General features: G+C 65.4%; 52 protein-coding genes and 1 tRNA gene. 37 read left to right on the top strand and 16 right to left on the bottom strand.

Annotation, left to right across the window (positions count from 1 at the left end; genetic code table 11):
* Positions 1–45 precede the first annotated feature (45 nt).
* From QW881_RS30695 to QW881_RS30685, 3 genes are read left to right on the top strand one after another with little or no spacing between them, the layout of a single operon-like run.
* Positions 46–816 carry a M15 family metallopeptidase gene (locus QW881_RS30695; RefSeq protein ID WP_315758618.1) on the top strand — a complete coding sequence of 257 codons (771 nt, stop codon included), beginning with the start codon at positions 46–48 and terminating at the stop codon, positions 814–816.
* Positions 817–839: 23 nt separating this feature from the next.
* Positions 840–2,483, top strand: coding sequence for an acyl-CoA dehydrogenase family protein (locus tag QW881_RS30690; RefSeq protein WP_315758617.1), 1,644 nt, complete (start codon positions 840–842; stop codon positions 2,481–2,483).
* Positions 2,480–3,286, top strand: coding sequence for a CPBP family intramembrane glutamic endopeptidase (locus tag QW881_RS30685; RefSeq protein WP_315758616.1), 807 nt, complete (start codon positions 2,480–2,482; stop codon positions 3,284–3,286). The genes QW881_RS30690 and QW881_RS30685 overlap by 4 nt, the downstream gene beginning before the upstream one ends.
* 9 nt (positions 3,287–3,295) lie before the next feature.
* Here the strand turns inward: QW881_RS30685 and QW881_RS30680 are convergent, their stop codons facing one another.
* From QW881_RS30680 to QW881_RS30670, 3 genes are all read right to left on the bottom strand, one after another.
* Positions 3,296–4,219 (bottom strand): AEC family transporter, encoded by a 924-nt coding sequence (locus QW881_RS30680; protein ID WP_315758615.1) that lies wholly within the window; start codon positions 4,217–4,219, stop codon positions 3,296–3,298.
* 4 nt (positions 4,220–4,223) lie between these two features.
* Complete coding sequence (ruvX, locus tag QW881_RS30675) at positions 4,224–4,709, bottom strand: Holliday junction resolvase RuvX (RefSeq protein WP_315740283.1); 486 nt, start codon at positions 4,707–4,709, stop codon at positions 4,224–4,226.
* Between the two features lie 147 nt (positions 4,710–4,856).
* A complete protein-coding gene (locus QW881_RS30670; protein WP_315758614.1) occupies positions 4,857–5,699 on the bottom strand; it encodes an oxidoreductase in 843 nt (280 codons plus the stop codon).
* 49 nt (positions 5,700–5,748) lie between these two features.
* Between QW881_RS30670 and QW881_RS30665 the strand changes: the two genes are divergently transcribed.
* Positions 5,749–6,348 carry a TetR/AcrR family transcriptional regulator gene (locus QW881_RS30665; protein ID WP_315758613.1) on the top strand — a complete coding sequence of 200 codons (600 nt, stop codon included), beginning with the start codon at positions 5,749–5,751 and terminating at the stop codon, positions 6,346–6,348.
* A 174-nt stretch (positions 6,349–6,522) separates the two neighbouring features.
* On the opposite strand, the gene QW881_RS30660 is transcribed toward QW881_RS30665, so the two are convergent.
* A complete protein-coding gene (locus QW881_RS30660; protein ID WP_315758612.1) occupies positions 6,523–7,470 on the bottom strand; it encodes a cyclase family protein in 948 nt (315 codons plus the stop codon).
* 228 nt (positions 7,471–7,698) lie between these two features.
* Positions 7,699–8,589 (bottom strand): LysR family transcriptional regulator, encoded by an 891-nt coding sequence (locus QW881_RS30655; protein ID WP_315758611.1) that lies wholly within the window; start codon positions 8,587–8,589, stop codon positions 7,699–7,701.
* Between the two features lie 104 nt (positions 8,590–8,693).
* On the opposite strand from QW881_RS30655, the gene QW881_RS30650 reads away from it, so the two are divergent.
* The 9 genes from QW881_RS30650 to QW881_RS30610 all read left to right on the top strand — a co-directional run bounded on the left by QW881_RS30650 (position 8,694) and on the right by QW881_RS30610 (position 16,891).
* On the top strand, positions 8,694–9,680 hold the full coding sequence (locus tag QW881_RS30650) for a nitronate monooxygenase (RefSeq protein ID WP_315740278.1): 987 nt from the start codon (positions 8,694–8,696) through the stop codon (positions 9,678–9,680).
* Positions 9,681–9,689: 9 nt separating this feature from the next.
* On the top strand, positions 9,690–10,766 hold the full coding sequence (locus tag QW881_RS30645; protein WP_315758610.1) for a nitronate monooxygenase family protein: 1,077 nt from the start codon (positions 9,690–9,692) through the stop codon (positions 10,764–10,766).
* 108 nt (positions 10,767–10,874) lie between these two features.
* Positions 10,875–11,162, top strand: a complete 288-nt coding sequence (gatC, locus tag QW881_RS30640) for an Asp-tRNA(Asn)/Glu-tRNA(Gln) amidotransferase subunit GatC (RefSeq protein ID WP_315740276.1) — start codon at positions 10,875–10,877, stop codon at positions 11,160–11,162.
* A 35-nt stretch (positions 11,163–11,197) separates the two neighbouring features.
* The gene (locus QW881_RS30635) at positions 11,198–11,434 is read left to right on the top strand and encodes a hypothetical protein (protein ID WP_315758609.1); all 237 of its coding nucleotides are present in this window, start codon (positions 11,198–11,200) and stop codon (positions 11,432–11,434) included.
* Positions 11,431–12,906 (top strand): Asp-tRNA(Asn)/Glu-tRNA(Gln) amidotransferase subunit GatA, encoded by a 1,476-nt coding sequence (gene gatA, locus QW881_RS30630; RefSeq protein WP_315758608.1) that lies wholly within the window; start codon positions 11,431–11,433, stop codon positions 12,904–12,906. Before QW881_RS30635 ends, gatA begins: the two co-directional genes overlap by 4 nt.
* Positions 12,897–13,193, top strand: coding sequence for a hypothetical protein (locus QW881_RS30625; protein WP_315740273.1), 297 nt, complete (start codon positions 12,897–12,899; stop codon positions 13,191–13,193). The genes gatA and QW881_RS30625 overlap by 10 nt, the downstream gene beginning before the upstream one ends.
* Positions 13,194–13,198: 5 nt before the next feature.
* The gene (gene gatB / locus QW881_RS30620; protein ID WP_315758607.1) at positions 13,199–14,677 is read left to right on the top strand and encodes an Asp-tRNA(Asn)/Glu-tRNA(Gln) amidotransferase subunit GatB; all 1,479 of its coding nucleotides are present in this window, start codon (positions 13,199–13,201) and stop codon (positions 14,675–14,677) included.
* 1,398 nt (positions 14,678–16,075) lie between these two features.
* The gene (locus QW881_RS30615; RefSeq protein WP_315740271.1) at positions 16,076–16,342 is read left to right on the top strand and encodes a hypothetical protein; all 267 of its coding nucleotides are present in this window, start codon (positions 16,076–16,078) and stop codon (positions 16,340–16,342) included.
* 195 nt (positions 16,343–16,537) lie between these two features.
* Entirely contained in the window at positions 16,538–16,891 is a 354-nt protein-coding gene (locus QW881_RS30610; RefSeq protein WP_315758606.1) for a hypothetical protein, read from the top strand.
* A gap of 133 nt (positions 16,892–17,024) precedes the next feature.
* Here the strand turns inward: QW881_RS30610 and QW881_RS30605 are convergent.
* Positions 17,025–17,118, bottom strand: a tRNA-Ser gene (locus tag QW881_RS30605).
* Between the two features lie 746 nt (positions 17,119–17,864).
* Between QW881_RS30605 and QW881_RS30600 the strand changes: the two genes are divergently transcribed.
* Positions 17,865–19,394: a porin gene (locus tag QW881_RS30600; protein ID WP_315758605.1), complete on the top strand. Its 1,530-nt coding sequence runs from the start codon at positions 17,865–17,867 to the stop codon at positions 19,392–19,394.
* Positions 19,395–19,962: 568 nt separating this feature from the next.
* Positions 19,963–21,057, top strand: a complete 1,095-nt coding sequence (locus QW881_RS30595; protein ID WP_315758604.1) for a hypothetical protein — start codon at positions 19,963–19,965, stop codon at positions 21,055–21,057.
* 67 nt (positions 21,058–21,124) lie between these two features.
* On the opposite strand, the gene QW881_RS30590 is transcribed toward QW881_RS30595, so the two are convergent.
* A complete protein-coding gene (locus tag QW881_RS30590) occupies positions 21,125–21,646 on the bottom strand; it encodes a MarR family winged helix-turn-helix transcriptional regulator (RefSeq protein ID WP_315740267.1) in 522 nt (173 codons plus the stop codon).
* Positions 21,647–22,046: 400 nt separating this feature from the next.
* On the opposite strand from QW881_RS30590, the gene QW881_RS30585 reads away from it, so the two are divergent.
* Together QW881_RS30585 and QW881_RS30580 are read left to right on the top strand one after the other, a co-directional pair.
* Entirely contained in the window at positions 22,047–23,576 is a 1,530-nt protein-coding gene (locus tag QW881_RS30585; protein ID WP_315740266.1) for a porin, read from the top strand.
* A gap of 666 nt (positions 23,577–24,242) precedes the next feature.
* Positions 24,243–25,772: a porin gene (locus QW881_RS30580; protein ID WP_315740265.1), complete on the top strand. Its 1,530-nt coding sequence runs from the start codon at positions 24,243–24,245 to the stop codon at positions 25,770–25,772.
* A gap of 129 nt (positions 25,773–25,901) precedes the next feature.
* Here QW881_RS30580 and QW881_RS30575 read toward each other — a convergent pair whose 3' ends face one another.
* A complete protein-coding gene (locus tag QW881_RS30575) occupies positions 25,902–28,253 on the bottom strand; it encodes a transglycosylase SLT domain-containing protein (RefSeq protein WP_315758603.1) in 2,352 nt (783 codons plus the stop codon).
* A gap of 309 nt (positions 28,254–28,562) precedes the next feature.
* Here QW881_RS30575 and dapA point away from each other — a divergent pair, with 309 nt between their 5' ends.
* From dapA to QW881_RS30555, 4 genes are read left to right on the top strand one after another with little or no spacing between them, the layout of a single operon-like run.
* A complete protein-coding gene (gene dapA / locus QW881_RS30570; protein ID WP_315758602.1) occupies positions 28,563–29,453 on the top strand; it encodes a 4-hydroxy-tetrahydrodipicolinate synthase in 891 nt (296 codons plus the stop codon).
* 27 nt (positions 29,454–29,480) lie between these two features.
* Complete coding sequence (mscL, locus tag QW881_RS30565; RefSeq protein WP_315740262.1) at positions 29,481–29,897, top strand: large conductance mechanosensitive channel protein MscL; 417 nt, start codon at positions 29,481–29,483, stop codon at positions 29,895–29,897.
* Positions 29,897–30,370 (top strand): SsrA-binding protein SmpB, encoded by a 474-nt coding sequence (smpB, locus tag QW881_RS30560; RefSeq protein ID WP_315711387.1) that lies wholly within the window; start codon positions 29,897–29,899, stop codon positions 30,368–30,370. Before mscL ends, smpB begins: the two co-directional genes overlap by 1 nt.
* Before the next feature lie 56 nt (positions 30,371–30,426).
* Positions 30,427–31,011, top strand: a complete 585-nt coding sequence (locus QW881_RS30555) for a peroxiredoxin (RefSeq protein WP_315758601.1) — start codon at positions 30,427–30,429, stop codon at positions 31,009–31,011.
* Positions 31,012–31,028: 17 nt separating this feature from the next.
* Here the strand turns inward: QW881_RS30555 and QW881_RS30550 are convergent, their stop codons facing one another.
* Together QW881_RS30550 and QW881_RS30545 are read right to left on the bottom strand one after the other, a co-directional pair.
* Positions 31,029–31,715 carry a uracil-DNA glycosylase gene (locus QW881_RS30550; RefSeq protein ID WP_315758600.1) on the bottom strand — a complete coding sequence of 229 codons (687 nt, stop codon included), beginning with the start codon at positions 31,713–31,715 and terminating at the stop codon, positions 31,029–31,031.
* Positions 31,696–32,346: an NYN domain-containing protein gene (locus QW881_RS30545; protein WP_315740259.1), complete on the bottom strand. Its 651-nt coding sequence runs from the start codon at positions 32,344–32,346 to the stop codon at positions 31,696–31,698. The genes QW881_RS30550 and QW881_RS30545 overlap by 20 nt, the downstream gene beginning before the upstream one ends.
* Before the next feature lie 371 nt (positions 32,347–32,717).
* On the opposite strand from QW881_RS30545, the gene rpoZ reads away from it, so the two are divergent.
* From rpoZ to QW881_RS30480, 13 genes are all read left to right on the top strand, one after another.
* A complete protein-coding gene (gene rpoZ, locus QW881_RS30540; RefSeq protein WP_006612728.1) occupies positions 32,718–33,110 on the top strand; it encodes a DNA-directed RNA polymerase subunit omega in 393 nt (130 codons plus the stop codon).
* A 169-nt stretch (positions 33,111–33,279) separates the two neighbouring features.
* A complete protein-coding gene (locus QW881_RS30535) occupies positions 33,280–35,580 on the top strand; it encodes a bifunctional (p)ppGpp synthetase/guanosine-3',5'-bis(diphosphate) 3'-pyrophosphohydrolase (RefSeq protein ID WP_315758599.1) in 2,301 nt (766 codons plus the stop codon).
* 81 nt (positions 35,581–35,661) lie between these two features.
* A complete protein-coding gene (locus QW881_RS30530; protein ID WP_315758598.1) occupies positions 35,662–36,444 on the top strand; it encodes a pyridoxine 5'-phosphate synthase in 783 nt (260 codons plus the stop codon).
* A complete protein-coding gene (acpS, locus tag QW881_RS30525; protein ID WP_315758597.1) occupies positions 36,441–36,860 on the top strand; it encodes a holo-ACP synthase in 420 nt (139 codons plus the stop codon). The genes QW881_RS30530 and acpS overlap by 4 nt, the downstream gene beginning before the upstream one ends.
* 285 nt (positions 36,861–37,145) lie before the next feature.
* Positions 37,146–37,907 carry a signal peptidase I gene (lepB, locus tag QW881_RS30520; RefSeq protein WP_315758595.1) on the top strand — a complete coding sequence of 254 codons (762 nt, stop codon included), beginning with the start codon at positions 37,146–37,148 and terminating at the stop codon, positions 37,905–37,907.
* Positions 37,904–38,971 carry a ribonuclease III gene (gene rnc / locus QW881_RS30515; protein WP_315758594.1) on the top strand — a complete coding sequence of 356 codons (1,068 nt, stop codon included), beginning with the start codon at positions 37,904–37,906 and terminating at the stop codon, positions 38,969–38,971. Before lepB ends, rnc begins: the two co-directional genes overlap by 4 nt.
* The gene (gene era, locus QW881_RS30510) at positions 38,961–39,887 is read left to right on the top strand and encodes a GTPase Era (RefSeq protein WP_315758593.1); all 927 of its coding nucleotides are present in this window, start codon (positions 38,961–38,963) and stop codon (positions 39,885–39,887) included. The genes rnc and era overlap by 11 nt, the downstream gene beginning before the upstream one ends.
* Before the next feature lie 2 nt (positions 39,888–39,889).
* Complete coding sequence (locus tag QW881_RS30505) at positions 39,890–40,270, top strand: hypothetical protein (RefSeq protein ID WP_315740252.1); 381 nt, start codon at positions 39,890–39,892, stop codon at positions 40,268–40,270.
* 245 nt (positions 40,271–40,515) lie between these two features.
* Positions 40,516–41,256, top strand: coding sequence for a DNA repair protein RecO (recO, locus tag QW881_RS30500; protein WP_315758592.1), 741 nt, complete (start codon positions 40,516–40,518; stop codon positions 41,254–41,256).
* Between the two features lie 360 nt (positions 41,257–41,616).
* Complete coding sequence (locus QW881_RS30495) at positions 41,617–43,299, top strand: phospholipase D-like domain-containing protein (RefSeq protein ID WP_315758591.1); 1,683 nt, start codon at positions 41,617–41,619, stop codon at positions 43,297–43,299.
* Between the two features lie 30 nt (positions 43,300–43,329).
* Positions 43,330–44,376, top strand: coding sequence for a DUF2278 family protein (locus QW881_RS30490; protein WP_315758590.1), 1,047 nt, complete (start codon positions 43,330–43,332; stop codon positions 44,374–44,376).
* A gap of 151 nt (positions 44,377–44,527) precedes the next feature.
* Positions 44,528–45,514 carry a glutathione S-transferase family protein gene (locus tag QW881_RS30485; protein ID WP_315758588.1) on the top strand — a complete coding sequence of 329 codons (987 nt, stop codon included), beginning with the start codon at positions 44,528–44,530 and terminating at the stop codon, positions 45,512–45,514.
* A gap of 9 nt (positions 45,515–45,523) precedes the next feature.
* Positions 45,524–45,934 (top strand): ACT domain-containing protein, encoded by a 411-nt coding sequence (locus QW881_RS30480; RefSeq protein ID WP_315758587.1) that lies wholly within the window; start codon positions 45,524–45,526, stop codon positions 45,932–45,934.
* 22 nt (positions 45,935–45,956) lie between these two features.
* On the opposite strand, the gene QW881_RS30475 is transcribed toward QW881_RS30480, so the two are convergent.
* Positions 45,957–47,015: a LysR family transcriptional regulator gene (locus QW881_RS30475; protein ID WP_315758635.1), complete on the bottom strand. Its 1,059-nt coding sequence runs from the start codon at positions 47,013–47,015 to the stop codon at positions 45,957–45,959.
* 155 nt (positions 47,016–47,170) lie between these two features.
* Here QW881_RS30475 and QW881_RS30470 point away from each other — a divergent pair, with 155 nt between their 5' ends.
* From QW881_RS30470 to QW881_RS30460, 3 genes are all read left to right on the top strand, one after another.
* Entirely contained in the window at positions 47,171–48,832 is a 1,662-nt protein-coding gene (locus tag QW881_RS30470; RefSeq protein ID WP_315758586.1) for an acetolactate synthase large subunit, read from the top strand.
* A 1-nt stretch (position 48,833) separates the two neighbouring features.
* The gene (locus QW881_RS30465; protein WP_315758585.1) at positions 48,834–50,435 is read left to right on the top strand and encodes an FAD-dependent oxidoreductase; all 1,602 of its coding nucleotides are present in this window, start codon (positions 48,834–48,836) and stop codon (positions 50,433–50,435) included.
* A 111-nt stretch (positions 50,436–50,546) separates the two neighbouring features.
* Positions 50,547–51,170 (top strand): glutathione S-transferase family protein, encoded by a 624-nt coding sequence (locus tag QW881_RS30460; protein ID WP_315758584.1) that lies wholly within the window; start codon positions 50,547–50,549, stop codon positions 51,168–51,170.
* Positions 51,171–51,173: 3 nt separating this feature from the next.
* Here the strand turns inward: QW881_RS30460 and QW881_RS30455 are convergent, their stop codons facing one another.
* The 5 genes from QW881_RS30455 to QW881_RS32670 form a co-directional block, all read right to left on the bottom strand.
* Positions 51,174–51,962 (bottom strand): IclR family transcriptional regulator, encoded by a 789-nt coding sequence (locus tag QW881_RS30455; RefSeq protein WP_316159129.1) that lies wholly within the window; start codon positions 51,960–51,962, stop codon positions 51,174–51,176.
* Between the two features lie 32 nt (positions 51,963–51,994).
* Positions 51,995–52,756: a glucose 1-dehydrogenase gene (locus tag QW881_RS30450; protein WP_315740242.1), complete on the bottom strand. Its 762-nt coding sequence runs from the start codon at positions 52,754–52,756 to the stop codon at positions 51,995–51,997.
* Positions 52,753–54,486 carry an FAD-dependent oxidoreductase gene (locus tag QW881_RS30445; protein WP_315758582.1) on the bottom strand — a complete coding sequence of 578 codons (1,734 nt, stop codon included), beginning with the start codon at positions 54,484–54,486 and terminating at the stop codon, positions 52,753–52,755. The genes QW881_RS30450 and QW881_RS30445 overlap by 4 nt, the downstream gene beginning before the upstream one ends.
* Before the next feature lie 10 nt (positions 54,487–54,496).
* Positions 54,497–55,708, bottom strand: a complete 1,212-nt coding sequence (locus tag QW881_RS30440) for an ABC transporter substrate-binding protein (protein WP_315758581.1) — start codon at positions 55,706–55,708, stop codon at positions 54,497–54,499.
* Positions 55,709–55,962: 254 nt separating this feature from the next.
* Positions 55,963–56,418, bottom strand: coding sequence for a hypothetical protein (locus tag QW881_RS32670; protein WP_409999036.1), 456 nt, complete (start codon positions 56,416–56,418; stop codon positions 55,963–55,965).
* Between the last annotated feature and the right edge of the window lie 88 nt (positions 56,419–56,506).

Genomic DNA, 56,506 nt, shown 5'->3' with positions numbered 1-56,506 from the left:
TTATCCCCCGTTCCGTCTTTCGAGCCTCTCAGGGGGCTCCAAACCATGGGCTGGCGGGCCATCGCCGGACGAGGTCCGCTCCGATATGCCCTGATCCTGCTGGCGGCGATCGTGCCGGAGTGTGCGGCCGCGTTGCCGTTCGATTTCGTCTATCTCCGCGACATCGACGCGACGATCCTTCAGGACATCCGTTATGCCGGCAGCAACAATTTCGTCGGCCGCCCTTTGCCGGGCTACGGGGCGGCCGAATGCGTCGTGACGCGTGACGTGGCGCGGCGGCTGCAGGCCATCCAAGCCGAGCTGCGGCCGCGCGGTCTGTCGCTGAAGATGCTCGACTGCTACCGGCCGGTGCGTGCGGTCGCAGAGATGCTGGCCTGGTCGCAGGACGGCGTCGAGACCACGGCCGGTCGCCGCTACACTCCGCGCATTGCCAAGCAGGACCTGTTCCGTCTCGGCTACATCGCCGTGCGTTCGAGCCATTCGACCGGTGCCGCGCTCGATCTCACGCTGGTCGAGCTCGCGGCGGACAATTCTGCGGTGTTCGACCCGGCCAAGGACTATGCGGACTGCACCGCGCCCGCAGCGCTACGCGCGCCCGAGAGCAGCGTCGACATGGGAACCGGCTACGACTGTCTAGATCCCAAGGCGCATACCGCCGCGCAAGGATTGACGCCCGAGCAGCGGCGCTGGCGCAATGAGCTGCTCTCAGCCATGGCGCGGCAAGGTTTTGTGAACTATGCCAAGGAGTGGTGGCACTTTTCGCTGCCGGGCGCTGGCGCGACCACTTATGTTTTTCCCATTCGGCCGCGCCGATGATCGATCTGTAGCAGGGCACGGCCATGACGCAGTCTTCCTTCGCGACCCATGAGGTCTTCAACCAGTCGCCGCCATTCGAGGACGTCAACCTGTTCACGGCAGACCAGCCGCTGGTCGACGCGGTGAAGACCAATGGCGGTGCTGGCGCCGAGCAGGAGCTGTCTGCGTTCGGTGCGCTGTGGGGCTCGGCCGAGATGGCCGAGCAGGGCCGGCTCGCCAACGAGAACACGCCGAAGCTGCGCAGCTTCGACGCCAAGGGCTTTCGGCGAGACGTCGTCGAATTTCATCCGGCCTACCATGCGATGATGTCGCGCTCGGCCGCAGCCGGCCTGCACAATTCGACATGGACGGCAGAAGGCCGGCCCGTCGGCGGCTGCTCGGAGGTGGTGCGCGCCGCGAGGTTCTACATCGCCTCGCAGGTCGAGAGCGGCCATTTGTGTCCGATCACGATGACGCGCGCCTCGGTGGCGGCGCTGGCCGCCCAGCCTGATCTGCTGGCTAGAGCGATGCCGGTCATCGCGACTGATGACTACGATCCGGCGTTTGCGCCGTGGTGTCAAAAGCGCGGCATGACGCTCGGCATGGGCATGACCGAGAAGCAGGGCGGGACCGACGTGCGCGCCAACATGACGCGCGCTGAGCGTACCACCGATGGCTATCGCATCACGGGGCACAAATGGTTCATGTCGGCGCCGATGTGCGACGCCTTCCTGGTGCTGGCGCAGGCCGATGCCGGCCTGACCTGCTTCTTCATGCCGCGCTTCAAGCCGGATGGCTCGGTGAACGCGATCCAGTTTCAACGCTTGAAGGACAAGCTCGGCAACCGCTCCAATGCCTCTTCAGAGGTGGAGTTCGTCGGCGCCTATGCGGAGCGGGTCGGCGACGAGGGCAGGGGCATCAGCACCATCATCCAGATGGTGCAACTGACGCGGCAGGATTGCGCGATCTCGTCAGCCGGCCTGATGCGCTCGGGGCTGGCGCACGCGCTGCATCACGCGCGCCACCGCAGCGTGTTCCAGAAGCATCTCGCCGACCAGCCGCTGATGCAGGCGGTGCTCGCCGACATGGCCGTCCATGTCGAGGCGACGGTGGCGCTGGTGATGCGGCTGTGCCGTGCGTTCGATCGCGCGCCTCTGTCGCCGCGGGAGGCCGCCTACATGCGGCTGCTGACGCCCGCGATCAAATACTGGGTGTGCAAGAGCGCGCCGCCGTTCCTGTATGAGGCGATGGAATGCCTCGGCGGCAACGGCTATGTCGAGGACGGCATTCTCGCGCGCCATTTCCGGGAGTCGCCGGTCAATGCGATCTGGGAGGGCTCGGGCAACGTGATGTGCCTCGACGTGCTGCGGGCGCTGGCGCGCGAGGCGGATGCGGCCGCGCACGTGCTGATGCAACTGAAGGCAGAGACCAGCGGGCTTCCCGGCGCGGCGGAGGCGCTCGCTTTCATCGAGACCGGCTTCCGACGGCCGGATTCCGAGCGCGTTGCCCGGCTTGCGGTGGAGAAACTGGCGCTGCTCGCCGCCTGCGCCGCGCTCAACGTGGTCATGCCTCGCCATGCCGAACTGTTCGCCGCGACGCGTCTTTCCGCTGTTCACCCGAGCATGTATGGCGCGGTCGATCTCGATCCGACTGATATCCGTGCCTTGCTGGAGCGCGCCCTGCCTTGACCGATTCTCCTGAAGCCGCCGTCGCGGACTCGCTCGATCCGGCCAATCCACCACAACAGGTCGCGCCTGCGAAACACCAGCCGCGCACGCTCGGCTTCTGGTGGACCGCGCTGTGGGGCTTCGTGATCTTCATCGCGCTGTTCGCCGGCCAGGCTGCGGTGGTCGGCTATTTTCTGCTGATGCGGGACGGGCCGACCGACACCGCTGCGCTGGTCCACATCGCCAGCCGCGGGCTGACCTTGTCGCTGTCGGTGATCATGGGCCTGCCGGCCGTGCTGCTGGCGGTCTATTTCGCCGTCCGTCACACCCGCACGCCCTTCGCCGAATATCTCGGCCTGCGCTGGACGTCGTGGAAGTATGTCGGCATCGGCATCGTGGGCATGGTGGTGATCGTCGTCGCCTGGGACCTGATGTCACGAGCGACGGGGCGCGAGGTCTCGCCGGGCTTCATGTTGGACGTCCTGAAGACGGCCAAGGGCGACGGCACGGTCTGGCTGATGGTGCTCGCCTTCTGCGTTGCGGCGCCGCTGTCCGAGGAATTGTTCGCGCGCGGCTTCCTCTATCGCGGCTGGTCGGATTCGTTTCTGCGGGTGCCGGGCGCGATCGTCCTGTCGTCGCTGGTCTGGACCGCGATGCATCTACAGTATGACTGGTACTTCTTCCTCGAGGTGCTCGCGCTCGGCCTGTGGTTCGGCTATCTGCGCTCGGTCAGCCATTCGACCTGGCTGACCGTCGTGCTGCATGGCCTCAACAACCTCGCCGCCACCGTGCAGACCATGTGGCTCGCCAGCGGCCACTCCTGAGCGCGGTGTTCAGCCGGCCCAGGCGATCGCGAGCGGCATGGTCAGCGCCGCCAGCACGGTCTGCAGTGAGATGATCTGCGCCAGTAGCGGCGCATCGCCGCCCATCTGCTTGGCCAGCACATAGGCGCTCGGTGAGGTCGGCACCGCCGCGCAGATCGCGACCACGACGAGGCTCGGGCCGGTGACGCCGAACCATCCGGCGAGCCCGATCGCGAGGAGGGGCATCAAGACCAGCTTGAGCACGACGCCGAGCGCGGCGGCCGGGCCGGCGCGGCGCAAACCTTCGAAGTGCAGGCCGGCACCGGTCACCAGGAGGCCGATCGGCAGCGACGCCTGGCCGAGCGCGTCGGCGGCATCATGCCAGAGTTTAGGCAGTGGCACCCGCGCGACGTTGAGCGCGAGGCCGAGTACGCAGGCCCAGATCAGCGGATTGCGCACGATGGTGGCGAGGATCTCGCGGAGCGAGCGGCGGTTCGGCGAGGCATAATGGGCGAGCACCGCGACGCTGAACACGTTGACCATCGGGATGATCGCGATCATCGCGACCGACGCCACCGCAAGGCCGGTGGGGCCGAACAGGCTGCCCGATACGCTGAGCGCGACGTAGGTCTGCCAGCGCGTCGCGCCCTGGAAGATCGAGGTGAAGGCCGGTCCGTCGACGCCGGCGCGCGCGAGCAGCGGCCGCAGGGCGAGGCAGAGCGCGGACATCGCCAGCATCGCCAGGAACAGCGCGCCGCCGATGCCGGCCACCGGCACCTTGCTGAGATCCGCCTTGACGAGGCTCTGCAGCAGCAGGGCGGGGAACAGCACGTAGTAGGTCAACCGCTCCAGCCCGTGCCACTGGGTATCGAGCCGCATCAGGCTGCGCCGCAGGCCAAAGCCGACCACGATCAGCAGGAACACCGGCGCCAGCGCCGCGATGACGGGGCCCATGCGACTACTGACCCGAGCGGCGCAGCGTCGTCAGCCGGTCGAGCGCGCCCTGCAGGATGAAGATCGCCGCATGCGTATCGATCACCTCGGCGCGTTTGGCGCGGCTGACATCCATGCCGATCAACTCGCGCTCGACCGCCGCCGTCGACAGCCGCTCGTCCCACAGGCCGATCGGCAGGTCGGTAAGGCCGGCGAGATTGCGCGCGAACGCCCGGGTCGATTGCGCCCGCGGCCCCTCGCTGCCATCCATGTTGATGGGAAGGCCGAGCACGAAGCCGACCACCTTGCGCTCGGCGCAAATGGCAAGCAGCCTGATGGCATCGGCCTTGAAGGCCTTGCGCTGGATCGTCTCGACGCCGGTGGCGAGCCGGCGATCGGGATCGGACACGGCGACGCCGATGGTCTTGGTGCCGAGATCGAGGCCGACGAGCGCGCCGCGCTCGGGCCAGCGGCCGGCGGCTTCGACAAGGGGGAGAATGGGGGCGGGCATGGCAATGCGCTTAACACGCAGGCGCGCGGCGAGCCAGCAGGTGAGGGCGTGCGTCGCTTCGCCGCCCCGATGAAGCTCGCGCACGCGAGTCGACCGGCCCAGATGTCGAGCGTTGCAGTCTTTCCCGGATGCGCCGGCTTCGGATCATCAAGCGAAGCTGGTGGAGCGCGAGAGCTTGTTCCAGGCACTCACTTCGGCTCTCATGCCCTCGATCTTCTGCTCGACCAGGGCCAGCGCGTCCTCACCGAGGAACAGCCGTACAGGCGGTTTTTCGGCTTCCACGAGGGCAAGCAATGCCTGTGCGGCCTTCGCTGGATCGCCGGGTTGGTTTCCGCTCTTGGCCAATCGGGCGGCGCGAATCGGATCCATAACGGCGTCGTAGTCAAAAATGCTGCGTGGCGTGCGATCCATGGACCGTCCCGCCCAATCGGTCCGAAACTGACCGGGCGCAAGCGCAATGACGCGGATGCCGAAGGCGGCCACTTCCTTGCCGAGCGACTCCGAGATGCCCTCCAGCGCGAACTTGCTGCCGCAATAGAAGCTGATCCCGGGCATGGTAATGAAGCCGCCCATGGAGGTCACATTGACGATATGGCCGCGTCGCCTCGCGCGCATCCCCGGCAACACGGCCTTCATCATCGCGACAGGGCCGAACACGTTGGCGGCGAACTGCCGCTGCAGATCGTCGAGCGAGGACTCCTCCAGCGTGCCCTCGTGACCATAGCCGGCATTGTTCACCAGTACGTCGATCGCGCCAATCTGCTTCTCGGCTTCTGCCACAGCAGCCGGGATTGCATCGAAATCGGTAACATCGATTACGAGGGGATGAGCCTTGCCCGCTGCAAGCGCGGCAAAAGCCTCGGCATCCCCGACCCTTCGCACGGTCCCGATCACCCGATGGCCCGCGGCCAGCGCGCCCTTTGCGAACGCTCGGCCCAAGCCCGAGCTGACGCCAGTGATGAGGAAAATCTTCGAATCGGCAGCCGCCATCGTACAACTCCGCATGACAAGGTTATCTATATCATGATATAGATATTGCATGGCACCTCGCAAGACCGAACATTCATCCAGTGGCATGAGAGGCGAGCCGCTTCGTCGGCACGTCCTCGATGCCGCAGAGCGGCTTCTCCGTCAGGGCAGGGCCGATTTCTCGATGCGGGACCTTGCCGCTGAGGCGGGGGTCAGCTTCGCGACGCCGTTCAATCAGTTCGGCAACAAGGCCGCGATCATGCAGGCTCTCTCCATACGTCGGATCGACACCATGGAGGTGCGGTACGCCGCCGCGCCACCATCGAGAGATGCGAATACCCGCGTGCTATTGGCTATTGATACGGCGGTGGCAGTGATGTTGGAGAATCCAGACGTGAACCGGACCGTAATGGGATGGCTGGGTGCCGCCCAGGCTTCACCCGGTCAGACGCTGTCCCGATCCACTGCCTTCTGGGCACTGGCCTTGGGGAAGGGAGAGGGACTGAGGGCCGGCCGGCGAGAACAAGCGCTGCGCTGCCTTCCAGAGCAACTCGCCTTCAGTTTCCGCGGCGTGTTGTCCTTCTGGACTGCGGGCGAATTGTCGGATGCGGCGCTCGCCCCGCGTGCGCGAGACATGGCGAGCGCCTTGTTGCTCGGCTACCTCCATTAACGTCCGATAGGGGCGGCTTGATCGACTGCCCCCCCGATCCCTGGTCTCTGTCGGCCTGCTTCAGGCGCGCCTGTGGCGGGCTCCTTGTCCAAGGGTTGCTTTCGCAGGACGATTCCCGACTCCTCGTGAGGACGCGGCGCTCCCGGGATGCTCTCACGAGGAGGTCGGCGGAGCTTAACGGATCGCGATCGGGTTGATCATGCCCTGGACGCCGCCGCGCCAGCGTGGCTGGCCGAGCACGAACAGGAACTCGTAGCCCTTGTCCTTGGCCAGTTCCGCCGTGTCCATGTTCTCCAGGATGTAGGTCCCGTTCATGGCGAGCAGGATCTGGTGCACCTCGAACAGGTTCGACGACTCGAACGGGATCGCCTCCACCGCCCAGTTGTCGGCGCCGACTGCGACCACCCCCTTCGAGGTCAGGTATTTGGCGCCTTCGACGCCGAGACCGGGCTCGCCGGCGCCGTAACGCTTATCGTCCTTGCCGATCAAACCAAGCCAGCCGGTGTGGAAGATCACGATGTCGCCCTGGCGGATCTCGACGCCCTGCTTCTTGGCAGCTTCCTCGATCTCCTTGACGTTGAACGCGGTGCCTTCCTTGACCACGTCGGTGTTGTAATACGCGGCCATGTCGAGCAGCACGCCGCGCGCCACCAATGGCGGCACCTTCTCGATGCCGAGCTTCTTCAGGCCGGTCGGATCGGCGAAGTCGAGCAGCTTGTTGCCGTTGTAATAGACGTGCTCGATGCCGAGATGGCCGAGCCCGTCGATCTGGCTGCCGACGCCGACCCAGCCTTCGACGATGTCGTCATTGTAGGTCGCCTTGTTCGGGCCGAGGCCGGGAATTCCGGCCTGGCCCGGCTGCACCACGGTGATCTTGAACGAACGCGGCGGATAGGCCGGCGTCTTGGAATCGACGATCATGCCGAGCGGGTAGGTCTTGCCGGTCTTCACCAGCGAGGCGGCTTTGACCACGAGCTCCGGCGTGATGTAGTTGGCGGCCCCGACTTCGTCCTGCGGTCCCCATTTCGATTTCGTCCAGTCCTGGGTTTTGTCCTGGGCATTGGCCGTCCCGATCGCACCCATCATGGCAATCGAGCAGCACAACACGAACGCGTTGCGCATCGCATTTCCTCCGACATGTTGACGTTTGTTGTGTTTCGCGCTGGCCAGCGCCACATCCTAACGTAGTAGAGGATGGCGCGACAAAATTATTTTCGCGCGCGTGCGCTGCACAGCGCCCGAAAGTCGCATCGGTCGAAATGGCCGCGTTTCACGGTCGAGAACGTCATTTCGCGCAATCGAATGTGACGCTCGCCGGCAACGTTCAGTACAATCTCCGGGTGAATCCGCTCAAGCCGCGATGTCGTGATCCCGGCCGGCGAGGCCGGCCATGAAGGCCGAGAGCGCGCTGCTGCGATGCGCCGCGCGGCGATGGATGAACAGTGTTTCGACCTTGGCATGAACTGCATCGAGCGTGTGCAGGCTGACGGCTCCGATCATCTCGTTGCGCGTCAATACGGCGCGTGGCAACAGCGCGACGCCCATGCCGGCGGTGACGCAGCCGATCATGCCGTCGAGCGTGCCGAGCTCGATGCGCGCTGCCGCGGGCCAGCCGAAATCGTTGAAGACCTGCTCCAGCCGCTGCCGGTAGGTGCAGCCGGCCCTGAACACCAGCGCCGTCGGACCGGACGCCGTTGTCGCCGCACGCAGAGCCGGCAGGCTTTCGAAGCGCCGGGCCGTCACCAGCACCAGCTCTTCCTCGAAGGCGATGATGCCCGAGAGATCGGGATGGTCGATCGGGCCGGCCACGAAGGCACCCTCGAGCGTCCCGTCGAGCACTGCGGCCACCAGCTCGGCAGTTGGCGCCGTGCGCAGGCCGAGGGCGACCGCCGGGAAGCGTCGATGAAAATCCGCGAGCAGCGTCGGCAGCCGCACGGCGGCGGTCGTTTCCATCGAGCCGATCATCAGCGGTCCCTTGGGATCGCCGTCGTCGCGCGCCGCGAGCAGCGCTTCGCGCGACAGCGCCGCCATCCGGTCGGCATAAGGCAGCAGGCGCAGTCCGGCATTGGTCAGGGTCATGCCGCGGCTGTGCCGCTCGAACAATGCGGTGCCGACCTCGGCCTCCAGCGCCTTGATCCGCTGGGTCACGTTGGACTGCACCGTGTTGAGGGCTTCCGCCGCGCGCGTGATGCCGCCGGTGCGCGCAACAGCCGCGAAAGTCTGGAGGTCGCTCAGCTCCACGGCCAATCTCCGTTTTGAATCTGCGATGGCAGAGTTCTCAAGTATTCATTTTGAGAGAATGTTAGCCGCGCCTAAACTCGCCGTCCAGAGATGAGGAGACTGTGATGCCGCTACGGACGGCGCTGACAGAAGGGCTCGGCATCAGCCATCCGATCCTGCTGGCGCCGATGGATGGGATTGCCGATGCGCGGCTGGTGCGCTCGGTCAGCGGCGCCGGCGGCTTTGGCATTCTGGGCGGCGGCTACGGCAATCGGACGTGGCTCGCGCATGAAATTGCGGAGCTCGAAGGCCTGCGCGCGCCGTTCGGCATCGGCTTCATCACCTGGTCGCTGGCCAAGCAGCCCGATCTGCTCGACATCGCGCTCGCCGCGCGGCCTGCGGCGATCATGCTGTCGTTCGGCGATCCCGCGCGCTTTGCGCCTGATATCAAGTGTGCCGGTGCGCTGCTGATCTGCCAGGTGCAGAGTGAGGTGATGGCGGAGCAGGCGATTGCGGCCGGGGCTGACATCCTGATCGCGCAAGGAACCGAGGCGGGTGGTCATGGCGCGTCGCGGACCACGCTCGATCTCGTGCCGGCGATCGTCGACCTCGCGGCCGGCCGCTTGCCTGTGGTGGCTGCGGGCGGTCTCGCCGATGGCCGCGGCCTTGCGGCGATGCTGATGCTGGGGGCGGAGGGCGTGCTGCTCGGCACGCGCTTTTATGCCAGCCGGGAGGCTGCCGGCGCCGACGAGGCCAAGCGGCGGATCTGCGCGGCAAAATCCGGCGAGACCGTGCGCGGCATCATCTTTGATCTGTCGCGCAACAATGTCTGGCCAGCGCCGTTCACCGGCCGCTGCCTGGTCAACGATCATGCGCGCCGCTGGATGGGGCGCGAGGTCGATCTGCTGCAGCAGGTCGAGACCGTCTCGGCCGACTATATGAAGGCACGCGCCAACGGCAATTTCGACATTGCAGCGGTCATCGCCGGCGAGGCGGTCGGTCTGATCCATGATATCCCACCGGCCGGCGAGATCGTCGCGCGCATCGTCAGCGAGGCCGAGCACATTCTTCAGGGACGGCGCAATTCATCCGCCGTCTCAGCCGAGCAATAGGAGCAGACCATGTGGCCCGATCGCCATTTCGCTGATCTCGTCAAGACCGACCATCCGATCGTGCTCGCCCCGATGGCGGGCGTGGCCGACGCCGAGCTTGCGATCGCTGTGGCCGAAGGCGGCGGGTTGGGGTCGCTGGCGTGTGCGATGATCTCTGCCGACAAGATGCGCGAGCAGGTCAACATCTTCCGCCAGCGCATTGCCGCGCCGATCAACGTGAATTTCTTCTGCCACACCGCGGTCGAGGCCGATGCGATCAGCGAGGCCGGCTGGAGGCGGCGGCTGGCCTCCTACTACCGCGAGTACGGCATCGATCCCGATGCGGAGGTCCAGGCGGCCAATCGCGCGCCGTTCGATGAAGCGATGTGCCTTGCCGTCGAGGAGCTGAAGCCGGAGATCGTCAGCTTCCATTTCGGCCTGCCTGAGCCCGGGCTGCTCGCGCGCGTGAAGGCGACCGGCGCGGTCGTGCTGGCGTCGGCGACCGTCGTGCGCGAGGCGGTCTGGCTGGAGCGGAACGGCGCCGACATCATCATCGCGCAAGGTGCCGAGGCGGGCGGCCATCGCGGCATGTTCTTGACAGACAAGCTCGCCGAGCAGGTCGGCACGTTTGCTCTCGTGCCGCAGATCGTGGACGCCGTGAAGCTGCCGGTGATCGCGGCCGGCGGCATCGCCGATGCGCGCGGCATTGCCGCTGCGTTCGCACTCGGCGCCTCCGGCGTGCAGATCGGCAGCGCTTTTCTGCGCAGTCCCGAATCCAAGGTCAGCGTGCCGGCGCGCGCGGTGCTGGCCGCCGCCAGCGACGAATCGACCGTCATCACCAACGTGATGACCGGTCGGCTCGCCCGCGGCGTCGCCAACCGGGTGATGCGCGAGGTCGGGCCGATCTCGCCGGATGCACCGGCCTTTCCGCATGCGGCGACGGCGCTCGGACCGCTGAAAGCCGCAGCCGAGAAGCAGGGCCGGGTCGATTTCACCAATCTCTGGGCCGGGCAGGCGCTGCCGCTTGGGCGCGAGATGCCGGCGGCCGAACTGACGCGGATGCTGGCCGCACAGGCTCTGGCACGGCTGCGAAGCTTGGCGGGCTGAGGCGTCGGGCAGGGCGCTGCCCCAGGAAAGCCCCGCGGCTGCCGGTTGCGGCGCGAAAGCGGCCTCTGCTATAGGGCGGGTTCACCTTGTCCCGAGAGGTCCTATATAATGTCGGTCGATGCCGCCACCGTCCGCCGGATCGCGCAATTGGCGCGGATCGCTGTCACTGACGCCGAGGTCCCGCATCTGCAGGGCGAGCTGAATGCGATGCTGGCGTTCGTCGAGCAACTGTCGGAGGTCAATGTCGACGGGGTCGAGCCGATGACCTCGGTGACGCCGATGGCGATGAAGAAGCGCGAGGACGTCGTCAACGACGGCGAGATCGCCGACGACATCGTCAAGAACGCGCCGGCGACCGAGAACCATTTCTTCCTGGTGCCGAAGGTCGTGGAATAGTTTCGAACGCCGCAAACCAACGACGAGCCATTCCCATGTGCCTGCTCTGCGACGATGAAGCGGCCTACAAGGCCTATATGGACTATCTCGACGCGATGGAGCGGCAGGGCAAGGCCGCCGATCCGGACAAGGCCGTGAACGAGATTCTCGACCAGCTCGAAGCGGCCGCCAATACCAAGAAAGCCGAGCCCAAGAAGAACAAGTTCTTCGCGGACGACCCGGCCGACGACAAGACGCTTTCTCCGTTCTTCTGCAGCCCGATCAACAAATGACCGATTTGACTTCGCTGACGCTCGCCGAGGCCCGCAAGGGCCTCGCGAGCAAGACCTTCACGTCGCTCGAGCTGACCGACGCTCATCTCAAGGCCATCGAGGACGCGCGCGCCCTCAACGCCTTCGTGATGGAGACGCCGGATCAGGCGCGCGCCATGGCGCGCGACGCCGACGCCAGGATCAATAAGGGCGAAGGCGGGCCGCTGGCCGGCATTCCGCTGGGGATCAAGGATCTGTTCGCCACCAAGGACGTCCGCACCACGGCGTGCTCGAAGATCCTCGGCAATTTCGTGCCGCCTTACGAGTCGACCGTGACCTCGCAGCTCTGGCGCGACGGCGCGGTCATGCTCGGCAAGCTCAACAATGACGAGTTCGCCATGGGCTCGTCGAACGAGACCTCGTGCTTCGGCCCGGTCGGCAACCCGTGGCGCCGCGAGGGCTCCAACACCACCTTGGTGCCGGGCGGCTCGTCCGGCGGCTCGGCTTCGGCGGTGGCCGCGCTGCTCTGCATGGGCGCGACCGCAACCGACACCGGCGGCTCGATCCGCCAGCCGGCGGCGTTCACCGCCACCGTCGGCATCAAGCCGACCTATGGCCGCTGCTCGCGCTGGGGCATCGTCGCCTTTGCCTCGTCGCTCGACCAGGCCGGGCCGATCGCGCGCACGACCCGGGATGCGGCGATCCTGCTGCGCTCGATGGCCGGCCACGATCCGAAGGATACGACCTCGGTCGACATCCCCGTGCCGGACTACGAGGCGGCGATCGGCAGGTCGGTGAAGGGCATGAAGATCGGCATTCCCAGGGAGTACCGGCTCGACGGCATGCCGGCCGAGATCGAGAAGCTCTGGAGCGAGGGCGCGGCGTGGCTGAAGGCGGCCGGTGCCGAGCTGGTCGAGGTGTCGCTGCCGCACACCAAATACGCGCTGCCGGCCTATTACATCGTGGCGCCGGCGGAAGCGTCCTCTAACCTCGCGCGCTACGACGGCGTCCGCTATGGCCTGCGCGTGCCGGGGAAGTCCATCGGCGAGATGTACGAGAACACCAGGGCCGAAGGGTTTGGCGCCGAGGTCCGCCGCCGCGTCATGATCGGAACCTATGTGCTGTCGGCCGGCTATTACGACGCCTATTATCTGCGCGCGCAGAAGGTCCGCACCCTCATCAAGAAGGATTTCGAGGACTGCTTCGCCAAGGGCGTCAACGCCATCCTGACCCCGGCGACACCGTCGGCCGCCTTCGGCATCGGCGAGAAGGGCGGCGCCGACCCGATCGAGATGTATCTCAACGACATCTTCACGGTGACCGTGAACATGGCGGGACTGCCAGGCATCGCCGTGCCCGCCGGCAAGGACAGTCAGGGGCTGCCGCTCGGGCTGCAACTGATCGGCCGTCCGTTCGACGAGGAGACGCTGTTCTCGCTCGGCGAGGTCATCGAGCAGGCGGCGGGACGCTTCACGCCGGTCCGGTGGTGGTAAGCGTCGCCGATTTCAAGACGAGCCTCGCGGGCGACGCGCCCGCGGCCGGACTGTCGCCCGTGCTGACCGGCCTGTGGTGGCTGGCGAAGGGCGACTGGGACCGCTCGCACAAGATCATTCAGGACGAGACCGGCCGCGACGCGGCCTGGGTGCACGCGCATCTGCATCGCGTCGAAGGCGATCTCGGCAATGCCGCCTACTGGTATCGGCAGGCCGGGCAGCCCGTCGCCAAGGATGCATTGGATATCGAATTTGAGCGGATCGTCTCCGCGCTGATGGGGAGTTGAGGGCCATGACGGCAACCAGCGGCAAGCTGATGAAGGGCGCCACCGGCGACTGGGAGGTCGTGATCGGCATGGAGATCCATGCCCAGGTCACCTCGAAGTCGAAGCTGTTCTCGGGCGCCTCGACCGCGTTCGGCGGCGTTCCCAACAGCCACGTCTCGCTGGTCGACGTGGCGATGCCGGGCATGCTGCCGGTCATCAACGAGGAGTGCGTGCGGCAGGCCGTGCGCACCGGGCTCGGGCTGAACGCCAAGATCAACCTGCGCTCGGTGTTCGACCGCAAGAACTATTTCTACCCCGACCTGCCGCAGGGCTACCAGATCAGCCAGTACAAGGACCCGATCGTGGGCGAGGGCGAGGTCACGGTCGAGCTCGACGGCGGCAAGACCGCCACGATCGGCATCGAGCGCCTGCACATCGAGCAGGATCCGGGGAAGATGCTGCACGACCAGTCGCCGTCGCTGTCCTATATCGACTTCAACCGTTGCGGCGTAGCGCTGATGGAGATCGTCTCCAAGCCGGACATTCGCGATGCCGAGCAGGCCAAGGCGTACGTGACCAAGCTGCGGTCGATCATGCGCTATCTCGGCACCTGCGACGGCGACATGGAGAAGGGAAGCCTGCGCGCCGACGTCAACGTCTCCGTGCGCAAGCCGGGCGGCCCGCTCGGCACCCGCTGCGAGATCAAGAACATCAACTCGATCAATTTCATCGGCCAGGCGGTCGAGGCCGAGGCGCGGCGCCAGATCGAGATCATCGAGGACGGCGGCGCGATCGAGCAGGAAACCCGGAGGTTCGATCCCGACAAGGGCGAGACGCGCTCGATGCGGTCCAAGGAGGAGGCGCACGACTACCGTTACTTCCCGGACCCGGACCTGTTGCCGCTCGAGTTCAGCCAGGCCTTCGTCGATGAGCTGAAGGCGGCGCTGCCGGAGCTCCCGGACCAGAAGAAGGCGCGCTTCATCGCCGATGTCGGCCTCTCGCCCTATGACGCCTCGGTGTTGGTGGCCGAGCGCGAGAGCGCGGCGTTCTATGAGAGCGTGCTGGAGGCGCTGTCCGACCGGGCGCGCGACGGCAAGCTCGCCGCCAACTGGGTGATCAATGAGCTGTTCGGCCGGCTCAACAAGGAGGGCCGCGACATCGCGTCCTCGCCGGTGTCGGCCTCTCAGCTCGCCGCGATCGTCGCGCTGATCGGCGAGGGCACCATCTCCGGCAAGATCGCCAAGGACCTGTTCGAGATCGTCTGGAGCGAGGGCGGCGATCCGCGCGAGCTGGTCGAGAGCCGCGGCATGAAGCAGGTGACCGATCTCGGTGCGATCGAGAAGGTGGTCGACGAGATCATCGCCGCCAATCCGGACAAGGTGGCGCAGGCGAAAGCGAAGCCGCAGCTGGCCGGCTGGTTCGTCGGTCAGGTGATGAAGTCGTCGGGCGGCAAGGCCAATCCGCAGGCGGTCAACGACATCCTGAAGAGCAAGCTCGGCATCTGAAACGGCGATCGCTCGTCTTCGTTCCAGCGGCGCGCACACGGTGCGCGCCGTTTTGTTTGACCCGACGACTTCGCGAATCGCTGCGCGCGATTCGCAAAAAAGCCACCATTGCCGAGCGTTCGAACGCACACGAGGGCGTGTGCAATGAAAATTTTTTCGTTGCCAAAATTTACGACTCAGAGTCCGCGCGCCGCCTTCATCGTGCGAGTCCGCGCCTTGCGATGTGCACGCCGCCGCTTTCGCGCTGTCATGTAGCAGTTCAGAAAATGCTTGCAGCGTAGGCTTTTTCTGCAATGTCTATCAGTAGCGCGCTTGGCGTCGCGCGCAGCCGCGTGCGCGTTTGCGATGTCGAACCTCGCACTGCTTCGCGCGTTGCGTCAGCCGCGTGCGCGCGCGCCTGTCAACACTTCCTTAAGCCGGAAGCTGTTTTTTTTCACTCGTTGGTGTATCGATGAGGAGTGCAGCTCGATTCCCGAGTGCACGCATCGACTAAGCCATCTCACATCGGAGGGCAACATGGCCAAGAAAGCGAAGAAGGCGAAGAAGGCAGTGAAGAAGGTCGCGAAGACCGCGGCGAAGAAGACTGCCAAGAAGACCAAGAAGGTCGCCAAGAAGAAGTAACTCTCGCAGTCCTTGCGAGATGAGTCCGGCAGCTGATGCCGGCACGTCGTTGGAACGCAGGTCGGCATAGCTCCTCGCGAGCCGAGCAGATCTCCTGAAGCTCCAACAGACGATAGAGGGTGTCGGCGAGACATCAGGTCAACGGTCGGATCGAACTCGAGAGCGGCTTCGCTCGCGGTACGGTCCGGCAGAAGAAACAGGATTTCTTCGTTCGGTGCAGATCGCGTTTCCGGTCTGCAATCTCACGAGCGGCTATCAGCCAGAGTGGGATCTGATCCTGACGTGTTCGCCGACGCCCTCGATCCCTGAGCACCGCGCCTCCGGCGACTGCGTGCCTCCCAGTCTCCCATAGACGAACGACCTTATTAGCAACTCGGTGCACGCGTACTCGTGCCGCAGTGCGCTACGCAATCTCCCGCACCCTGTGTCAAGACGTGTCCGGTCCCAGTGCGGCTGTTGACCGCCTGCGTGGTGCGCTCCGCCCCGGCGCGGTGAAGCGCTTTCGCGGATGGTTAGGGGTTTGCCAAACAGAACGGTAAACCGCTCTTTGCCGAGTTGAAGAATCCATTTCGAATCAATGCATTGAAGCCGTCCCGGGAAAATGCGGGGTTCCGCGTTCAGGGCTCGTTCAGCACGATGTTTAAACTGCCTTTCAAACTTGATCGGTCATCCTTCGCGCATAAGCCGCGAGACGGCATGGGGATAACCAGGCGTTGAACAGTTGGACGGGGGCGTGCTCGGGTGACCGGCCGCCTCCTCGGGCGAAGGAGAGCGACGATGTTTCAGGGACAACTCAATTTTGATGATGTGACCACCGCGGAGCAGGGCGCCAGCGGCGATGTCCTGTTCGAGCTCGGCATGCTCTATGCGAGCGGTCGCGACGGTGCGGTCGATCTGATCGCCGCGCACAAATGGTTCAATCTCGCCGCCCTCAGGGGGCGCGTCGACGCCGTGGCAATGCGCCGCGAGGTCGCCGAGCAGATGTCGGATGCCGAGATCGCGACCGCGCAGCGCGAGGCGCGCGCCTGGATGACCGCGCACTGAGCGAGCTCGGCCGCGACTTGGCGGATCTCGCTTTCGGTGCGAGCCATGCCGCACGAGCCAGTTTGCCGGCCGCGAACCGGGACGCTGGGGTGACCTGCGCCCGATCGTTCATTCTCGTCGGAAGCGGGCCTCGTCGCGCGCCTATGAATCTCCTATCTGTCGTCCGATGTGACGCAGGCAGGCGGGATTGACGGCATGGGCCAGGCACGGCGACAGGCGCGGCGGCAAGAGCTGATCGACTGCCATGACTGCGGCAGCGGCGTCTCCTTCAGCGCAGTGGCGTGCCCGCATTGCGGATCGACCGAGCCGGCCGGGCCTGCGGTGCAGAGCCGGCGCGAGTTGAAGCGTCTGCGGGTGGAGGCCCACAATGACCGCCGCCTCGTCGTGGTGACCGTGCTCTGTGCGGGCCTCGGCGCCATCTACGGTGCCGTGATGGGAGAAGGAGGCGCGGCGTCATGGTGGGCTGCGCTGGGCTACGGCTTCGTCGGCACCGTCATCGGCGTGCCCGCCGCCTTCGTGATCAACATCAGCCGTGGCCTGTTCGATTGAACCCGCGCGCGATCGCGCGGCAACCGTGATCACGGCGGCCACGGTCCGTTGCGATCCGGCAGGTGCGTGGACGGCTCGGCTTTGATGCGGATGATCAGGGGGAGGGGGGCTGCTGGCCGCGCCGACGGGGGGCTGGCGGAGACGGAGGGATTCGAACCCTCGATAGGGCTTTACAACCCTATAACGGTTTAGCAAACCGCCGCCTTCAGCCACTCGGCCACGTCTCCAGCGAGGGTCGGTATGCCCGACGCCGCGCTGAGCCGCAAGCGGCAGATTGCATGCGGTTTCGAAATCCTCACAGGGCTGCGTCTTCGCCGGATCGGCCCCGGACGGTGATCTCCACCGTTGGCGATCGATCCGAGCTGAGCCTGCCGTTTGATCGGACGCGGCACGGCATGGAAGTCGACGGGCGGCGCAGGCCCTCTCGATGGTCCCTGATATAGAGCGTCACCAATATAGAGGGTCGCCTGGAACGACGGGCCGGTGGCAGGGGCGCAGAGGGCATCGTCCTCCGGTCCGATTCTCGTTCAGCGCCTTGGCTGGATTCGTGGCCCCGGTGCCTGACTTGGGGCGGGTTCCTGGCGGGCGAGTGCTCGCGGCCCTGAACACCCAAAATTGCGTTGTGACAAAACGATAACATAAACAGCAAGTTAGGTGTTCCCGCAGAACCACGGTCGCGTGCCTTTTGTGCAACACCAGTCCGAAAAGGCGCCGCCTGGGCGCCGCAATGATGGTTCCTTTGTTGCGTGTGCAAAGGCCTTCGGTAATTCTGCTCACACGACGAAGGGGGGCATCCCGACGTCGTCCCGTTTAGGTCGTTCGCTCAAGTCCCTCGCGTTCATGCGGGTGTGTCCCATAGCGCGAAGCGGCTGAGCGACGGGTCGAAGAGGGATAACGGTACCAACCCCAAGGGTGTCTCTCACCCAGCGGAGGCGGAACCTTCCCTGACTGAGCAACTTGGAGGTTTAACATTATGAACACGATCAAGAGCCTTGTCCTGGGCTCGGCGGCCGCTCTCGTCGCCATGTCCGGGGCTCAGGCAGCTGACCTTCCGATCAAGGCCAAGGCGGTCGAATATGTGAAGGTCTGCTCGCTTTACGGCGCTGGCTTCTACTACATCCCCGGCACCGACACTTGCATCAAGCTGGGCGGCTACCTGCGTGCTGAAACGTCGTTCGCCAGCAACGGCCAGTACAACAACGCCGTCAACGGCGTTGCCGGCGGCAACAACCGCCACAGCAACTACTACTACAGCCGCGCTCGTCAGGACCTCAACATCGACACGCGCACCGCGACCGAGTACGGCGTGGTTCGTACCTATGCCGATCTGACGTTCACCTGGACCAGCGGCACCTACGCCGGCTCGGGTTCGGCGACCGGCGCAACCGCCTACTCGACGGCTGGCGCTCCTGGCGCACAGGCCGACGGCAACATCGCGCAGGGTGGCCTGGGCGTGTACTACGCCTTCATCCAGTTCGCTGGCTTCACGATGGGTAAGGCCGTGTCGCAGTTCGACGCGCCCTGGACCAACTACCCGGGCAACAACTTCGACGGCCTGTGGGGCGGCGGCGGCACCGTGACCGGTGTCAACCAGTTCACCTACACCGCCGACTTCGGCTCGGGCATCACGGCTGCGATCTCGGCGCAGGACGCGACCCAGTACTACACGACGAACCTGTGGAACGTGTCGGGCATCACTGCAGCCAGCATCATTGGCGGCTCCTACGGCACCAACTCGTTCGGCGGCAACGTTGCTCCGGACATCGTCGGCATGGTCCGCGTCGACCAGGCCTGGGGTCTGTTCCAGGCGTCGTTCGCGGCGCATGACAACCACACCGGCTACTACGGCGCCACCGAGCTCACCGGTCACCCGGCTGACAAGTGGGGCTGGGCTGCTCAGCTGGCCTTGTCGATCAAGAACATCCCGACCGGCCCCGGCGACACCATCAACATCCAGGGCGTCTACACCAACGGTGCGAGCCGCTACAACGCTCAGAGCCTGGTGCCGACCACCTACGCGATGTACGGCGGCAGCAGCACGGCTGGTGTCTACGGCACGCTCGGCTTCGCTGGCGTCAGCGATTCGGTCTTCGTGACCGGCGGTGAGCAGCAGCTGACCACGACCTACGGCTTCCGTGGCGCCTACACCCACAACTGGAGCCCGACCTGGAACTCGGCGATCTACGGTTCGTGGGCTGCCGTGAGCTACAACAACACTGCCAAGGGCCTGATCTGCGGCAGCGCGGCGATGGGTGCGATCGCGGGCGCAGGCTTCACCTGCAACCCCGACTTCAACATCTCCTCGCTCGGCTTGATCACCCGTTGGACCCCGGTCAAGAACCTGACCTTCTCGGCTGACGTGGCCTGGACCAACCTGGACCAGAAGTACTCGGGCAACATCGTTTCTCCGGCCACGACCACGACCTCCAAGCCGGCTGCGGTCTATCAGCTCAAGGACCAGAACTCGGTGTCCTTGCTGCTCCGCGCTCAGCGCAACTTCTGATCCTGATCGTCTGATCGGGTTCAAGAGCCCCCGGCAGGAAACTGCCGGGGGTTTTTGCTTGTGTGCGGGCGCTCATTCCGGCGCGGCACCGGGTCTGGTTCGCTCAAGCAGCGATCGATGCAAATCGGCGGATCGAGGCAATCGAGCAAGGGATCCGATTGCCTGTGGCTCGAAAATCGCATTCGTTTCAGTAGTTTGGCTGCGTGCTGGTATTTTTTTAAAAATGGTGTTGAAAACAGATGAGTTGATAAGCTAATTTTGTCATGCCTGAGTAATCATTCACCACCGACGCAAGACGACGATCATACGATGTTAGACCCCAGGAAGCCTCTGGCGATGCCCCGCCGGAGGCTTCTTCATGTCGGGATCTCCTCGCCGCCCAGCATCTGACGTTGCGTCTCGATTGCAGAGCCTCGGCGTGATCTCCGCAGGCCGTGCCGTCAGCGCAAACATCGATCGTCTCTCCAAAAATCGTTGCGCATCGGCTTGACCGGGAAATGCCGGATGGTCACCATGACCGCCAGATGACGGGGCCACACCGTCACGCCAGTGAGGAATGAGTCCAAAGATGAGTTCGGAAGGCTCTGTGGGAGTGCTGCGTCCGTGGTCCGAGCAAGACGATCTGGCGGGCGCCATCACGCGGTTGCTGGAGGCGCGGCCGGAGGGCCGGGCCGAGCTTGCGGAATGTTTGGCGGTTGCGCAGCGGATCGACGCCAGCGACGACGAGTCCTGGTATCGCGAGTGGATGCAATGCGCGGATGCAATGAAGGCTGCCGCCGCCGACGCTGTGAGCAGCGGCCGTTCCGAGTTGGCGTTTCGCAAATGGTCGCGCGCGGTCGATTGTTATGAGGCTGCTGCCTGTCCGTTCAGCAGCTCACGCTCCCGCCAGGCCGTCGTGCTGTCCCGCATGCGCGAATGTGCGCGCGAATTCCTGCGCTGCGCCGATCCGCAAGGAGAGGTCGTCACGATTCCCTGGCGCGCGGACTATTCGCTCGAAGCCTATTTCCTGCCGGCGCGCTGCGAGGCAGGCAGGGCGCCCACCGTCATCTGCATCGGTGAGCCCGGCCGTCGCAAGGAAACGTCCCTGTTCAAGCTTGCAGCCCATGCGGAGCAGCGCGGCTTGGCGTTGCTGGTGGTCGATCTGCTGGGCAGCGGACCGGACTGCCGCTTCGAGGAGATCGTCGGCCGTCGCGATCTCGAATCGGCCATCGCGAGCGTGACGGACTACGTGACGTCCCGTGATGACGTGGACGAAGGCCGGATCGCGATCCTAGCCGACGACTGGAGCTCGTCCTTCGTCGCGCGCGGCATCGCACTCGATCCGCGTTATGCTGCGGCGGTCTGCGACGCCGGCTTGTGGGACATTCACGAGCGCGTCTTCCTGTCGCGCCGACCCGGTGCGGGCGAGCGGGGAAGGCTGTCGATCGCGACCGATGGGCTGGCGGCGCGGCAGATCATGTGTCCGCTGCTGGTGACGGTGCCGGAGCGTGGCTGGCTTCGAGCCGACATCGCAACCCGGCTGATCGCGCAGATCAAGCGCGAGCACCCGGACATCACGCTGAAGATCGTCTCCAGCGCGGGCGCCGATTGGCTCGAAGCCGATGCCTTCGTCTTCGACTGGATCGCCAAGCGTCTGGCGGGGTCTCCGCGGCCTCCAGGCTGACGCGACCGTATGTCTGCGCTCGCTCCCCTGTAAGAGGCGGTCGGGCCGTGACCGCCTCGGGGGGGCCTCAGAGCCCCATCGTGAGTCGCGCGCTGGCCTTTTCGAAACGGTCCTTGAGGCCAGCCAGCTTGTCCGTGAAGGTCGCGAGCTCACGAGCGTCGAATTCCTCGAAGATGAAGCCGAAGATCTGCGCCTGCTGAGCTTCCAGCTCGGCGAACTGCTCCGATGTCTTGGCGGTGAGCGACATCCGGACCACGCGCGCATCGTTGGGGGCTGGCTTGCGTTCCATGAAACCCTTCTTCTCGAGCAGCTTCGACTGCGTCGTGACGAAGGAGGGGTCGACGTGCAGCCGCTTGGCCGCCGCATTCACGGCAACTCCCTCGCCTTGATCCAGTTCGGAGATCGCCATCAGGATCATCCATTGCGGGCCACTGATGCCGATTCTCTTGGCCCAGAAGTACCTCAGCTCCTCCAGATGGACGTTGATCGTGGAGATCTCCCGGGCGAAGCGAAGAATGGCGTCGCGATTCTTCGGCAGATGTTCGGCAGTCTTCGGTTGCGCGTCCGCTTCCACAGGTGCGGCAGACATGTTCTTCAAGGGCGCCATTGCTCAGGAGTTCCGGTACGAAGCTCGACCCTAAAGAAAAAAAATCCGCAACAAAATCACTTATCTAGGAGGACATCCGTCGTCCCCCGTGCGCTGCACAACAAGCTGCCATTGTGTTGCCCTCAAGACACATTTCGGCTTCATTCAATTACCTGACTGCATAAACTATTTTGCTTACCGAATGAGCGAAGGCATAGTTCCTGGCGACGGTGGGGGGTTACTCGATCGTCCCGTGACAGGTGGTTCGCTTAAGTCCCTCGCGTGATGCGGGTGTGTCCGATGGCGCGAAGCGGCTGAAGCGGTTTTTCGGGAGCGGAGGAAGCGGATCGTCCTGGGGGATCTTGGTCCGGTTCTTTCTCAAAAGAGCAACTTGGAGGTTTAAATGAAGACGGTTAAGAGCCTTGTCCTCGGCTCGGCGGCAGCTCTGCTCGCCATGTCCGCGGCTCAGGCGGCCGACCTTCCGATCAAGGCCAAAGCGGTCGAGTATGTGAAGGTTTGCTCCCTGTATGGTGCGGGCTTCTACTACATCCCCGGCACCGACACCTGTATCAAGCTGGGTGGCTACCTGCGCGCCGAAGTGGTCGCCGGCAGCAACAGCATCTTCAACGGAACGTTCAGCGGCCAGGGCGGCGCACACAACCGCCTCAGCAACTACTACACCTCTCGTGCTCGTGAAGATCTGAACATCGACACCCGCACGGCGACCGAATACGGCGTGGTCCGCACCTTCGCCGACCTGACCTTCAGCTGGACCTCGGGCGGCTATGCCGGCACGGGTTCGGCCACCGGTGCGACCGCCTACTCGACGGCGGGTGCGCCTGGCGCTCAGGCCGACGGCAACATCGCGCAGGGCTCGCTCGGCGTGTACTATGCCTTCATCCAGTTCGCCGGCTTCACGATGGGTAAGGCCGTGTCGCAGTTCGACACGCCCTGGACCAACTATCCGGGCAACAACTTCGACGGTCTCGCCGGCGGCGGCGGCACGGTCACCGGCGTCAATCAGCTGAGCTACACCGCGGACTTCGGCTCCGGCATCACGGCCACGGTTTCGGCTCAGGATGCGACTGCCTACTACCAGAACAACCTCTGGAACGTGGCTGGTTCGACGGCGGCTGGCGTGATCGGTGGTGCTTACGGCACCAGCGCCTACGGCGGCAACGTTGCTCCGGACTTCGTCGGTATGGTCCGCGTCGACCAGGCCTGGGGTCTGTTCCAGGCGTCGTTCGCGGCGCATGACAACCACGTCGCTTACTACGGCGCGTCCGAGACCTCCGGCCATCCGGCCGACAAGTGGGGTTGGGCGGCTCAGCTGGCCCTGTCGATCAAGAACATCCCGACCGGACCTGGTGACACGATCAACGTGCAGGGCGTCTACACCAATGGTGCGAGCCGCTACAACATCCAGAGCCTGATGCCGAACAACTACTCGATGTACGGCAGCACGGGTCTGGCTGGCGCCTATCAGAGCATCGGCTTTGCGGGCGTGGGCGACTCGGTCTTCACGACCGGCGGTGAGCAGCAGCTGACCACGACCTACGGTATCCGTGGTGCTTATACGCACAACTGGAACCCGGCCTGGAACACTGCGATCTACGGGTCTTGGGCTGCCGTCCGCTACAACGGCACTGCCAAGGGCCTGATCTGCACCAGCCCCGGCGTTGTCGCGGCCTTCAACGCGGGTTCGACCTGTAATCCGGACTTCGATCTGGCCACCATCGGCCTGATCACGCGCTGGACCCCGGTCAAGAACCTGACCTTCTCGGCCGACTTCGCCTACTCCTGGCTCGACCAGAAGCACTCTGGTTCGGTGACCTCGCCGGCGGTTGCTGCCGTCGCGAAGCCGGCCGCTGTGTACGAGATCAAGGACCAGCAGTCGGCTGTGCTGCTGCTCCGCGCTCAGCGCAACTGGTGATCCAGACCGTCTCATGACGGTTTGACCAGCCCCCGGCAGGCAACTGCCGGGGGTTTTTCTTTGCCTGGCCAGCGCGTGCTCCAGCGCCGAGACCCGCATTCCTCGCCGCTCCGCTCTGTCGCTGACAAACATGCTGCAGACCCGCCCGAGAACCACACCGCGCGGCCACGCGACGCAATGCGATCTGGATGGAATTTCGCGACCGACTCGTGGCCATCCGGCTCAAACATCCGTGAGAGGCGGTTGCCGGGTTCGTTCGGGTCGACCGCACGTTTGAGCCAAGCTTGGCCTGCGTGACCTCGGGCAGGCGAGGGCGCGTGCCGCGATGGTCAGGCCGGAGAACTGGGAGACTCGCGCTCGCCGCCGTTCTCGGCGCCCGTCCTGCTGCATTCCCGCCACGACCGCGACATGCATTCGGCGGCGAAAGTCTTCCCCGACACATTACTCTTGGAGATTTGGCAGCCGTGTGCCGTGCCGCGGCCGCGCCACATGCGTGATCCGGCCGGTCACGAGAATGGTCCGATAAAGCACCAAGTCCGCCTCTCGATCGTTCCGACTGCAACGCTATGCGCGAGCACTGTGGTGCAGCTGGAGACGGGCTGACCGTGGGGGCGGTCGTTCGATGTCGAGCCGGGCCGGTCTGAACTGAGCAATTTGGAGGTTAGTATGAAGACTGTGAGGAGCCTTGTTCTGGGCTCAGGGGCGGCGTTGCTCGCCATGGGTGGGGCTCAGGCCGCCGACCTTCCGATCAAGGCCAAAGCGGTCGAGTATGTGAGGGTCTGCTCCATGTACGGAGCGGGATTCTTCTACATTCCGGGCACCGACACCTGCATCAAGCTGGGCGGCTTTCTGCGTGCCGAGGCAGGCTTCGGTACGAATACGATCTTCCAGAATGCCGTGAACGGCGTCGCCGGCGGGCGAAATCGTCTCAGCAACTACTACACGACGCGTTCGCGTGCCGACCTCAACATCGACACCCGCACCGCGACCGAATATGGCGTCGTGCGCACCTTCTTCGATGGTGTCTTCCAGTGGACCGGGGGCAGCTACGCGGGGACCGGCTCTCCCACGGGCGCGACTGCCTATTCGACGGCGGGCGCGCCTGGAGCGCAGGCCGACGGCAACATCGCGCAAGGCGGGCTCGGTGTCTTCTACGCCTTCATCCAGTTTGCCGGCTTCACCATGGGTAAGGCCGTGTCGCAGTTCGATGCGCCCTGGGCCAACTACCCCGGCAACAATTTCGACGGTCTGACCGGAGGCGGCGGCACCATCACCGGCGTCAACCAGTTCACCTACACCGCGGACTTCGGCTCGGGCATCACGGCCGCGATCTCGGCCCAGGATGCGACGCAGTATTCGCAGTCGCAGATCTGGAATACGGCAGGACAGACGGCCGCCGGCGTGCTCACCGGCAGCTATGGCACGTCGAATTTCGGCGGCAACGTCGCGCCCGACATCGTCGGCATGGTGCGCGTCGATCAGGCCTGGGGCCTGTTCCAGGCGTCGTTCGCGGCGCATGACAATCACGCCGCCTTCTTCGGTGCCAACGAGACGACCGGGCATCCCGCCGACAAATGGGGCTATGCCGGTCAGCTCGCCCTGTCGATCAAGAACATCCCGACCGGCGCCGGCGACACCATCAATCTGCAGGGCGTCTACACCAACGGCGCCAGCCGCTACAATTTCCAGAGCCTCGCGCCGATCAACTACGCGATGTATGGCGGCAGCAACATGGCCGGCGCTTTCCAGAGCCTGGGCTTCGCGGGCGTGTCAGATTCGGTGTTCGGGGCGAATACGCAGCAGCAGCTGACGACCACCTACGGCTTCCGCGGGGCCTTCACCCACAACTGGGATCCGTTCTGGAATACGGCGGTCTACGGCTCCTGGAGCGGCGTCAGATACAACAACACCGCGAAGGGATTGATCTGCAACGGTGCAGGCATGGTTGCTCTCGGCATCACGCCTGCGAATTGCAACCCCGACTTCAACATTTCGACGGTGGGTGTGATCACGCGCTGGACGCCCGTCAAGAATCTGACCTTCTCTGCTGACGTCGCTTGGACCCGGCTGGACCAGAAGTTCACCGGCGTGGTGAACGCACCGGCGGTCGCGGCCGTTGCCAAGCCGGCCACGACCTACCAGTTGAAGGACCAGGACTCGGTCTCGCTGCTGGTGCGCGCCCAGCGCAACTGGTAAGTGCGGGCGAATGGCGAATAGGGAGTAGCGAATGGCGGTTGACGACGGAGCGGAGCCCAGGCCTCGCTACTCGCTACTCGCTACTCGCTACTCGCTACTCGCTACTCGCTACTCGCTACTCGCTACTCGCTACTCCACCACCGCGCCGCGGCGCAGATCGGCCTCGATCTGCAGCCGCGAGCCGCCGCCGAAGCGGGCGCGATAGACCTGCAGGTTCTCCATCACCCGCTGCACGTAGTTGCGGGTCTCCGAGAAGGGGATCAGTTCGACCCAGTCGACGGCATCGACCTTGGGATCGCGCGGATCGCCATAGCGCTCGACCCATTTTCTGACGCTGCCGCGGCCGGCATTGTAGGCCGCGAACGTCATGATGTACGAGCCGCGATAGTCCTCGAGCAGGCCGCCGAGTTCGGCGGCGCCGAGCTGCGCGTTGTAGACCGGGTCGGTCTTCATCCGGTTCAGATCGAAGCTGACGCCCGCGCGCTTGCAGACGTAGCGACCCGCATCCGGCGTGACCTGCATCAGCCCATAGGCCTGTGCCGGCGAGACCACGGCCTGGTTGAAGGCGCTCTCCTGGCGCGCGATCGAGAAGACCACGCTCGGCTCGACCTCCGGTCCCAGCGAGCGGAACGCAGGAATGCCCGTGACCGGATAGGCGTAATGGTCGAACGGCAGCCCGCGATTGAGTGCGGCCTTGCCGACCAGCAGCATCGCTCGCGCATCGCTGTTTCGCGCGGCGATTTCCGCGAGTCCGACCAGCACGTCGGGGTCGCCATTGTCGCCCATGTCGGCGAAGATCGGGATCGCGACCTCGCCCTCGTCGAGCTCGTAGAGCAGCTGCACCGCGCGCACCACCTCGAGCCGCTCGACGCCCCGTCCGCGGCCGCTCGGCGCCGCATTGAGGCCGAGCTGCGGCAGGCCGAGCTTCGCGCGCGCCAGCTGTCCGTAATAGCTCGTGGACTGCTCGGCGGCCGACGTATAGGCCGCGCGCGCCTCCTGCATGCGCCCCATCGCTTCTGCCGCGCGGCCCTGCCAATAGCCGGCTCGCGCCAGGGTGGTCGGATTGACACTGCCGACGCCGATGCGCGCAAAGTGCTGGGCCGCGGTGGCCGGATCGTTGAGGAAACGCAGTGCGATCCAGCCGGCGGTGAATTCCTGCTCGGTCTTGTAGATGTCGCGGTTCGGCAGCGCCGCATCCCGCGCGATCAGATAGGCGCTGCGATATTCGCCGGTGTCGATCATCTTTCGCGCCAGCAGTCGGCGCTCGATCCACCATTCGTCCAGATTGTGCAGGCGGCCGGGATCCTTGGGCGCGTTCAGCATCAGCTGCGCCGCCTCGGCGAATTTTTCGTCGCGCCGCAGCAGTTGGATGCGGCTGAAGATATAGCCTGCATCGCCGTGGAGTTCGCGCGGCACGGCTTCGAGCAGGCTCTGGCTATTGGAGGCTTTGCGGTAGGCCGCGATTCGCGCTTTTGCCAGCGCCAAGTGGCCCGAGCCAAGCCGCCGGGCAGCGCGCATGGCGGCCTCGTGCTCGCTGCCATACAGCAGCGTGTCCATCCGCGCCTTGTGATCGCCGCCGGACAACAGGGCACCGTACTGGTCCAGGATGTTGTTCTCGGTCTCCTCGGACATCGCGTCGTTGCGCCAAGCATCGCGCACCAGGCGCTCGGCATTGGCGCGGTCGCCGCGATTGAGCATCACCCGGGCCAGCGCGAACTTGCCCTTGGCCGACAGCGGCGATTCGTTCTCGAACCAGGACCACACCACGGCATCGTCGCGCTTGTCGTCCCACAACGCGGCCTCGAGCCGGCGCCGCAGGAAGGTCTGTGACGGCCAGGACGGATTGGCGGCGATGAACGCGCGGTAGCGCTCCACGCTGGCATTGTTGTTGTCGCTGCGCAGGATCACCCACTCCGCGAGCTTGCGCGCCACGGGATCCGAGATCGCCTGCACGACCTCGGTGGCATCGCTGGGCTTGCGCTTGCGGACGAGCTCGATCACGTTTTCGAGCGCCTCCTTGTCGGATTGCGAGGTCGAGGACGTCGCGGCGACCGCAGCTGGCACCACAGGCTTGCGGGAGACGGGCAGGGCGGCATGCTGGCGGGCCGGCAGGCTCGCAGCCGCCGCGCCGGGGGTGATGTCCCTCGGCGCCGCGCGCGCCGTCTCGCCGGCGCCTTTGGGGCTGCTCTTGACCTCGGCCTTCGCTTCGGCCCGCGCGTCGACCTCGCTCTTGGTCCCGGCGGCCTCGTGGGTGTTCGTCTTCGGAACCGCGCTGCGCGCGATCGGACGCGCCTTCGGCACCGGAACCTTGGCCGCGGGAGCCTTGGATCCCGAAACCTTGGACCCAGCAGCCTGGTCCTTGGCGAGAGCGCTATGTCCGGCGAGAGCCCATCCGAGTGTCAGGCCGGCGGCCAAGGACACCGAGAGTGACACCGACAGGGCGGTCGATCGCAATGCAGTGGCGCGGGCAGAAAAGGGCACGGCGTTCCTTTTGCGGCGGATGACTTCGATCCCTGACCAACATGGGTCTATCGAAAAGGTGAACAAATCCTAAATATACCGGGAAGGACTGCAACCTGCGCCAACACCGCGGCGAAATCACGACCGAAGGGCGGCGTGCGGGCCGTGGGGCTTCAGCGAAGGGTGATCGCGGGCCTCGGCAATGCGATTCGAGCGATCCGTGTGCCTGTTGAGAAGGCAGCCCAACCGCGGGCGGGCCTTCCGCCTCGTCGGCAGACCCGGTATGAAGTGGCTCGTACAGGGGCCAAACGGCGTTTGGGAGGGAGTTTCATGGTAGCCAAGACGAATTTCCGGGGTTCTTTCACCGCCTTGGTCACTCCTTTCAAGAACGGGTCCGTGGACGAGGCCGCTTTTCGCAGCCTGGTGAACTGGCAGATCGACGAGGGCACCAACGGCCTCGTGCCGGTCGGCACGACCGGCGAGAGCCCGACGCTCAGCCATGACGAGCACAAGCAGGTGGTCGAGTGGTGCATCGCCGAGGCCCGGGGACGCGTGCCCGTCGTCGCCGGCGCCGGCTCCAATTCGACCAAGGAGGCGGTCGAGCTCGCCCAGCACGCCGAGAAGGCGGGGGCTGACGCAGTGCTGGTGGTGACGCCCTATTACAACAAGCCGACGCAGGAAGGCCTGTATCAGCACTTCAAGGCGATCAACGATGCGATCGGCATTCCGATCATCATCTACAATATTCCTCCGCGCTCGGTGATCGACATGTCCGTCGACACCATGAAGCGCCTGTTCGAGCTGAAGAACATCGCCGGCGTGAAGGATGCCACCGCGAGCATGGTGCGGGTGTCGCAGCAGCGCGCCGCGATGGGCGAGGAGTTCAACCAGCTCTCGGGCGAGGATGCGACGATCATCGGCTACATGGCGCATGGCGGCCATGGCTGCATCTCCGTCACGTCGAATGTCGCGCCGCGGCTGTGCTCGGAATTCCACCAGGCCTGGCAGAAGGGCGATGTCGCAACGGCGCTGAAGATCCACGACAAGCTGATGCCGCTGCACACCAATTTGTTCATCGAGTCCAACCCGGCGCCGGTGAAATACGCGCTGTCGCTGCTCGGCAAGATCGAGGAGAAGCTGCGGCTGCCGATGGTGCCGGTGTCGGAGCCGACCCGGGTCGCGGTGCGCGAGGCGATGGTTCATGCCGGACTGATCAACTGAGCCGACGTATCTGAGGGGGACGCGAGCATGTTGAAGGAATTCCGTGAATTCGCGATGAAGGGCAACGTCGTCGACCTCGCCGTCGGCGTCATCATCGGCGCGGCCTTCGGCGCCATCGTCACCTCGCTCGTCGCCGATGTCATCATGCCGATCATCGGCGCCATCACCGGCGGGCTCGATTTCTCGAACTACTTCATCCCGCTGTCCAAGACGGTCAATGCGGGCAACCTTGCGGACGCGAAGAAGCAGGGTGCCGTGCTGGCCTATGGACAGTTCCTGACCTTGACCCTGAACTTCTTCATCATCGCTTTCGTGCTGTTCATGATCATCCGTGTGATAAACAGGTTGAAGCGGAACGAAGCGGCAGCCCCCGCGGCGCCGGCGAAGCCCTCGGCCGAGGTCGAGCTGTTGACCGAGATCCGTGATCTCCTGAAAAAGTCCTGATGGCTGAAAAGAACGAACCCAAGATCACGGTCGCCGCCGAGAATCGCAAGGCGCGGTTCAACTACGCGATCGAGGACACCATCGAGGCCGGCATCGCGCTGACCGGCACCGAGGTGAAGTCGGTCCGCGGCGGCAAGTCGACGATCGCGGAATCCTATGCGGATTCGCGTAACGGCGAGATCTGGCTGATCAACGCCAACATTCCCGAATATCTGCAGGCCAACCGCTTCAATCACGAGCCGAAGCGGCCGCGCAAGCTGCTGCTGCATCGCAAGCAGATCAACAAGCTGATGGGTGCGGTCGAGCGCGAAGGCATGACGCTGATCCCGCTGAAGCTCTATTTCAACGAGCGCGGCCGCGCCAAGCTGCTGCTCGCCGTGGCCAAGGGCAAGAAGCTGCACGACAAGCGCGAGAGCGAGAAGAAGCGCGACTGGGGCCGCGAGAAGGGGCGCCTGCTGCGGGCGCGCGGCTAACGAGACCTTTGCCGTGCGCTCCTCGGCAGCACGCCCGAGCCTTGGGAAAGCATCCGATGAATCAGAAGAACCTCCTGGATGTCGACTGGAGCCGGATTCCGGCTCCGACCGACGACGGCGCAGCCGATCATCTGGTCGGGATGATCATTCCGGCGATCGGGCTGCGTGCCACCGACGACACGCTAGTCACGCTGTCGGATCTGCCGGGACGGACCGTGGTGTTTGCCTATCCGCGGACCGGCGAACCTGGCAAGGTGTCACTGGTCGAGGACTGGGACATGATCCCGGGCGCGCGCGGCTGCACGCCGCAGACCTGCAGCTTCCGCGACCTGTTCGGCGAGTTGAAATCAGCGGGCGCCGTGCATGTGTTCGGTCTGTCGACGCAGAGCAATGCCTATCAGACCGAGATGGCCTCGCGCCTGCACCTGCCGTTTCCGGTGCTGTCGGACGAGAAGCTCGAGCTGACCAATGCACTGCGGTTGCCGACGATGGAGATCGCCGGGCTGACCATGATCAAGCGGCTTGCCATGATCGTGGACGCCGCGCGCATCACCCACGTGTTCTACCCGGTGTTTCCGCCGGACAGGAACGCGGGCGATGTGCTGGCGTGGCTGAAGGACAACCGCGCATCTGGCGCGTGAGGGTGGGGCGTGCCGAACTAATCCAGCTCCGCCTTTACGCGCGCGAACACGGCGTGGAACATCTCGGTCGTGAGCACGCCGGTATTCGTGTTGTAGCGTGAGCAGTGATAGCTGTCGTACAGCCTGATCCTGCCGGCCTGGTGCACGGCGCCATGGGCGAAGGGCGCCGCGACCGCGCGCAAGCCCAGCAGCTTCAGCAGCGTGTCGTGGGAGATGCGGCCGAGCGCGACGATGCTGCGCAGCCGCGGCATCGCGGCGATGGTGGCGCCGAGGAAGCTCCGGCACTGGTTGATCTCGGCCGGCAGCGGCTTGTTCTGCGGCGGCACGCAGCGCACCGCGTTGCTGATTCGACAGTCCACCAGCGTCAGCCCGTCGTCGGGGCGGGCTTCGAACCGGCCTTTCGCAAATCCGTAATGTAGCAGCGTCCCATAGAGCAGCTCGCCGGCGTAGTCGCCCGTGAAGGGACGCCCGGTCCGATTGGCGCCTTGCAGCCCCGGCGCGAGCCCGACGATCAGGAGCCGCGCATCGGGATCACCGAACGACGGCACCGGCGCGTTGAACCACGACGGCTCACGCGCGCGCTGCGCCTCGCGGAACTCCACGAGGCGAGGGCACAGCGGACAGTCTCGATCGGGATTGGTCGAGGACGGGGTGGATGGCGCAGACGTGGCGTCCGTCCGCCGCCTAGTCGTCGAAATCGTCATCGGTGGTGGGGGTGGTCGTGGTGGTGCGTGCGGCCGGTGCAGTCGTGCTGCGCTGGAGGAATTGCGGGGAATGGTGGCGCGGCTCGCGCGGGGCGGGGCGCTCCGACGGGTCGCGGCCGAGCTTGGACTGCAACTCCATGAGGTCGGTGAAGACGTCGGCCTGGCGGCGCAACTCGTCGGCGATCATCGGCGGCTGGCTGGAGATGGTCGAGATCACGGTGACGCGAACGCCGCGACGCTGCATCGCTTCGACCAGCGAGCGGAAGTCGCCGTCGCCCGAGAACAGCACCATCTGGTCGATATGCTCGGCGAGTTCCATCGCATCCACGGCGAGCTCGATGTCCATGTTGCCCTTGACCTTGCGGCGGCCGCTGGCGTCGATGAATTCCTTGGTCGCCTTGGTGACGACCGTATAGCCGTTGTAGTCGAGCCAGTCGATCAAGGGCCGAATCGACGAATACTCCTGATCCTCGATGATCGCGGTGTAATAGAATGCGCGGAGCAGCGTGCCGCGGCTCTGAAATTCCTTGAGCAGGCGCTTGTAGTCGATGTCGAAGCCGAGCGTTTTGGCCGTGGCGTATAGGTTGGCGCCGTCAATGAAGAGCGCAATCTTGTTGGTCGAAGATGACATTCAGTGTCTCGCGTTCAGTTAGATTCTATTTTTGGCGCGACTCCAGTCGGTCGCGCATTCCATTTCAAGATACTGCCAAGGCGTCGGCTCAAGATACTGCCAAGGCGTCGGCGGTCCATCTGGTGTGAGGTTACCGCAAACGGGAGTGATCGGGGCAACAAAGGCGCACTTGTGACGACGTAATGAAGCGTTTTCTTGTCCAACGCCCGAATTCCGCGGGTCTGGACGGAGCGCCAGTCAAGGTTGCCGAATTCGGTACCCCTTGCCCCTTACCGAAACCTGACGCCAGTTTAGCCTTGCGAAAACCGGCCAGCCTCTATAACTAGCCCAGCATAATCAGCATATTAAGCACACAAAGGACCGGAGCGACAATGGCGCGCGTCACTGTGGAAGATTGTATCGATAAAGTCGACAACCGGTTCGACCTGGTCCTTCTGGCCGCGCATCGCGCGCGCATGATCTCGTCGGGATCACAACTTACAATCGATAGAGATAATGACAAGAATCCCGTCGTCGCACTCCGCGAAATTGCGGATTCGACCATTTCTCCCGAGGATCTGAAGGAAGAACTGGTTCATTCGCTGCAGAAGTTCGTCGAGGTCGACGAGCCGGAGCCGGACACGGTGCCGCTGATCGGCTCGGCCGGTGCCAGCGTCGATGCCGACGACACCGAGGTCGCCGTCGAGCGCATGACCGAGGAAGAACTGCTGAAGGGCCTCGAGGGCCTCGCTCCGCCGGAAGAGCAGCCCGAAGAGGACGAGTGACGGCCTCGTCGCCGTCAGCGCGCGCTCCAGTTAACTTGTGAGATTGTGAAGGCCCGGACCGCGTCCGGGCCTTTGCATTTGAACGTGATTCCGTGATTACCATAGGGCTGCGGCCAGCGCCTGCCGTCCGGCGGATTTGGTCACGAAGATAAAGGTTTAGTCATTTTCCATGGTGGTTTCGGGCCACATTCCTCAGCAGATGCAGGCGGCGGCCGAATCGGCCGCGTTGGCGCCTCCGCCGCCGGCTGAGCGGCCGCGGCCGCAGAAGCCGCGCTCCCGCATGATGCGGCAGTACGATCTGGTGGAGCGGGTCCGCTCCTACAATCCGGATACGAACGAGGATCTCCTCAACCGCGCCTATGTGTACGCCATGAAGGCGCATGGGTCGCAGACCCGCGCGTCCGGCGACCCGTATTTCACGCATCCGCTCGAGGTCGCGGCCATTTTGACCGACCTGAAGCTGGATGACGCGACCATCGTCGCGGCGCTGCTGCACGACACGATCGAGGACACCGAGGCGACCCGCGCCGAGATCGACCGCTTCTTCGGGCCCGAGATCGGCGCCCTGGTCGAGGGACTGACCAAGCTGAAGCGGCTCGAATTGGTCTCGCGCGAGGCCAAGCAGGCCGAGAACCTGCGCAAGCTGCTGCTCGCCATCGCCGACGACGTGCGTGTCCTGCTGGTCAAGCTCGCGGATCGCTTGCACAACATGCGTACGCTCGAATTCGTGCCCGAGGCGTCGCGCCGGCGCATCGCCGAGGAAACGCTCGACATCTATGCGCCCCTGGCGGGCCGCATGGGCATGCAGGAGATGCGCGAGGAGCTCGAGGATCTCTCGTTCCGGACGCTCGACCCGCAGGCCTACAGCGTGGTGATGCAGCGGCTCGATGCGCTGGCGGAGCGCAACCGCAATCTCATCGGCGAAATCGAGAGCCAGCTGGCGCGCAAGTTTCGCGACCATGGCCTGACGGCCCGGGTGTTTGGCCGCCGCAAACGGCCGTTCTCGATCTGGACCAAGATGGAGCGCAAATCGATCGGGTTCGAGCAGCTCTCCGACATCTTCGGCTTCCGCGTGATCATGCCGGATCTCGAATCCTGCTATCGTGCGCTCGGTATCGTGCATACGACCTGGCCGGTCGTGCCGGGCCGTTTCAAGGACTACATCTCGACGCCGAAGCAGAACGACTATCGGTCGATACACACAACCGTGATCGGCCCCGGAAAGCAGCGCGTCGAGCTGCAGATCCGCACCGAGGACATGGATCAGATCGCCGAGCTCGGCATCGCCGCCCACGCCTTCTACAAGGACGACATCGGCTCGCCGACCGAACGGCTCAAACGCGAATCGAACGCATTCGCGTGGCTGCGCCACACCATCGGCATCCTCTCGGAGAGCGCAAATCCGGAGGAGTTCCTCGAGCACACCAAGCTGGAGTTATTTCACGATCAGGTGTTCTGCTTCACGCCGAAGGGAAAGCTGATCGCGCTGCCGCGCCACGCAAACGTGATCGACTTCGCCTATGCCGTGCATACCGACGTCGGCAACAGCGCGGTCGGTTGCAAGATCAACGGCAAGTTCGCGGCGCTGTCGTCGGAGCTGCAGAACGGCGACGAGGTCGAGGTCCTGACCTCGGACGCGCAGTCGGCGCCGCCCTCGGCCTGGGAGACGCTCGCCGTCACCGGCAAGGCCCGCGCGGCGATCCGGCGCGCCACCCGCACCGCCGTGCGCGATCAATATGCCGGGCTCGGCCGCCGCATCGTCGAGCGTCTGTTCGAGCGCACCAAGCTCGAATATGCCGACGACAAGCTGAAAGGGGCGTTGCCGCGCCTGGCCCGCGCCTCGATCGACGACGTGATGGCGGCGGTCGGACGCGGCGAGATCAAGGCCTCCGACGTCGCGCGTGCGATGTATCCGGACTACAAGGAAGAGCGCGTCGTGCGCTACGGCGCCAAGAAGACGGCCGCCGCGCCGGCAGCCAAGGCTGCCGCGCCTGCGGCCGAGCCCCACCGCGGCCCGTTTGCCATCCCGATCAGCGGGCTCAATTCCGGCCTGCCGGTGAAGTTCGCGCCGAACGGTGGCGCCGTGCCGGGCGACCGCATCGTCGGCATCGTGACGCCGGGCGAGGGGATCACGATCTATCCGATCCAGTCGCCGGCGCTGAAGGATTTCGAGGAGGAGCCGGAGCGCTGGCTCGACGTGCGCTGGGATGTCGACGAGACCTCCCCGCAGCGCTTCCCGGCGCGCATTCGCGTCGAGAACGTCAACGAGCCCGGCAGCCTCGCCCAGGTCGCGACCGTGATCGCCGAGCACGACGGCAACATCGACAACATCAGCATGAGCCGCCGCTCGCCTGATTTCACCGAACTCACGATCGATCTCGAGGTCTATGACCTCAAGCATCTCTCGGCGATCATCAACCAGTTGCGCGCCAAGACCATCGTGGCGCGGGTCGACCGGGTGAATGGCTAATCTGCGGGGATGGCAGCGGCGTTCTGCTGCGGGATGCGCTAAACAAGCCGTAGTCTACTCGAAAGTCCTGCGAGCCGGCCCATGTCCGATCCGTCTAAGTCACATCCTCCGAAGCTGCGCCTCGGCGTCAACGTCGACCACATCGCCACCTTGCGAAATGCCCGCGGCGGTCGTAGCCCCGATCCGGTGCGCGCCGCGCTGCTCGCGATCGAGGCCGGGGCCGACGGCATCACGGCGCATCTGCGCGAGGACCGCCGGCACATCCGCGACGACGACATGGCGCGGCTGAAGGCCGAGATCTCCAAGCCGCTGAATTTCGAGATGGCGGCCACCGAGGAGATGGTGCGGATCGCGCTCGCGACGCGGCCGCACGCCTGCTGTCTGGTGCCGGAGCGGCGCGAGGAGCTGACCACGGAGGGCGGCCTCGACGTGGTCGGCCAGCACAAGGCGCTGGCACCGGCGATCGCCCGGCTGAGCGATGCCGGCATCCGGGTCTCGCTGTTCATCGCCGCCGACCCGGCGCAGATCGAGATGGCGGCCCGGCTGCGCGCGCCCGTGATCGAGATCCACACCGGCGGCTGGTGCGATGCCATCACCGACGGCCATGATGACAAGGCGGCTGCCGAGTGGGAGCGGATCGTGACGGGCGCCCGGCTGGCCTATGCGGCCGGGCTCGAGGTCCATGCCGGACACGGGCTCGACTATGCCACCGCCGAGCGGATCGCGGCGTTGCCGGAGATCGTCGAGCTCAACATCGGCTACTTCATGATGGGGGAGGCGCTGTTCGTGGGCTTGGCCGAGTCGGTTCGGACCATGCGCGCGGCGATGGATCGCGGCCGCGCGCGGCTGGGGACATCAGCATGATCATCGGCATCGGCTCCGACCTGATCGACATCCGCCGGGTCGGCGAGGTCATCGGGCGCCATGGCGAGCGCTTCCTGAACCGCATCTTCACCGCGGCCGAGCGCGCCAAGGCCGAGCGGCGGGCCAAGAACGAGAAGATGGTGATCGCCACCTACGCCAAGCGATTCGCCGCCAAGGAAGCCTGCGCCAAGGCGCTCGGCACCGGAATCCGTCACGGGGTGTGGTGGCGTGACATGGGGGTGGTGAACCTGCCCGGGGGCAGGCCGACCATGCAGCTTACGGGTGGCGCGGCCGAACGGCTCAAGGCGCTGACGCCTGAGGGCCACGAGGCCCGCATCGACCTGTCGATCACCGACGACTGGCCGCTGGCGCAAGCCTTCGTCATAATTTCGGCGGTGCGCCGCGAGACATCCTGATGGGCGGCCGCCCCGCAGGAAAAACAAAAATGCGATCGATTCCAGCGAGTTATATAGTTTTGATACGGCGATTGATTGCGCGGCCCCGCGCAGTCGTCTAAAACCCGCCGGATTGAACCGGCTGCATCACGGGCGGATTCTGGGTCAAACCGGAGTTGGCCTTAACCACCAGAATCAGGACAGACTCCCTTAAGCCGCGGAACGGTATGGTGTTCGCGGGCGGAGGGGTGTTCGGCAACGGCTGGCGAATCGTCGGACCATTCGCCAAGGGACATTGAAAGAGCGATGAGCGTGACCTCCGGAACCAAGACTGAGAGCGGCCTCGGTGAAACCGTTCGCGTCGTCGTTCATGCGCTACTGATCGCGCTGGTGATCCGCACCTTCCTGTTCCAGCCGTTCAACATCCCCTCCGGATCGATGAAGGCGACCTTGCTGGTCGGCGATTATCTGTTCGTATCGAAATATTCGTACGGCTATAGCCACTACTCGATTCCGCTGTCGCCGCCGCTGTTCTCCGGCCGCATCTTCGGCTCGGAGCCGAGCCGCGGCGACATCGTCGTGTTTCGTCTGCCCAAGGACGACACCACCGACTACATCAAGCGCGTGATCGGCCTGCCTGGCGACCGCATCCAGGTGCGCGAAGGGCTGCTCTACGTCAACGACAAGCCGGTGCAGCGCGAGCGGCTCTCCGATTTCATCGGCGAGGATCCCTGCGGGCAGCCCGACTCGACCGCGCGCGTCAAGCGCTGGAAGGAGACCCTGCCGAACGGCGTCAGCTACGAGACGCTCGACTGCGTCGACAACGGCTATGTCGACAACACCGCGGTGTATACCGTGCCGGCCGGCAACTTCTTCATGATGGGCGACAACCGCGACAACTCGACCGACAGCCGCTTCCTCAGCCAGGTCGGCTACGTGCCGTTCGAGAACATCGTCGGCCGCGCGCAGCTGATCTTCTTTTCCATTGCCGAAGGCGAGCATGCCTGGGCGTTCTGGCGCTGGCCGGTATCGGTGCGCTGGAATCGAATCTTCAAATTCGTCCGATGATCGACGACTCACCCGAAATCCAGACGACGCAGGCTGCCGCATCGAGCCCGCAACCCGGCACGGGTGCGCTGGAGGCGACGCCCAAGGCCGCGTCGCGGCCGAAGTCTGAGATCAAGCCTGAGCAGAAGAGCGAGCCCAAGACCGAGTCGAAGACCGATTCCAAGACGGATCCGAAGCCGAGCTTCAAGGCGGATACGAAGACCGTCGAGTCCGAATCGGCGATCGCGAGCCCGGACGCGGCGGACACGGCCCTGCTCGTTGCCGAGACCGATCCCGACGGCAAGCTGCGTAGCAAGGCGAAGGGCAGTCGCCGCACCAAGAGCGCGGGAACCGGCGCTGCCAAGGGCGCCAAGGCCGCGGACAAGGCCGCCAATGCCGCGATCGAGGCGCGCATCGGTCATCACTTCGCCGATCCGTCACTGCTCAGCACCGCCTTCACCCACGTCTCGGCGCTGAAGTCGTCCAAGAAGCGCGGCGACAGCTATCAGCGGCTCGAATTCCTCGGCGACCACGTGCTCGGCCTGATCGTGTCCGACATGCTGTACCGCTCGTTTCCGAGCGCGGACGAGGGTGAGCTGTCGAAGCGGCTGGCCGACCTCGTGCGCAAGGAGAGCTGCGCCGACGTCGCCAAGTCGCTCGGCCTGCTCGACGACATCAAGCTCGGCGCGGTCGGCGCCGGCGCCGGGGCGCGGCTGCGCAAGTCGGTGCTGGGCGACGTCTGCGAGGCGGTGATCGGCGCGATCTTCCTCGACGGTGGCTACGCGGCCGCCGCGGGTTTCGTCGAGCGCAACTGGACCGAGCGCATGCACAAGCCGCGGCGCCCGCTGCGCGATCCGAAGACGGTGCTGCAGGAATGGGCCCAGGGCAAGGGCCTGCCGACCCCGGTGTACCGGGAGGTCGAGCGCACCGGCCCGCATCACGATCCGCAGTTCCGCGTCGCCGTCGACCTGCCGGGCCTGGAGCCCGCTGAAGGCGTCGGTGGCTCCAAGCGGGCGGCAGAAAAAGTGGCGGCATCGGTCATGATCGAGCGCGAAGGCGTCAGCGGCGGCAGCAATGACGGCTGAACAGCAATCAGTGCCGGCTGTCCAGACCCGCTGCGGTTTCGTTGCGCTGATCGGCGCGCCCAACGTCGGCAAATCGACGCTCGTCAACGCGCTGGTCGGCTCCAAGGTCACGATCGTCTCGCGCAAGGTGCAGACGACGCGAGCGCTGATCCGCGGCATCGTCATCGAAGGCGCGTCTCAGATCATTCTGGTCGACACCCCCGGAATTTTCGCGCCGAAGCGCAGGCTGGACCGCGCCATGGTCACGACGGCCTGGAGCGGGGCGCACGACGCCGATGTCGTCTGCGTGCTGCTCGATGCCAAGAAGGGCATCGACGACGAGGCGCAGTCCATCATCGACAAGGCGGCCGCCGTCGCGCACGAGAAGATCCTGGTGGTCAACAAGGTCGACTTGGTGCCGCGCGAGAAACTGCTGGCGCTGGTCGCGGCTGCCAACGAGAAGCTGTCGTTCGCGCGCACCTTCATGATCTCGGCGATCTCGGGCGACGGAGTCGACGATCTCAGGCGGGCCTTGGCGGAGATGGTGCCTCCCGGTCCGTTCCACTATCCCGAGGACCAGATGTCGGACGCGCCGATGCGGCACCTCGCGGCCGAGATCACCCGCGAGAAGATCTATTCGCATCTGCATCAGGAACTGCCATACCAGTCCACGGTCGAGACCGATAGCTGGACCGAGCGCAAGGACGGCTCGATCCGGATCGAGCAGACGATCTTCGTGGAACGGGACAGCCAGCGCAAGATCGTGCTCGGCAAGGGCGGCGCGACGATCAAGTCGATCGGCGCGCAGTCGCGCAAGGAAATCTCAGAGATTACTGGTGTGCCGGTGCACCTGTTCCTGTTCGTGAAGGTGCGTGAGAACTGGGGCGACGATCCCGACCGCTACCGGGAAATGGGGCTCGAGTTCCCCAGGGAATGACAATGAGCGTGCCGCGCAACGTGTTGTGGTTCGAAGTGCTGCTCTACATCTCGCTGATGCTGGATGCGTTGTCTGTTGCCGTCTCGGACCGGACGCCGACCTTCGACATGACCGAGGACATGATCACCGCGCAGACCGTGCTCAACGGGGTGGTCATCCTGCTGCTGTTCTATTTCGTCTATCTGGCGGCGCAGCGCCGCAAGAACTGGCCGCGCTGGGTGCTGCTGGCGGCGCTGGTGCTGTCCGACATCTCCCTGGTGCAGGTGATTGGTCAGAAGGGCATGACGCTCGATGCCGGCATCGAGGTCATCTCCTGCGCGCTGACGACGATGGGATTGTACTACTCGTTCACGGGCGATGCGCGCGGCTGGTTCAACGCGTGATGGATGGAATGCAGATTGCGGGGTGGGCAAAGCGCAGCGCGCCCACCCTGCGTTTGGCGCTTAACGATCATTCCGTCATTGCGAGCGCAGCGAAGCGATCCAGGGCTGCGCGTGAAACTCTGGATTGCTTCGCTGCGCTCGCAATGACGGTGTTTGTGGCGGCAGCACGGGCGAGCAACGTTGGGGCTTGATCGTCGACTGGCGCTCACGGCTTGGCGTCTGCGAGTGGTGGAGATCCCACACCGATGGAATGGACCGACGATGGCATCGTGCTGGGCGTGCGGCGGCACGGCGAATCCTCGGCCGTCGTCGAGTTGCTGACCCGCGAACATGGCCGGCATCTCGGTCTCGTGCGCGGGGCGAGCGGCAAGCGCATGCGGCCGGTGCTGCAGCCGGGCAACACGGTGCGCGCGATCTGGCGCGCGCGGCTCGACGAGCATCTCGGCATGTACGCCATCGACGCGCTGACCTTGCGGGCGGCGGGGCTGATCTCCGCGCAACACGGCGCCTACGGCGTGACGCATCTTGCCTCGCTGGCCCGGCTGTTGCCGGAGCGCGATCCGCACGAGGACATGTATCTGCGGCTTGAACACGCGCTCGATGATTTCGAGGATGCGGGCGGCGCCGCTGTCCACATCGTACGCTTCGAGCTGGCGATCCTCGCCGAACTCGGCTTCGGGCTCGATCTCGACTCCTGCGCTGCGACCGGCGAGACCTCGGACCTGATCTACGTATCGCCGAAGTCGGGCGGCGCGGTGTCGCGCACGGCCGGCGCGCCATGGGCCGACCGGCTGCTGCCGTTGCCGCCCTTCCTGCGCGAGAGCGAGCAGGGCCATGGCTGGTCGCAGCAGGATCTTCTAGACGGTTTCCGGCTGACCGGCCTGTTCCTGCTTCGTCACGTGTTGGAGCCGCGCGGGCAGGGGCATTCCGACGCCCGCGAGGGCTTCATCAACGCCGTGACGCGGGCTAGGCTCGCCCCGCGATAGGGCTCGGTTTTCGACGCTCGTCGTCATGTGCCCGCGCGCTTGTTCGCCAACGTCGAGACTGACGACACACGCGCCGGCATCGCGGCAAAGCTGATCCGGATACCGTCTCCGACTGTGACGTCATTCACATCCGCCTTCACATGACCGACGTAGGATCATGCAACAATCCTGGTTGATGACCGTTTTCAAATCATTTTGAGGTTGCGTCGCCCGCGGCTCATGGCGAAGATTGCAGCCCTTCGGCGAGATGCGTTTCGTGCGCGCCTTTTTTCATCACCGTGGGGCATTTCGATCATGAGCGATTTCGAGAACAGCAAATCCAGCAACGGGTTCACGTCCAAGCTGTGGCGTGGAGAGCGCATGACGATGCTCGGTTTCGACGTCGTCGAGCCCGAACCCGATCTGGTCGGATTCTCGATCGAGGTGAAGTCGCCGGGCGCGCGAGATTTTTCCCAGCTGCGCAACAGGATCGCGTTTTCCTATCCGGCCGGGGCCGGCGCGGAGGTCGACGGCAACCGGAATTTCCCGTCGACCGAGGCGCCGTTCCAGAAATTCCGCTGGATCCATTTTCCTTACCGGCCCAAGGACGGAGTCTATACGTATCGCGTCGCCAAGCAGCACATGCGCAACGACGGCACGCTCGTGGCAGGGACCAGCCTCACGCTCGACATTGCGCAGAGCGCGGTCACCTATGATGGCCTCATCGACATCGGTTTCACCCGCAACTTCGCCTCGTCTCAGGCCTATCGCGATCAGTTCGGCAACAATGCCGAGATCATCCCCGTCGAGAGCCGCGACGGGCCGAGCTTCGAGAAGCTCGACCTCGCCAACGAGGCTGGCGACAGCGTCTACGAGTGGCTGGGGTTCGAGGCCTACGACCTCCTGTTCGGCTTCTTGAAAGAGGCCCTGGCGGATCCCGGGCTCACGCTCGACGTGATGGCCTATGACCTCAATGAGCCCGACGTGATCGGCTTGCTGGAGCAGTTCGGCCCGCGGCTGCGCGCGATCATCGACGACTCCAACGCCAAGGATAACAGCCACAAGCTGCCCGGCAGCGCGGAATCGCGCAGCGCCAAGCGCTTCAAGCAGGCCGGCGCCGCCGTGCTTCGTACGCATTTCAGCAATCTCCAGCACAACAAGGTCCTGATCTCACGCCGCAACGGCAGGCCCGAGAAGGTGCTGTGCGGCTCGACCAATTTCACCTTCCGCGGCCTCTATATTCAGGCCAACAATATGCTGGTCTTTCATTCGCAGGGCGTCGCCGGGCTGTTCGGCCAGATGTTCGACATCGCCTTCGAGGACCCCTCGGCCTTCCGGACGAATGATTTTTCCAAGAAGTGGCACGCCGTCCACACCGAGGGAAAGCCGACCGTACAGCTCTGCTTCTCACCGCATCAGGCCACTGATCTCTCGCTCAATCCGATCCGGGCCGCGGTCGATCAGGCCACCTCGTCGGTGTTCTACTCGGTCGCATTTCTGAGCCAGCTCGGTGACGGTCCGACCAAGGAGGCGTTCGACCGCGTGATGGAGCGGCCGATCTTCAGCTACGGTACCGTCGACAAGCGCGGCGCCCTGGAGCTGCGCAAGCCCGACGGCTCGATCGGTCTCGTCGATTTCGCCTATCTCGCGAGCAAGGCGCCGGAGCCGTTCCGCAGCGAATGGTCCGGCGGCAAGGGCCGCAACATCCATCACAAGTTCCTGGTGACCGATTTCAGCCTGCCGACCGCGAAAGTGTTCACCGGATCGAGCAACTTCTCGCCGAGCGGCGAGAAGGGCAACGGCGACCATCTCATCATGATCGAGGACCGAAAGATCGCCACCTCCTATGCGATCGAGGCCGCCCGCGTATTCGATCACCTGCAGTTTCGCAACCGGATGCGCGACGCGTTCCACGGCAAGTCCGAGCGGCAGCGCTCTGCATCTGCGCCTGCCGCGATCACGCTGCGCAAGCCGACCGCATTGTCCGGCAAGCCGGCCTGGTTCGAGCGCTTCTATGTCGAGGGGTCGCAGGCTGAACGCGATCGATTGCTGTTCTCGTCCTAGATATCGTTACGGACAGAGTTGGAGACGACCATGCCATTGAACGACTATTCGCTTCTCAAGGGTCGGCCCATCAACAATCGTCTGGCGACGGGAAGCAGTCCGCACTATCAGGTGCAGGTCTCCGCCGATGGTGAGCTCTATCGCATCGCCATCAATGTCCGCTCCCAGGATGGCAGCGAGGTCGAATTCCTGGTCCGCTCGCGCTTCGAACATCCGATCGTTGACGGCCTGAAGGCGTTTTCGGAAGGGCTGCATCCGTTGGAGAGCAAGCCCGGCGGCGTGGCGCTCGACTTCATCCGGGGCAATCTGCTGCAGCCGTGGGAGCTGAAGCCGCTGCCGCTGTCGGCTGCGGGTCCCGACAACGATCTCAACGAGAAGATCGACGCCTACGTTCAGCGCGCCATGTCGGACGAGACGGCTCTCATCTATGCCTTCGGTGTCGCATGGGGACCGGAGGACAAGGCCGACCGCTATTTCGGCTTCAAGCCAGGCCGCGGCATCCACGATATCCATTTCAACCAGGGCAATCCGCCCGGCAAATACGCCAAGGACAACGGTCCCTGGCAGGATGGCGGACTGCTCTTCGAGTTTCCCGACCAGCAGCAATGGGTCGCTGTCTTCCTGAAATTCCAGACCCAGGCCTGGCATTCGGACGATGCCAGCGGAGGGGTCATCCTTCCGCCCGATCCCGATTACCCGAACGCGCCGCATACGCCTCCCGACCGTGACCACATTCCGCCGCTCGACGTGCCCGATGGGCTGGTGCGGATCATCGCGGCCTATGTCAACGACGTGCGCACGCCGGAGCAGGAGACGGTTACGCTGCTGAACACCGCCGATGTCGACGTCGATCTCACCGGCTGGCAGATCAAGGATAGGCAGAAGAACGCCATGCAACTGAGCGGCACGATCGCGCGCGGCGCCACCTTGGTGGTGCCCATCGTCGCGCCGGTCGTGCTGTCGAACCGCGGTGGAATCATCACGCTGTTGAATGCCGCGGGCGTGAAGGTGCACGGCGTCTCCTATACGCGGGAACAGGCGGCGCAGCCGGGCCGTACCATCCCGTTCCAGTCGTGACCGGGTGTTTCGGCGGAGCCGTGCCTTGAAGCGCGGGCTCTCCGCTGGCGCAGCGGCTGAGTGATGTGTACTCCTGTCATGCGAGGGGCCAAGGCAAAAGGGCGGCACATTGCGGCCCTCCGCGCAGGCCACGGTGTGGGAGGAGAGCGTCATGGGAGTCCTGGTCGACGGCCAATGGCACGACGTCTGGTACGACACGGCGGCGTCCGGCGGTCGTTTCGTCCGCAAGGATTCGGCGTTCCGAAGCTTTGTCACGGCTGACGGCCGTCCGGGCCCGTCCGGCACCGGCGGTTTCGAGGCCGAAGCGGGCCGCTACCATCTCTATGTCAGCCTGGCCTGCCCATGGGCTCACCGCACCCTGATCATGCGCGCCCTGAAGGGGCTCGACGGCATGATTTCGGTGTCGGTCGTGCACTGGCTGATGCGCGAGCAGGGTTGGACCTTTGCCGAGGGTCCGGGCGTCGTGGCCGACAGCGTCAATCACGCCGGCCTTCTGCATCAGGTCTACACCGCCGCGGAGCCGCATTATTCCGGCCGCGTCACCGTGCCCGTGCTCTGGGACAAGCAAAACCGCACCATCGTCAACAACGAGTCATCAGAGATCATCCGCATGCTGAATTCGGCGTTCGACGGCGTCGGCGCCAGGCAAGGTGACTATTATCCGCAAGCCCAGCGCGATGAGATCGACGCCATCAATGCGCGCGTCTACGACACGCTGAACAACGGCGTCTACAAATGCGGCTTCGCGACCACGCAATCCGCCTATGAGGAGGCGATCGGCCCGCTGTTCGCCACGCTCGACTGGCTGGAGGAGCGGCTGTCGACCCGCCGCTTCCTGCTCGGCAACACCATGACCGAGGCCGACATCCGGCTGTTCACGACCCTGATCCGCTTCGATGCCGTCTATGTCGGCCACTTCAAGTGCAACATCCGCCGCATCGCCGACTATCGGCATCTTTCAGCCTACACGCGCGATCTCTACCAATGGCCGGGGATCGCCGCGACAGTGAATTTTGAGCACATCAAGCGGCACTACTACGAGAGCCATCGCACCATCAACCCGACTGGCATCGTCCCGGTCGGGCCGCTGCAGGATTTCACCGTGCCGCATGGGCGCGAGCGCCTGGCGGCGAACTGACGAGGATCCATGGCGAGCGAACGCAACCTCGATACGCTGCTGCGCACGATGGCTCCGGAGCTGCAGGACGATGTCTTCGTGTTCTGCACTGTCGATACGCATCACGACATCCCGGCCGAGCTGACGCCATTGATGCTGTTTCGAGAGCGCGAAGGGATCACGCTGATCGTCCGGCGCGAGGACGCCGAGCAGGTCGGGCTGCCGTATCAGTTCGTCGCGCGCCTGATCACGCTGTCGGTGCTATCAGCGCTCGATGCGGTCGGCTTCCTCGCCGCGGTCACGACCTGCCTCGCAGGGGCGGGCATCAGCGTCAACGCTGTCTCGGCCTTTCATCATGATCACCTGTTCGTCCCGGAAGCGCAGGGAGAGCAGGCGATACGGCTTCTGCAGGAGCTGTCCCGCAGCGCGGCCAGCAGATGATTGCGCAAGGCCGGCGACCGGGTCAGGCTTTGCCCCTGGTGGGATGACGCGATTGGTTACGTCCGGTTGTGCTCGGCTTCTTGCGTGGGACGGGTCGAGACCGATGCGTGTCACGTGCGGCGCGGGGAGCTGGCGGCCGGCGTGGTCCGGTCAGCGTTCGCGCAGCTTGCGCGCGCACCAGGTCCATCAGCATCATCGCTGCGGGCGATAGGGTCCGTCCCTTCAGCCGCAGGATGCCGAACTGCGCCATCAGCAGGTCCGACGCGCGCGGCTCTTTCAGTTCGGCCACGTTCAGGCGGACCAACTGCCCGGAGGCCAGCTCGTGGGTGAGAACGGCATCGCCCGCGACGAGCACGATGTCGGACCGAATGGCCATTTGCACCAGCAGGCTCGCGTTCTCGGATTCGAGCGCGACGTCGAAACCGCGGCCCTCCGGCGCAGCGATGAGCGCTTCCAGGCGCCTGCTGAATTCCGGTGGCAGCGCAACGGAAGCGAAGTGCTGGCCGGCGAGCTCGCGTGCCGAAAGCTCCCGTCGGCGGGCCAACGGATGAGTCGCCCGACAGTAAAAGTGTCCCGGAAGGCCGCCGAGCGGCTCGATGTCGAGGCTGTCGTCGGCGCGGATGTCGGTGATGTGCGCGAGGAAGAAATCGAGCTTTCCTTGCTGCAGCACCTCCATCAGGGCGCGCCAATTGTCCTGCACCACGATGATGCGCACGGACGGGTGCTCCGAATACAGCCGCGCCATGGCATCCGGCAGAAGCGTCAGCCCGGTGAACGCGCCGACGCCCACCGTCACCTCGCCGGCATCTCCCGAGCGCAGCAAGCGCATCTCGCGGCCGAGGTCGTCTGCACTCGACAGGAGCGAGCGGGCCCGCGCCACCAGTCGCTCGCCGACCGGTGTGATCTCCACCGAGCGCGAGCTGCGGTCGAACAGCCGCATCCCGGCGGCGTCCTCCAGGGTCTGCAAGCTGCGGCTCAGCGCCGACTGCGTGACGTGGGCGCGCTGGGCCGCCCGGGCGAAATGCCGCTCTTCCGCGAGGTAGACCAACTGCTGCAGCTGGCGCAGGGTGGGGGTGTACATCGATGCACCGAAATCATTGATCAAGCCATAACAATTCATTGGATTTCTGAGACCGTCAATTCCAAAATGGCGCAAATATAAACAGGGGAAATGCCATGGCGGGGCCGGCCAAGTCGCCCCGAGCTGCGGCAGTTTCCCCGCAACAGGCTTTTCTCATGCCCAACGGCGCACAAGCTCTGATACGGACCCTGGTCAATTCCGGCATCCGGGTCTGCTTCACCAATCCCGGCACCTCCGAGATGCATTTCGTCGCCGCGCTGGACTCCGCGCCGGAGATGCGCGCCGTGCTGTGCCTGTTCGAAGGGGTGGCGACCGGTGCGGCGGACGGCTACGCCCGGATGACCGGCACGCCCGCGGCAACGCTGCTGCATCTCGGTTGCGGCCTCGGCAACGGCCTCGCCAATCTGCACAATGCGCGCAAGGGCAAGGTGCCCGTCGTCAACATCGTCGGCGACCACGCCACCTATCATGTCCCTTATGACGCGCAGCTCCAGTCCGATATCGAGACCGTCGCGCGCAACGTCTCGCCGGAATTCGTCTGGACCTCACAGGTGACGTCGGAGCTGTGCCGCGACGCGGTGGCGGCCGTGAAGGCGGCATGCTCCTGGCCCGGGCAGGTCGCGACGCTGATCCTGCCGGCCGACGTGTCCTGGGGTGAGGGAGGCGTCGCCGAGCCGGCGCCGGTGATCGAGCCGCCGGCGCCCGCTGACGATTCCGCCGTGCAGGCCGTCGCCGAGGCGATCAAGTCGGGCGGCCGCAGCGCGCTTCTGCTCGGTGGTACGGCGCTGCACGAGGAATCCCTGCTGGCGGCCGCGCGCATCGCCGCGGCCTGCGGTGTGAAGGTCTACGCCGAAACCTTTCCGACACGCATGCAGCGTGGAGCGGGCCTGCCGGCCGTCGAGCGCATCGCCTATCTCGCCGAGATGGCGCAGATCCAGCTCAAGGAGATCGACACGTTGATCCTGGTCGACGCCAAGGCGCCGGTGTCGTTCTTCGCCTATCCCGGCAAGAAGAGCTATCTGCCGCATGACGGCTGCAAGGTGCTGACCTTGTCGACGCCGGCGCAGCACGCCGCGTGCAGCCTGACCAGGCTTGCCGCCGCCCTGGAGGCAGCGCGCGCCACGCCGGCGTTGTCACCGGCCTCGCGGCCCGGACGTCCGCGCGGCAAGAAGCTCACCGCGGAAAAGGTCTGCAAGGCCGTGGGTCATCTCTTGCCCGAGAACGCCATCATCATCGACGAGGCGATCAGCTCCGGCCTGATGCTGTCGAAATTCACCGCGGGCGCGCCGCGCCACGATCTGATCACCCTGACCGGCGGCGCCATCGGGCAGGGGCTGCCGAATGCGATCGGGGCGGCGATCGCCTGTCCGGACCGGCCGGTGATCGCGCTGATCGGCGACGGCAGCTCGATGTATACGATCCAGTCGCTGTGGACGATCGCGCGCGAGCGGCTCAACGTCACCGCCGTGATCTTCAACAATGCATCCTACTCGGTGCTCAACGTCGAGCTGGAGCGGGTCGGCGCCGAGGAGATCGGACCGAAGGCGCGGGCGCAGCTCGACCTTCACGGACCGGTCCTCAAGCTCGCGCAGATCGCCGACGGCATGGGCGTACGCGCGACCCGCGTCAGCACGCCGGACGAATTCACCAGCGCGTTGCAGGGGGCGCTGGCGCGGCCGGGGCCGCATCTGATCGAGGCCATGGTGCCGCCGGCGCTGACCGGCCTCAAGCTGAAGCTTTTGCCGCACCTCTTGGGATCGCTCGACCGCGTCCCGCTGCCGGTGGCGCGGATGCTCAAGCGCAAGATCGCGCCGTGACATGAGCGCGACGCTGCAATCCGATGTCGTCATCGCCGGCGGGGGTCTCGCCGGCATCGTCACCGCGCTGGAGGCACTGCGCGCCGGCAAGTCGGTGACGATCGTGGACAGGGACACGCCGGAGCGGTTCGGCGGGCTGGCGTTGTGGGCGTTCGGGGGCATGGCGCTGGTCGGCACGCCGTTGCAGGCGCGCATGAAGATCCCGGATACGCCCGAGATCGCGTTGCGCGACTGGATCAGGTTTGGCGAGCTCGATGCCGCCGAGCACTGGCCGCTGCAATGGGCGCGCTACTACGTCGCGCATTCGCGCAGCGAGGTCTACGACTGGCTGCTGTCGCACGGCCTGACCTTCATGCCGGCGGTGAACTGGGTCGAGCGCGGCCGGCACGGCGACGGCAATGCGCTGCCGCGCTATCACATCGTCTGGGGCACCTCGCAGCGGCTCACGCGCGTGATGATCGAGGCGATGCGTGCGGCCGATAGCGGCGGCCGGCTGACGGTGCTGCACCGTCACCGCGTCGTCAGCCTCGATCGCGCTGCCGGCGCCGTATCGGGCGTGGTCGCCGTCAACGAGGAGACGGGCGCCGAAATCCGCATTGCCGCGCCGCTGACAGTGCTGGCGATGGGCGGCCTCAATGGCAGCCATGCGGAGGCCCGCACCAACTGGGTGAAGAGCCGGCCGCTGCCGCAGGCGATGCTCAATGGCGCGCATCCGTTCTCCGACGGCAAATTGCATCACCGCGCGGCCGAGGCGCTCGGCGCCGAGATCACGCATGCCGGCGAGATGTGGAACTACGCCGCCGGCATCCCGCATCCGTTTCCGCATTTCGACGGCCATGGCCTGTCGCTGGTGCCGTGCAAATCGGCGCTATGGCTCAACCATCGCGGCGAGCGCATCGGCCCGGAGCCGCTGGTGACCGGCTTTGACACCCATGATCTGTGCCAGCGCGTCGCGGCGCAGGAGAAACCGTATACGTGGCATCTGTTGAACTGGCGCATCGCCGCCAAGGAGTTCGCCATCTCCGGGGCCGAGCACAATCCGCGCATCCGCGACCGGCAGATGCCGATGTTCCTCAAGGAGACCCTGTTCGGCAATCATCGCCTGGTCAGGCAGATGCAGCGCGAGAGCCGGCATTTCCTGGTCGACGAGACGCTGGCCGGTCTCGCCGCCAAGATGAATGCGCTGACCGGCACCGGCGACGTGAAGCCGGAGGTGCTGCAGGCCACCGCCGACGCCTTCGACGCGAACTTTGGGAATGGCGACAAGCTCCACAACGACGACCAGTTGCGCCGCATCCTGCACGCGCGGCAATGGGGGCCCGACAAGCTCCGCACCTGCAAGCCTGCGCCGCTGCAGGCGCCGGGCTCCGGGCCTTACATCGCCATTCATATGCAACTCATCACCCGCAAGAGCCTCGGCGGCCTCAAGACCGATCTGCAGAGCCGGGTGCTCGACACCACGGGTGCGCCGATCGGCGGCCTCTATGCGGTCGGCGAAGCCGCCGGCTTCGGCGGCGGCGGCGCGTCCGGCAAGCGTTCGCTGGAGGGCACGTTCCTGCCGGGTTGCATTCTCACCGCACGGGCGGCGGTGCGCGCGATGTGACGCTACGGGAACCGTACGAGTCGACGGAACCGTCGCTGAATTTTTTGCTCCGTCGCTGTCGATCCGGTGCTGCTACGTTCGTCTTCAAGGCACAGGAGATGGAGACCCGTCATGAAGATCTACTGGATCAAGGCCCAGGCGCCGCGCCGCGTGCTGGCGTTGGTGAAGCATCTCGGCGTTCCCGCCGAGTTCATCGAGATCACCGGCCGGATGAAGACGCCGGAGTTCGCCGCGCTCAATCCCAACATGAAGGCGCCGGTGCTGGTCGATGGCGACACCGTGCTGTGGGAGTCGACCGCCATCATGGCGCATCTGTGCGTCCGTGAGAGCTGCGACATGTGGCCGGCGCGCGATCCGCAGGAGCAGATCGAGGTGCTGCGCTGGCTGGCGTGGAACGACTGCCATTGGGCGCCGGCGGTCGGACCGTTCTATTTCGAGCACATCGTCCGCAAGACATTCGGCCTTGGTGCGCCCGACCGCGCAGCGCTAGCCGGCAAGGTTGCCAACCTGAAGACCTTCGCCGCCGTGCTCGATGCGCATCTGCGGGCGCGCAGCCACATCGCCTGCGACCGGCTCACCATCGCCGATTTCGCGGCGGCCTCGATGGCGACCGACTGGCGCGAGGCCGAGATGCCGATGGAGGCGTTTCCGAACATCGTGCGCTGGCTCGATGGGCTGATGCGGCTGCCGGCATGGGCCGAGCCGTGGCCGGAGAAGCGCTCGGTCGCGGCCTGAGCGTCACGGCTGCGCGATACCGTGGCCGAACTGCTTGGAGATCTCGGCCGCGCAGGCACGCAGCCGCGTCGCCAGCGGTGACTGCCAGCCGGCGTCGAAGGTGCCGGCCGGGCCCATCGCGGTGATGACCAGTGCGACGTGGCCGGCGTGATCGAACACCGGCGCGGCGAAGGCGTTGACGCCGGGCAGCGGATCGCCGATGGCGCGCGCGAGGCCCTGCGCGCGCACTTCGGCCAGCATCTCGGCGACCTTCGGACTCTTCGGTGAGCGCTTGGGATTGTAGCCGACGCCGAGACGATCGAGGCCGGTGTCGAGCGCGGCCTTGACCGTCTTGGATGGAAGAAACGCCGCGAACGCGCGGCCCGTCGCCGTCTCCAGCAGCGCCATGATCGAGCCGACGCGCATCACGATGTGCACCGGATGGCTCGGCTCCTCCAGCCGCACCACGGTCGGGCCGTTGGTGCCCCACACGGCGAGCGACACCGCGTGATCGATGGCCCCGGCGAGCGCTGCGATCTTCGGCGTTGCGATCCGGACCGCCGACAACCGCCGCAGGCTGATCAGGCCGAGCTCGAGCGCGAGCGGGCCGATCTCGTACCGTCCGGTGGTTTCGTCCTGTTCGATCAAACCGATGCGCGAGAAGCTGACGAGATAGGGATGCGCCTTGGCCGGCGGCAGCCCGGCCTCGCGCGCGAGGTCGCGCAGCATCATCGGCTCGCCGCTGCGCGCCAGTGCCTGCAGCAGGGTGCCGCCGACCTCGATCGACTGGATGCCGCGGCTCTCTCGTCCCATGTCTCGTTGTGCCCCCTGGTCCGGCGCCGTGCCTACACCGCCAGGAAACCGCCGTCGACCGGCAAGGTCACGCCGTTGACGTAGGACGCCATGTCCGAGACCAGGAACGCCACCGGGCCCGCGAGCTCCTCGGGCTGGCCGACGCGGCCGAGCGGCGTGCGGCTCATGAAGCCGGCGAGCCGCTCGGGATCGTTGCGGGTCGACTCCGTCATCGCGGTGGCGATCACGCCGGGCGCGATCGCGTTGACGCGGATGCCGTCGGCGGCGAGCTCGCGCGCCAGCGCCTGGGTCAGCGACTTCACGCCGCCCTTGGAGGGCGAGTAGCCGAGCGTGTTGCTGATGCCGATGAACGAGGCGACGGAGGCGATGTTGACGATTGTGCCGCGCGTCGCGCGCAAGGCGGCGAGAAACGCGTAGGTGACGTTGAACACGCCGTTGAGATTGACGTCGAGCACGCGCTGCCAGTTCTGTGGCGCACGGGCTGAGTCGATGCCCTCGCGAATGATGATGCCGGCGTTGTTGACGAGGATGGAGATGGCGCCGACCTCGGTGCGCAACTGCGCCGCCAATGCGGTGCAGCCCGCGGCGTCGGTGACGTCGAGCCGATGTGCCCACGCCTTGCGGCCGTGATCGCGGATCTCGGCGGCGCAGCGCTCGGCGCCCTCCAAGTCGATGTCGGTGATGATCACGTCGGCGCCGCGGCCGGCGAGCCCCAGCGCGATCGCGCGGCCATTGCCGTGCGCCGCTCCCGTCACCAGCGCGAGCTTGCCGGCCAACATCTGACTGTCGCTCATGCGGCGCTCCTTTGCCTGGCGCGTTCGGCAAGATGCCGGCCGGCAATGTAGCCGAAGGTCAGCGCCGGGCCCAGCGTGATGCCGGCGCCGGGATAGTTGCCACCCATGATGCTCGCCATGTCGTTGCCGGCGGCATACAGCCCCTCGATCGGCTGTCCCCTGGCGTCGAGCGCGCGGGCATGTTCGTCGGTGCGGATGCCGGCATAGGTGCCGAGATCGCCGATCACCATCTTGATCGCGTAGAACGGCCCGTCCTTGATCGGCGCCACGCACGGGTTCGGCCCGTGCAGCGCATCGCCCTGGTAGCGATTGTAGGCGCGCGAGCCCTTGCCGAAGGTCGGATCCTGGCCCAGCGCCGCATCGGCGTTGAAGGCGGCGACGGTTGCTTCCAACGACGTGGCATCGATGCCGGCCACGCGCGCGAGCTCGACGAGCGTCGCGCCGCGCTTGAGATAGCCGGTACTGAGATGATGCCCGAGCGGCATCGGGAACGGCGGCACGCAGCCGAGGCCGTAGCGGCGCAATGAGCGGTGATCGGTGATCAGCCAGGCCGCGATCTCGCGGCCGGGCTTGGCCGCCTTGACCATCGCCTGCACGAAGTCGTGGTAGGAATTGCCTTCATTGGCGAAGCGCACGCCGTCCGCGGTCACCGCGATCACGCCGGGCTTGGCACGGTCGATGAAGTGCGGCATCACACCCTTGCTGCCGTCCTTGCGCGTGGTGACGGAGACCGGCACCCAGGCCGCCGCATGCGGCAGGCCGTCCTCGACCCGGCCGCCGACCGCTTCCGCCAGCCGCAAGCCGTCGCCGGTGTTGCCGACCGGGCCGGGCGACACATGCTCCTGGCCGGTCGGCGCATGCGGAAACATCGCCTTGCGCCTCTCGACATCATGCGGGAAACCGCCGCAGGCAAGCACCACCCCGAGCCGCGCATTCACTCGGATGCGCCGGCCCTGCCGCGTCACCATGGCGCCGCGCACCGCATCGCCGTCGCGGATCAGCTCCGCCACCGGCGACGACAGCCACAAGGGAATGCCGAGATCGAACGCGGATTTCGCCAGCCGCCCTGCCAGCGCGTTGCCGTTGGTGAGCGTCATGCCGCGGCCATGGCGCAGCACGTCCAGCGCATGTTTCGACAGCCGCTTGGCGACATAGAACGCGGACGCCAGCGACTTGGTCGCGCGCATGAAATGGATGATCTCCTTGCCGGAGCCGAGCATCATGCCGAACACGGTGAGCTCGGGCAGCGGCTGGCCGAGATCGTTGATGTGATCGCCCAGCTCGCGGCCGTCGAACGGCTGCGTCACCATCGAGCGGCCGCCCTGCGTGCCGCCCGGCGCCTCCGCGTGATAGTCAGGGAAGGTCAGCGGCATGTCGAACTTGAGTGCCGTCTTGCCGATGAAGAAGTCGACCGCCTCCGGGCCCTTGCTCAGGAACGCATCGACCCGCGCCGCATCGAAACTGTTGCCGGCTTCATGACGCAGATAGCTGCGCGCCAGCTCGGGCGGCTCGTCGATGCCCCACGCCTTCGCCAGCGAGGTCCCGGGGATCCACAGCCAGCCGCCGGAGCGCGCGGTGGTGCCGCCGAACCGCGGCTCCTTTTCGGTGACGAGGACCTTCATCCCGGCATGGGCGGCGGTAACCGCCGCCGACAGCCCGGCGCAGCCGGAGCCGACCACCAGCACGTCGCAGTCGTAGACGTCGCCATTCTTGTCGTCGGCACCGGTCATGGCAGCGCTCCTACTTCTTCAGCAGCGGGCACTTGGACTCGGAGACCGGCCGGAACGCGTCCTCACCCTTCACGGTCTTGACGATCTGCAGATAGTCCCACGGCTCCTTGGACTCCGACGGCTTCTTGACGCGGGCGAGATACATGTCGCGGATGACCCGGCCGTCCTCGCGCAGCTTGCCGCCGTGAACGAAGGTATCCTCGATCGGCAGCTCGCGCATCTTCGCCATCACCGCCTTCGGATCGTCGGTACCGGCCGCCTTGATGGCCTTGAGATAGTGCAGCACCGAGCCGTAGACGCCGGTCTGGATCATCGTCGGCATCACCTTGGCGCGGGCGTAGAACTTCTTCGACCAGGCGCGGGTGGCCTCGTCCATCGCCCAATAGGACGCCGTGGTCATGTAGGTGCCCTGCGCGGCCTCGAGCCCGATCGCATGCACGTCGGTGTCGAACATCAGGAGGCCCACCAGCTTCTGGCCGCCCTTGACCAGGCCAAACTCGCCGGACTGCTTGATCGCGTTGTCGGTGTCCTGGCCGGCATTGGCGAAGGCGACGACGTCGGCCTTGGAGCTCTGCGCCTGCAGCGCGAAGGAGGAGAAGTCGGCGGTGTTGGTCGGATGCTTGACGCCGCCGAGGATGGTGCCGCCGAGCTCCTTGATGAAGCGCGTGGCGTCCTTCTCCAACTGCTGGCCGAAGGCGTAGTCCGCGGTGATGAAGTACCAGGACTTGCCGCCCTGGCCGATCACGGCCGAGGTCGTCACCTTGGACAGCGCATACGTATCATAGGTGAAATGCACGGTGTTCGGGCTGCACAGCTCGTCGGTCAGCGAGCTCGCACCGGGACCGGACAGCAGCGCGATCTTGTTGCGCTCGCGCACCATGTTGTGCACGGCAATCGCGATGCCGGAGTTGGGGATATCGACGACGGCGTCGACCTTGCCGTTGTCGAACCAGTCGCGCACGACCGTCGTTCCTACGTCGGTCTTCATCTGGTGGTCGGCGCTGATGATCTCGATCGGCTTGCCGAGCACATTGGGGCCGAACTCCTCGACCGCCATCTTGGCCGCCTCGACCGAGCCCGGCCCGCTGTTGTCGCGTCCCCAGCTCGAGAGATCGGTGAGCACGCCGATCCGCACCACGTCGTCAGAAACCTGGGCTGAAGCGCCTGTCGCGATGAATGATGTCGTTGCCAGGAACGCGCAGGCGAGCAGCTGCCGTCGCATGAAGATCCTCCCCGTTTTGCTCCGCTCTGTCGGCGGTGATGGGAGTTAGGCATTGACGAATAGATTTGTCAATTGCGAACGGGCGGGACGTGGCGCAGGGGCCGGGGGATGGAAGAGGGAGGCCGGCGGCGCGTCAGGCGCGATCCGACGTCCTCATGGTGAGGAGCGCCGCGTGCGGCGCATCTCGAACCAAGAGGTCCCGAAGTGAGCGCGTTGGGAATGCTTTACGACTGTAGGAAAGCCTGTGATCCGCTTTACATGCGCGGCATGATCTGCAGTTCGAGCAGCGCGAGCCGCTGCATCGCGGTGACGTCGCGCTCGCCGGCCTTGGCGGCCCGCAGCACGGCTTCCGCAAGCAGGTTCACGTTCGTCGAACTCACCGGCTCAGGCAGCGCGGCGACCGACGCGTTGAGGGCTTCGGTCATCAGCGCGATGACATCAGGCGAAAAGGACGCATCGGAAAAATTCTTCATGCAAAGATGCCCGCCAGCAGGTCGTGCTTCGGTTGATATCGCATACGCATTACGTTGATGCGGAGAGAACGCGCCTTGGGCGCTATCGGTTCCCGCGGTCGCGCTGAGCTGCGTGCGGTCCCGTTTCTGATATGCAGAATTGCGCGATCTCCCATGCGCCAATTGCCCGTCGAGCCAATCTGCCGCAGGGGGCGCGCCTTGTGTCGTCGGGCAAATCAGGACGATGTTTCCGCGCATCCCGCCTCACATCGGAGCAACTGTGCTGTGTAGGCCGGCGAACGGCCGGCCTCAAGGCTGGCGCGAGACGCGCCCCCGCCTTCGGCGG

The sequence above is a fragment of the Bradyrhizobium sp. SZCCHNS3016 genome (assembly GCF_032484535.1).
Classification (GTDB): domain Bacteria; phylum Pseudomonadota; class Alphaproteobacteria; order Rhizobiales; family Xanthobacteraceae; genus Bradyrhizobium.
The sequence above is the reverse complement of the archived record's forward strand: the minus strand, read 5'-3'. Positions and strand labels throughout refer to the sequence as shown.

What these genes read in the sequence shown, in the direction of transcription:
- era (WP_315758593.1), top strand. Translation starts at nt 38,961, where the DNA reads ATGACGGCTGAACAGCAATCAGTGCCGGCTGTCCAGACCCGCTGCGGT.
- QW881_RS30645 (WP_315758610.1), top strand. Translation starts at nt 9,690, where the DNA reads ATGTGGCCCGATCGCCATTTCGCTGATCTCGTCAAGACCGACCATCCG.
- lepB (WP_315758595.1), top strand. Translation starts at nt 37,146, where the DNA reads ATGAGCGTGACCTCCGGAACCAAGACTGAGAGCGGCCTCGGTGAAACC.
- QW881_RS32670 (WP_409999036.1), bottom strand. Translation starts at nt 56,418, where the DNA reads ATGCGCGGAAACATCGTCCTGATTTGCCCGACGACACAAGGCGCGCCC.
- QW881_RS30535 (WP_315758599.1), top strand. Translation starts at nt 33,280, where the DNA reads ATGGTGGTTTCGGGCCACATTCCTCAGCAGATGCAGGCGGCGGCCGAA.
- ruvX (WP_315740283.1), bottom strand. Translation starts at nt 4,709, where the DNA reads ATGCCCGCCCCCATTCTCCCCCTTGTCGAAGCCGCCGGCCGCTGGCCC.
- QW881_RS30585 (WP_315740266.1), top strand. Translation starts at nt 22,047, where the DNA reads ATGAAGACGGTTAAGAGCCTTGTCCTCGGCTCGGCGGCAGCTCTGCTC.
- QW881_RS30680 (WP_315758615.1), bottom strand. Translation starts at nt 4,219, where the DNA reads ATGGGCCCCGTCATCGCGGCGCTGGCGCCGGTGTTCCTGCTGATCGTG.
- QW881_RS30460 (WP_315758584.1), top strand. Translation starts at nt 50,547, where the DNA reads ATGAAGATCTACTGGATCAAGGCCCAGGCGCCGCGCCGCGTGCTGGCG.
- QW881_RS30455 (WP_316159129.1), bottom strand. Translation starts at nt 51,962, where the DNA reads ATGGGACGAGAGAGCCGCGGCATCCAGTCGATCGAGGTCGGCGGCACC.
- recO (WP_315758592.1), top strand. Translation starts at nt 40,516, where the DNA reads ATGGAATGGACCGACGATGGCATCGTGCTGGGCGTGCGGCGGCACGGC.
- gatA (WP_315758608.1), top strand. Translation starts at nt 11,431, where the DNA reads ATGACCGATTTGACTTCGCTGACGCTCGCCGAGGCCCGCAAGGGCCTC.
- QW881_RS30635 (WP_315758609.1), top strand. Translation starts at nt 11,198, where the DNA reads ATGTGCCTGCTCTGCGACGATGAAGCGGCCTACAAGGCCTATATGGAC.
- QW881_RS30555 (WP_315758601.1), top strand. Translation starts at nt 30,427, where the DNA reads ATGAATCAGAAGAACCTCCTGGATGTCGACTGGAGCCGGATTCCGGCT.
- QW881_RS30450 (WP_315740242.1), bottom strand. Translation starts at nt 52,756, where the DNA reads ATGAGCGACAGTCAGATGTTGGCCGGCAAGCTCGCGCTGGTGACGGGA.
- QW881_RS30590 (WP_315740267.1), bottom strand. Translation starts at nt 21,646, where the DNA reads ATGTCTGCCGCACCTGTGGAAGCGGACGCGCAACCGAAGACTGCCGAA.
- QW881_RS30465 (WP_315758585.1), top strand. Translation starts at nt 48,834, where the DNA reads ATGAGCGCGACGCTGCAATCCGATGTCGTCATCGCCGGCGGGGGTCTC.
- QW881_RS30600 (WP_315758605.1), top strand. Translation starts at nt 17,865, where the DNA reads ATGAACACGATCAAGAGCCTTGTCCTGGGCTCGGCGGCCGCTCTCGTC.
- QW881_RS30490 (WP_315758590.1), top strand. Translation starts at nt 43,330, where the DNA reads ATGCCATTGAACGACTATTCGCTTCTCAAGGGTCGGCCCATCAACAAT.
- QW881_RS30475 (WP_315758635.1), bottom strand. Translation starts at nt 47,015, where the DNA reads ATGTACACCCCCACCCTGCGCCAGCTGCAGCAGTTGGTCTACCTCGCG.
- QW881_RS30595 (WP_315758604.1), top strand. Translation starts at nt 19,963, where the DNA reads ATGAGTTCGGAAGGCTCTGTGGGAGTGCTGCGTCCGTGGTCCGAGCAA.
- QW881_RS30530 (WP_315758598.1), top strand. Translation starts at nt 35,662, where the DNA reads ATGTCCGATCCGTCTAAGTCACATCCTCCGAAGCTGCGCCTCGGCGTC.
- QW881_RS30485 (WP_315758588.1), top strand. Translation starts at nt 44,528, where the DNA reads ATGGGAGTCCTGGTCGACGGCCAATGGCACGACGTCTGGTACGACACG.
- QW881_RS30615 (WP_315740271.1), top strand. Translation starts at nt 16,076, where the DNA reads ATGTTTCAGGGACAACTCAATTTTGATGATGTGACCACCGCGGAGCAG.
- QW881_RS30660 (WP_315758612.1), bottom strand. Translation starts at nt 7,470, where the DNA reads ATGCGCAACGCGTTCGTGTTGTGCTGCTCGATTGCCATGATGGGTGCG.
- mscL (WP_315740262.1), top strand. Translation starts at nt 29,481, where the DNA reads ATGTTGAAGGAATTCCGTGAATTCGCGATGAAGGGCAACGTCGTCGAC.
- acpS (WP_315758597.1), top strand. Translation starts at nt 36,441, where the DNA reads ATGATCATCGGCATCGGCTCCGACCTGATCGACATCCGCCGGGTCGGC.
- QW881_RS30440 (WP_315758581.1), bottom strand. Translation starts at nt 55,708, where the DNA reads ATGCGACGGCAGCTGCTCGCCTGCGCGTTCCTGGCAACGACATCATTC.
- QW881_RS30580 (WP_315740265.1), top strand. Translation starts at nt 24,243, where the DNA reads ATGAAGACTGTGAGGAGCCTTGTTCTGGGCTCAGGGGCGGCGTTGCTC.
- QW881_RS30670 (WP_315758614.1), bottom strand. Translation starts at nt 5,699, where the DNA reads ATGGCGGCTGCCGATTCGAAGATTTTCCTCATCACTGGCGTCAGCTCG.
- rpoZ (WP_006612728.1), top strand. Translation starts at nt 32,718, where the DNA reads ATGGCGCGCGTCACTGTGGAAGATTGTATCGATAAAGTCGACAACCGG.
- rnc (WP_315758594.1), top strand. Translation starts at nt 37,904, where the DNA reads ATGATCGACGACTCACCCGAAATCCAGACGACGCAGGCTGCCGCATCG.
- dapA (WP_315758602.1), top strand. Translation starts at nt 28,563, where the DNA reads ATGGTAGCCAAGACGAATTTCCGGGGTTCTTTCACCGCCTTGGTCACT.
- QW881_RS30445 (WP_315758582.1), bottom strand. Translation starts at nt 54,486, where the DNA reads ATGACCGGTGCCGACGACAAGAATGGCGACGTCTACGACTGCGACGTG.
- QW881_RS30545 (WP_315740259.1), bottom strand. Translation starts at nt 32,346, where the DNA reads ATGTCATCTTCGACCAACAAGATTGCGCTCTTCATTGACGGCGCCAAC.
- QW881_RS30495 (WP_315758591.1), top strand. Translation starts at nt 41,617, where the DNA reads ATGACGATGCTCGGTTTCGACGTCGTCGAGCCCGAACCCGATCTGGTC.
- QW881_RS30550 (WP_315758600.1), bottom strand. Translation starts at nt 31,715, where the DNA reads ATGACGATTTCGACGACTAGGCGGCGGACGGACGCCACGTCTGCGCCA.
- smpB (WP_315711387.1), top strand. Translation starts at nt 29,897, where the DNA reads ATGGCTGAAAAGAACGAACCCAAGATCACGGTCGCCGCCGAGAATCGC.
- gatC (WP_315740276.1), top strand. Translation starts at nt 10,875, where the DNA reads ATGTCGGTCGATGCCGCCACCGTCCGCCGGATCGCGCAATTGGCGCGG.
- QW881_RS30690 (WP_315758617.1), top strand. Translation starts at nt 840, where the DNA reads ATGACGCAGTCTTCCTTCGCGACCCATGAGGTCTTCAACCAGTCGCCG.
- QW881_RS30470 (WP_315758586.1), top strand. Translation starts at nt 47,171, where the DNA reads ATGCCCAACGGCGCACAAGCTCTGATACGGACCCTGGTCAATTCCGGC.
- QW881_RS30505 (WP_315740252.1), top strand. Translation starts at nt 39,890, where the DNA reads ATGAGCGTGCCGCGCAACGTGTTGTGGTTCGAAGTGCTGCTCTACATC.
- QW881_RS30650 (WP_315740278.1), top strand. Translation starts at nt 8,694, where the DNA reads ATGCCGCTACGGACGGCGCTGACAGAAGGGCTCGGCATCAGCCATCCG.
- QW881_RS30480 (WP_315758587.1), top strand. Translation starts at nt 45,524, where the DNA reads ATGGCGAGCGAACGCAACCTCGATACGCTGCTGCGCACGATGGCTCCG.
- QW881_RS30610 (WP_315758606.1), top strand. Translation starts at nt 16,538, where the DNA reads ATGGGCCAGGCACGGCGACAGGCGCGGCGGCAAGAGCTGATCGACTGC.
- QW881_RS30665 (WP_315758613.1), top strand. Translation starts at nt 5,749, where the DNA reads ATGGCACCTCGCAAGACCGAACATTCATCCAGTGGCATGAGAGGCGAG.
- gatB (WP_315758607.1), top strand. Translation starts at nt 13,199, where the DNA reads ATGACGGCAACCAGCGGCAAGCTGATGAAGGGCGCCACCGGCGACTGG.
- QW881_RS30695 (WP_315758618.1), top strand. Translation starts at nt 46, where the DNA reads ATGGGCTGGCGGGCCATCGCCGGACGAGGTCCGCTCCGATATGCCCTG.